The 57,671-nt window shown below is 41.6% G+C and carries 48 protein-coding genes (1 of these 48 running past the window's edge); 27 read left to right on the top strand and 21 right to left on the bottom strand.

Annotated features, from left to right (window positions below; genetic code table 11):
* Nucleotides 1-1,463, bottom strand: partial view of a sigma-54 dependent transcriptional regulator gene (locus tag CXF81_RS05180; protein WP_101180308.1) — the 5' portion only. Its footprint begins 1 nt before the window's first position; only the first 1,463 of its 1,464 coding nucleotides appear in the window; its start codon is at nucleotides 1,461-1,463; the stop codon is cut by the window's left edge — 2 of its three bases fall inside, at nucleotides 1-2.
* 175 nt (nucleotides 1,464-1,638) lie between these two features.
* Nucleotides 1,639-3,144, bottom strand: coding sequence for a sensor histidine kinase (locus tag CXF81_RS05175; RefSeq protein ID WP_101180307.1), 1,506 nt, complete (start codon nucleotides 3,142-3,144; stop codon nucleotides 1,639-1,641).
* A 182-nt stretch (nucleotides 3,145-3,326) separates the two neighbouring features.
* On the opposite strand from CXF81_RS05175, the gene CXF81_RS05170 reads away from it, so the two are divergent.
* The gene (locus CXF81_RS05170) at nucleotides 3,327-3,884 is read left to right on the top strand and encodes an NAD/FAD-utilizing enzyme (protein ID WP_101180306.1); all 558 of its coding nucleotides are present in this window, start codon (nucleotides 3,327-3,329) and stop codon (nucleotides 3,882-3,884) included.
* 209 nt (nucleotides 3,885-4,093) lie between these two features.
* Here the strand turns inward: CXF81_RS05170 and CXF81_RS05165 are convergent, their stop codons facing one another.
* A complete protein-coding gene (locus CXF81_RS05165; RefSeq protein WP_101180305.1) occupies nucleotides 4,094-4,636 on the bottom strand; it encodes a cytochrome b in 543 nt (180 codons plus the stop codon).
* Between the two features lie 740 nt (nucleotides 4,637-5,376).
* Here CXF81_RS05165 and CXF81_RS19810 point away from each other — a divergent pair.
* From CXF81_RS19810 to CXF81_RS05145, 3 genes are all read left to right on the top strand, one after another.
* Entirely contained in the window at nucleotides 5,377-5,856 is a 480-nt protein-coding gene (locus CXF81_RS19810; protein ID WP_157825498.1) for a GFA family protein, read from the top strand.
* Nucleotides 5,857-5,965: 109 nt separating this feature from the next.
* The gene (locus CXF81_RS05150; RefSeq protein WP_101180302.1) at nucleotides 5,966-6,406 is read left to right on the top strand and encodes a hypothetical protein; all 441 of its coding nucleotides are present in this window, start codon (nucleotides 5,966-5,968) and stop codon (nucleotides 6,404-6,406) included.
* 294 nt (nucleotides 6,407-6,700) lie between these two features.
* Nucleotides 6,701-7,174, top strand: coding sequence for an NYN domain-containing protein (locus CXF81_RS05145; protein ID WP_198556324.1), 474 nt, complete (start codon nucleotides 6,701-6,703; stop codon nucleotides 7,172-7,174).
* Between the two features lie 71 nt (nucleotides 7,175-7,245).
* Here the strand turns inward: CXF81_RS05145 and CXF81_RS05140 are convergent, their stop codons facing one another.
* Complete coding sequence (locus tag CXF81_RS05140) at nucleotides 7,246-7,938, bottom strand: hypothetical protein (RefSeq protein WP_101180301.1); 693 nt, start codon at nucleotides 7,936-7,938, stop codon at nucleotides 7,246-7,248.
* 284 nt (nucleotides 7,939-8,222) lie between these two features.
* Here CXF81_RS05140 and CXF81_RS05135 point away from each other — a divergent pair, with 284 nt between their 5' ends.
* The 8 genes from CXF81_RS05135 (at nucleotide 8,223) to CXF81_RS05100 (ending at nucleotide 23,398) form a co-directional block, all read left to right on the top strand.
* Nucleotides 8,223-9,461, top strand: coding sequence for a sterol desaturase family protein (locus CXF81_RS05135; protein ID WP_101180300.1), 1,239 nt, complete (start codon nucleotides 8,223-8,225; stop codon nucleotides 9,459-9,461).
* Nucleotides 9,462-9,512: 51 nt separating this feature from the next.
* Complete coding sequence (locus CXF81_RS05130; protein ID WP_198556323.1) at nucleotides 9,513-15,602, top strand: alpha-2-macroglobulin; 6,090 nt, start codon at nucleotides 9,513-9,515, stop codon at nucleotides 15,600-15,602.
* A 122-nt stretch (nucleotides 15,603-15,724) separates the two neighbouring features.
* Entirely contained in the window at nucleotides 15,725-18,115 is a 2,391-nt protein-coding gene (gene pbpC, locus CXF81_RS05125; protein ID WP_157825497.1) for a penicillin-binding protein 1C, read from the top strand.
* A gap of 207 nt (nucleotides 18,116-18,322) precedes the next feature.
* Nucleotides 18,323-19,114, top strand: a complete 792-nt coding sequence (locus tag CXF81_RS05120; RefSeq protein WP_101180297.1) for a peptidylprolyl isomerase — start codon at nucleotides 18,323-18,325, stop codon at nucleotides 19,112-19,114.
* A 230-nt stretch (nucleotides 19,115-19,344) separates the two neighbouring features.
* A complete protein-coding gene (locus CXF81_RS05115) occupies nucleotides 19,345-19,917 on the top strand; it encodes a helix-turn-helix domain-containing protein (RefSeq protein ID WP_101180296.1) in 573 nt (190 codons plus the stop codon).
* A 309-nt stretch (nucleotides 19,918-20,226) separates the two neighbouring features.
* Nucleotides 20,227-20,433 (top strand): hypothetical protein, encoded by a 207-nt coding sequence (locus CXF81_RS05110; protein ID WP_157825496.1) that lies wholly within the window; start codon nucleotides 20,227-20,229, stop codon nucleotides 20,431-20,433.
* 12 nt (nucleotides 20,434-20,445) lie between these two features.
* Entirely contained in the window at nucleotides 20,446-22,122 is a 1,677-nt protein-coding gene (locus tag CXF81_RS05105; protein WP_101180294.1) for an ATP-binding protein, read from the top strand.
* Nucleotides 22,109-23,398, top strand: a complete 1,290-nt coding sequence (locus tag CXF81_RS05100; RefSeq protein ID WP_101180293.1) for an HD domain-containing phosphohydrolase — start codon at nucleotides 22,109-22,111, stop codon at nucleotides 23,396-23,398. The genes CXF81_RS05105 and CXF81_RS05100 overlap by 14 nt, the downstream gene beginning before the upstream one ends.
* A gap of 49 nt (nucleotides 23,399-23,447) precedes the next feature.
* On the opposite strand, the gene CXF81_RS05095 is transcribed toward CXF81_RS05100, so the two are convergent.
* From CXF81_RS05095 to cyaY, 6 genes are read right to left on the bottom strand one after another with little or no spacing between them, the layout of a single operon-like run.
* On the bottom strand, nucleotides 23,448-24,614 hold the full coding sequence (locus tag CXF81_RS05095) for a heme biosynthesis HemY N-terminal domain-containing protein (protein WP_101180292.1): 1,167 nt from the start codon (nucleotides 24,612-24,614) through the stop codon (nucleotides 23,448-23,450).
* Nucleotides 24,611-25,810 carry a uroporphyrinogen-III C-methyltransferase gene (locus tag CXF81_RS05090; RefSeq protein ID WP_101180291.1) on the bottom strand — a complete coding sequence of 400 codons (1,200 nt, stop codon included), beginning with the start codon at nucleotides 25,808-25,810 and terminating at the stop codon, nucleotides 24,611-24,613. The genes CXF81_RS05095 and CXF81_RS05090 overlap by 4 nt, the downstream gene beginning before the upstream one ends.
* Nucleotide 25,811: 1 nt before the next feature.
* Nucleotides 25,812-26,564 carry a uroporphyrinogen-III synthase gene (locus CXF81_RS05085; protein WP_101180290.1) on the bottom strand — a complete coding sequence of 251 codons (753 nt, stop codon included), beginning with the start codon at nucleotides 26,562-26,564 and terminating at the stop codon, nucleotides 25,812-25,814.
* A gap of 24 nt (nucleotides 26,565-26,588) precedes the next feature.
* Nucleotides 26,589-27,533 (bottom strand): hydroxymethylbilane synthase, encoded by a 945-nt coding sequence (gene hemC / locus CXF81_RS05080; RefSeq protein WP_101180289.1) that lies wholly within the window; start codon nucleotides 27,531-27,533, stop codon nucleotides 26,589-26,591.
* A 17-nt stretch (nucleotides 27,534-27,550) separates the two neighbouring features.
* A complete protein-coding gene (locus tag CXF81_RS05075) occupies nucleotides 27,551-28,222 on the bottom strand; it encodes an alpha/beta hydrolase (protein ID WP_101180288.1) in 672 nt (223 codons plus the stop codon).
* A gap of 4 nt (nucleotides 28,223-28,226) precedes the next feature.
* Nucleotides 28,227-28,550 (bottom strand): iron donor protein CyaY, encoded by a 324-nt coding sequence (gene cyaY, locus CXF81_RS05070; protein ID WP_101180328.1) that lies wholly within the window; start codon nucleotides 28,548-28,550, stop codon nucleotides 28,227-28,229.
* Between the two features lie 90 nt (nucleotides 28,551-28,640).
* Here cyaY and gmk point away from each other — a divergent pair, with 90 nt between their 5' ends.
* The 7 genes from gmk (at nucleotide 28,641) to CXF81_RS05035 (ending at nucleotide 34,942) form a co-directional block, all read left to right on the top strand.
* Nucleotides 28,641-29,312 carry a guanylate kinase gene (gene gmk / locus CXF81_RS05065; RefSeq protein ID WP_101180287.1) on the top strand — a complete coding sequence of 224 codons (672 nt, stop codon included), beginning with the start codon at nucleotides 28,641-28,643 and terminating at the stop codon, nucleotides 29,310-29,312.
* A gap of 105 nt (nucleotides 29,313-29,417) precedes the next feature.
* Nucleotides 29,418-29,690, top strand: coding sequence for a DNA-directed RNA polymerase subunit omega (rpoZ, locus tag CXF81_RS05060; protein ID WP_101180286.1), 273 nt, complete (start codon nucleotides 29,418-29,420; stop codon nucleotides 29,688-29,690).
* A 180-nt stretch (nucleotides 29,691-29,870) separates the two neighbouring features.
* Complete coding sequence (gene spoT / locus CXF81_RS05055; RefSeq protein WP_101180285.1) at nucleotides 29,871-31,982, top strand: bifunctional GTP diphosphokinase/guanosine-3',5'-bis pyrophosphate 3'-pyrophosphohydrolase; 2,112 nt, start codon at nucleotides 29,871-29,873, stop codon at nucleotides 31,980-31,982.
* 22 nt (nucleotides 31,983-32,004) lie between these two features.
* Nucleotides 32,005-32,391 carry a RidA family protein gene (locus CXF81_RS05050; protein ID WP_101180284.1) on the top strand — a complete coding sequence of 129 codons (387 nt, stop codon included), beginning with the start codon at nucleotides 32,005-32,007 and terminating at the stop codon, nucleotides 32,389-32,391.
* Nucleotides 32,392-32,420: 29 nt separating this feature from the next.
* A complete protein-coding gene (gene trmH, locus CXF81_RS05045; protein ID WP_101180327.1) occupies nucleotides 32,421-33,101 on the top strand; it encodes a tRNA (guanosine(18)-2'-O)-methyltransferase TrmH in 681 nt (226 codons plus the stop codon).
* A gap of 227 nt (nucleotides 33,102-33,328) precedes the next feature.
* Entirely contained in the window at nucleotides 33,329-33,976 is a 648-nt protein-coding gene (locus CXF81_RS05040) for a peroxiredoxin-like family protein (protein WP_101180283.1), read from the top strand.
* Between the two features lie 156 nt (nucleotides 33,977-34,132).
* Nucleotides 34,133-34,942: an SDR family oxidoreductase gene (locus CXF81_RS05035; RefSeq protein ID WP_101180282.1), complete on the top strand. Its 810-nt coding sequence runs from the start codon at nucleotides 34,133-34,135 to the stop codon at nucleotides 34,940-34,942.
* An 88-nt stretch (nucleotides 34,943-35,030) separates the two neighbouring features.
* Here CXF81_RS05035 and CXF81_RS05030 read toward each other — a convergent pair whose 3' ends face one another.
* The 4 genes from CXF81_RS05030 to CXF81_RS05015 form a co-directional block, all read right to left on the bottom strand.
* Nucleotides 35,031-35,792, bottom strand: a complete 762-nt coding sequence (locus CXF81_RS05030) for a DnaJ domain-containing protein (protein ID WP_101180281.1) — start codon at nucleotides 35,790-35,792, stop codon at nucleotides 35,031-35,033.
* A gap of 114 nt (nucleotides 35,793-35,906) precedes the next feature.
* Nucleotides 35,907-36,605 (bottom strand): hypothetical protein, encoded by a 699-nt coding sequence (locus CXF81_RS05025; protein ID WP_101180280.1) that lies wholly within the window; start codon nucleotides 36,603-36,605, stop codon nucleotides 35,907-35,909.
* Nucleotides 36,606-37,143: 538 nt separating this feature from the next.
* The gene (locus CXF81_RS05020; RefSeq protein ID WP_101180279.1) at nucleotides 37,144-39,939 is read right to left on the bottom strand and encodes a TonB-dependent siderophore receptor; all 2,796 of its coding nucleotides are present in this window, start codon (nucleotides 39,937-39,939) and stop codon (nucleotides 37,144-37,146) included.
* A 282-nt stretch (nucleotides 39,940-40,221) separates the two neighbouring features.
* Nucleotides 40,222-41,457 (bottom strand): acyltransferase, encoded by a 1,236-nt coding sequence (locus tag CXF81_RS05015; protein ID WP_157825495.1) that lies wholly within the window; start codon nucleotides 41,455-41,457, stop codon nucleotides 40,222-40,224.
* Nucleotides 41,458-41,603: 146 nt separating this feature from the next.
* Between CXF81_RS05015 and CXF81_RS05010 the strand changes: the two genes are divergently transcribed.
* From CXF81_RS05010 to CXF81_RS04985, 6 genes are all read left to right on the top strand, one after another.
* Entirely contained in the window at nucleotides 41,604-42,488 is an 885-nt protein-coding gene (locus CXF81_RS05010) for a LytTR family DNA-binding domain-containing protein (RefSeq protein ID WP_101180277.1), read from the top strand.
* 118 nt (nucleotides 42,489-42,606) lie between these two features.
* Nucleotides 42,607-43,170, top strand: a complete 564-nt coding sequence (locus CXF81_RS05005) for a YSC84-related protein (RefSeq protein WP_101180276.1) — start codon at nucleotides 42,607-42,609, stop codon at nucleotides 43,168-43,170.
* Nucleotides 43,171-43,318: 148 nt separating this feature from the next.
* Entirely contained in the window at nucleotides 43,319-45,394 is a 2,076-nt protein-coding gene (gene recG, locus CXF81_RS05000) for an ATP-dependent DNA helicase RecG (RefSeq protein ID WP_101180275.1), read from the top strand.
* Nucleotides 45,387-46,337, top strand: coding sequence for a class I SAM-dependent methyltransferase (locus CXF81_RS04995; protein ID WP_101180326.1), 951 nt, complete (start codon nucleotides 45,387-45,389; stop codon nucleotides 46,335-46,337). Before recG ends, CXF81_RS04995 begins: the two co-directional genes overlap by 8 nt.
* 86 nt (nucleotides 46,338-46,423) lie before the next feature.
* Nucleotides 46,424-46,897, top strand: a complete 474-nt coding sequence (locus CXF81_RS04990) for a peroxiredoxin (protein WP_101180274.1) — start codon at nucleotides 46,424-46,426, stop codon at nucleotides 46,895-46,897.
* Nucleotides 46,898-47,018: 121 nt separating this feature from the next.
* A complete protein-coding gene (locus tag CXF81_RS04985; RefSeq protein WP_101180273.1) occupies nucleotides 47,019-48,200 on the top strand; it encodes an NAD(P)/FAD-dependent oxidoreductase in 1,182 nt (393 codons plus the stop codon).
* Between the two features lie 128 nt (nucleotides 48,201-48,328).
* Here the strand turns inward: CXF81_RS04985 and CXF81_RS04980 are convergent, their stop codons facing one another.
* From CXF81_RS04980 to CXF81_RS04950, 7 genes are all read right to left on the bottom strand, one after another.
* The gene (locus CXF81_RS04980; RefSeq protein WP_198556322.1) at nucleotides 48,329-48,772 is read right to left on the bottom strand and encodes a hypothetical protein; all 444 of its coding nucleotides are present in this window, start codon (nucleotides 48,770-48,772) and stop codon (nucleotides 48,329-48,331) included.
* A gap of 61 nt (nucleotides 48,773-48,833) precedes the next feature.
* Complete coding sequence (locus CXF81_RS04975; protein WP_101180272.1) at nucleotides 48,834-49,280, bottom strand: YHS domain-containing (seleno)protein; 447 nt, start codon at nucleotides 49,278-49,280, stop codon at nucleotides 48,834-48,836.
* Between the two features lie 115 nt (nucleotides 49,281-49,395).
* On the bottom strand, nucleotides 49,396-50,220 hold the full coding sequence (locus CXF81_RS04970) for a hypothetical protein (protein ID WP_101180271.1): 825 nt from the start codon (nucleotides 50,218-50,220) through the stop codon (nucleotides 49,396-49,398).
* A complete protein-coding gene (locus tag CXF81_RS04965) occupies nucleotides 50,213-51,070 on the bottom strand; it encodes a Rieske 2Fe-2S domain-containing protein (RefSeq protein ID WP_101180270.1) in 858 nt (285 codons plus the stop codon). Before CXF81_RS04965 ends, CXF81_RS04970 begins: the two co-directional genes overlap by 8 nt.
* Nucleotides 51,067-51,222, bottom strand: a complete 156-nt coding sequence (locus CXF81_RS19805) for a hypothetical protein (RefSeq protein ID WP_157825494.1) — start codon at nucleotides 51,220-51,222, stop codon at nucleotides 51,067-51,069. The genes CXF81_RS04965 and CXF81_RS19805 overlap by 4 nt, the downstream gene beginning before the upstream one ends.
* Nucleotides 51,223-51,434: 212 nt before the next feature.
* Nucleotides 51,435-53,051 carry a glutamate synthase-related protein gene (locus CXF81_RS04955; RefSeq protein WP_101180268.1) on the bottom strand — a complete coding sequence of 539 codons (1,617 nt, stop codon included), beginning with the start codon at nucleotides 53,049-53,051 and terminating at the stop codon, nucleotides 51,435-51,437.
* A 235-nt stretch (nucleotides 53,052-53,286) separates the two neighbouring features.
* Complete coding sequence (locus CXF81_RS04950; protein ID WP_101180267.1) at nucleotides 53,287-54,510, bottom strand: sodium:proton antiporter; 1,224 nt, start codon at nucleotides 54,508-54,510, stop codon at nucleotides 53,287-53,289.
* A 1,313-nt stretch (nucleotides 54,511-55,823) separates the two neighbouring features.
* On the opposite strand from CXF81_RS04950, the gene CXF81_RS04945 reads away from it, so the two are divergent.
* Entirely contained in the window at nucleotides 55,824-56,039 is a 216-nt protein-coding gene (locus CXF81_RS04945; RefSeq protein WP_101180266.1) for a hypothetical protein, read from the top strand.
* 593 nt (nucleotides 56,040-56,632) lie between these two features.
* On the top strand, nucleotides 56,633-57,544 hold the full coding sequence (locus CXF81_RS04940) for an aspartyl protease family protein (RefSeq protein ID WP_101180265.1): 912 nt from the start codon (nucleotides 56,633-56,635) through the stop codon (nucleotides 57,542-57,544).
* Nucleotides 57,545-57,671 lie beyond the last annotated feature (127 nt).

The following is a 57,671-nucleotide window of genomic DNA, read 5'->3' as shown; positions in this document are numbered from 1 at the left end:
TAATCTTGCCATTGCTGAACCTTACGGTATAGAGTAGAAGGGCTTACTTCCAGTAATCCTGCGGCTTTAACCACGTTATCGTCGCATGCTGCAATTGCGTGTTCGATAGCAGCCCTTTCGACTTCAGCAAGGCTTCTAATACCCTCAATACCGGTGAACAGCTCATCAGGAGTGTGAGGAACTGCGGAGTGATTTAAATCGGATCCTGGCATCACGGGCACTGGTTTTTTTTTATTGTTAATTTCATGCACTTTTTGGTCTGACAACCTCAACTGACGGATAATAATTTTCGCAGTGAGCAGAGGACCTTCGGACATTACTATTGCACTGTGAATTGTATTTTCGAGTTGGCGGACATTTCCTGGCCAATCATAATTTTGAATTAATTTCTGAGCGTCAGATGATAAGCCAACAAATATCTTGTTTTCTAGCTCGCTAAAATGCTGCAAAAAGAAGTGGGCTATCTGAATACTGTCTTGTTCGCGTTCATTTAAAGGCGGTAAGTTAATAGATATAACATTCAGTCGATAATAAAGATCTTCGCGTAACATTCCTTTCTCTATAGCTTCATAAGGCTCGCGGTTGGTCGCACTTAGAAAACGAATGTCTACTTTTTCTACCTTGTTGCTACCTACTTTTTGAAAGGTACCCGTTTGCACAAATCGTAATATTTTAGCTTGCAAAGCGATATCCATCTCACCTATTTCATCTAAGAAAAGTATACCTTTATCGGCTCTTTGTGCTGCACCTTCACGATTCGATGCTGCTCCTGAAAACGCCCCTTTAACGTGGCCAAAAATTTCAGATTCCATTAGCTCACGGGGAATTGCAGCACAATTTAAGCTCACAAGAGTCATGTTCTTACGCGGACTTAATTTATGTATAGCATCGGCAACAAGCTCTTTACCTGAGCCGCTTGGGCCAGTAATAAAAACTGAAGCATGACTTTGCGCACATCGTTCGACTGAATCATAAACGAACTGCATTGGCGTTGATTGCCCAATAAAATTCATGAAACTATGTTTTCGCCTAGATTGCCATTGCTCCAATGTGCGGCGCAATAAACTGCGTTCTGCCAATATTTCACTATAATTAATAGCCTGTTGGATGGTAATTATTAACTCGTCATTGTTCCACGGTTTTTGCATGAAACTCCATACTCGACCAGTGTTAATTGCATCCATCACCGCATCTAGTTCAGTGTAGGCGGTGAGCATTATTCTTACTGTCTCTGGCCAACGGCGTGCCACCTCCTGGAGAAATTCATTGCCTCCCATACCGGGCATATTCTTGTCAGATATCACAATATCGATGTCTTTTTGTTCTAGAATAGCGATCCCCTCTTTGGCTGAGTTGGCGCTATGAACCTTTAAGTTTAGACCTCTAACTGACCGCGTTAACGCGTCCAATATATTGATTTCATCATCAACAAATAGAATGCTGCCTTTTGATTCGCTATTCATCTTTTACCTTCCACTTAGTCAGAAGCCTTTTGTCAGCTTCGCACAATTGTTGGTGGCTTTAATTTATATATAATAAGCGTTAATTTATCATAAAAAATTGCGTCAGCTGCAAAATTCGCGATATGTGGTTTTTGAGACTAATTGTAAAAGCTCTATCGAGCTCACATACAATATATTAATCTAGACGGAAGCCAAGCGTAAAACGGGTACCTTTCCCCAATTCTGATTTAACTTCGATACTAATGTTTTGTGTTTCTAAGATTGCATAGCTTACGCTGAGTCCTAAGCCAGTGCCTTTACCTACCGGTTTAGTGGTGAAAAATGGATTGAAAATTTGGCTTTTAGTTTTCTCATCCATACCAATTCCATTGTCTTCAACATGAATTAATAAATAGTGTTTATGTAACTCACTGTGGATCCTCATTGTACCTCCCTCTGGCATCGCATGCGCGGAGTTTATTAACAAGTTAACAAATACTTGTTGCAGTTTTCCGTAATTATTTAATACCTTGGGAAGTGTCGTTTGCAGTTCATTAATTACTTGGTGTTGGTATTTAAATTCATTTGCAACCATGCTCAGAGCGTTATTTACGCACTCATAAATTGATATTTGTTTGAGGTTATCGTCACCGGTATGTGAAAATGATTTTAGTCCTACAACAATTTCTTTAATCCTTTGAATGCCGTCTTGATTTGACTTCACGATTAGTTCGGCATCGGCTAATAAAAAATCCATCTCTTTTTTCTTTACTGTTTCATTGAACTCTTGTTTAGATAAACTGCCGTTTAGATATATTTTTTCTTCCAACAATTTAAAAGAAAGTTTAAATTCCTTTATATAATCGTTGAGTGTTTGCAAGTTAGATCGAATATATCCGATGGGATTATTTATTTCATGAGCCACCCCCGCAGCAAGTTGCCCTAATGATGCCATCTTCTCGGATTGAATTAATTGTTTTTGTGTGTTTTGCAGATGATCTGCGGTTTCTTGAAGTTGTGTATTTCGCAGAGCGATTGTTTCATCGGATAAGTGTTGTCTAATTCCACTTAGCAAGTGACCTTTTGCAACTTCTAGTATGTGCAATGCCTCTTCATCAAGGGATTCGATTTTGCTTAGGAAAGCAATCCACACCGAATTATTGCTTTCTAACTGAAGATTTATGTAGATAATCCATTGAAAGTTTTGCTCGCCAACTGCATCCTCTTCATTGAGCGGTGTGATAAACCAATGAGGGGCGGCATAATATCGGTCTGAAGGGAGACGCTCAAGTGGTAGATGTTTAAAAAAGAATGATTGAAGTTCGTGATTTTCTCCCCAACCATTATTGGAAGACCAAATTATTGCTTTAGAGCCACTTTTTAATTTCCCCTTACTAAAAACGGCTTTAATACCATACTCAGCATTAAAAAACTTGCCAGTAAGTGACACGGTGTTTTGCAAAATGTCAATTAGGTTTAACTTTGAAGAGAAATCATAGGACGCTTCGGTGAGATACTCAATTTCAGCTTGTTTTTTTTTCGTGTCATTTAGTGATTTTTTTAAGCACTTATTAGCTAAGTGAATTTCTCTTGAGTACACCTCTAATTGACGCTCGGCAAGCTCTCGAGCATTTTTCTCAAGGTCTATTTGTTGTTTAAGTCGTTCTATATCCGAAACGGGTATAAGTTGGTTTTTATCCAAACTGGGTTACCTCAAGTACACATCTGTCATCGTTATTATGCTCGCATTCTACAGTAGATTACATATGTCCCAATTGCAGTCTACTACATCGAAGTTCGACTTAATGCAATTTAGTACTATACTATTCATCAGAGATCTAACTACAGGTTTCTGAGTTGCCTAACCTTACTGGGAGAAAGCGAATGAAGCGTCAGTATTATATCAGCAGTGACCTAGCAGACCTTAAATTGGTTGAACAAGAGTTAAAGTTTGAAGGACTATTTACCCCGCAAATTCATGTATTAAGCGCCAATGACGCTGAAGTAGAAAAATATCATTTACATGCTATTGAAGCCGTGTTGAAACAAGATGTCGTGAGGTCTACACGACTCGGCGCCGCCGCAGGTATTGCTGCCGCTAGCTTCTTGTTATTGTTAGCCTATACGTTTCAGTGGCATACTTCCTCAGTAGGTTGGTTACCGTTTACATTTTTATCCATAGTGGTACTTGGTTTTTGCACTTGGATCGGTGGTTTTATTGGTATACAGGTACCTAATTATCAATTCAAACAATTCCAACAGTTGCTTATGCAAGGCAAGCATATATTTTTCGTCGACATTACTGACGATCAGTACGTATTGCTGGAAAAAGTAATACAGTCACATTCTGGTTTAATTCATGCGGGCACCGGTGAAGCGACGCCCGAATGGGTCGTCAAAGGACAACAGAAATTCAGTGAATTTATGAAAGTGATGCCATAATATAGTTTTTTGAGACATTTTCTTTTACGCATATTGGCGGATGTCTAAATTTGTTCAAATTGACTATTCTGTGTTGGTAGTCAGGAGGAGTGTGCACACTAGTAAGTGGCAAGAGACAAATTTGTCCGAGGTTCAGCAATCAGCAACGAATCAAACTAAATAACAGCTCGACAGCTAGTATGGATAGTGCAGAGTATAAGGCTACCTAATTAACGTCGAGTTATTTTCATGCGATTGAATAGTTGTTGTTTCAAAACATACTGATGATAAAGCGCCATCAACATATGTCCACCTAGCAGCGCATAACCAAATTTACCTATTGTTTCGTGTATTTCTTCCAGCGTCTTTCCTAACTCGGGGTCCTCTGCAATTAACGAGGGAACCGTCATGCCAAAAATATCCACTGACTTACCTTCTGCGCTGATTATTAGCCAACCAAGTATTGGCATTACCAATAAAAATAAATAGATCAGAGAGTGACCGAGTTTAGTCGCCTTGATTACCCATTGTGGGCCACTCGATAATGCAGCGGGGACGATGCTGGTAAGGCGAAACATGATCCTAGCGAAGGTGGTTAATAAAATACTTAAACCGACGACGAAGTGAATATATTTGGCGTTATCGCGCATATCCGTGCCGCGTTCAAAAAACTCACGCCCTTCAATAGAAGCATACGATAGAACAATTAAAATAAAAGTTAACCAATGCAAAATAATCAAGGCGTTGGGGTAGTGAGAGGCGTTTTGGGGCATAGTCAGTTTCTTATTTTAAGTGAAGGTTTGATATTTATGCTCTATTAATAACGCCAGCGTAGCAGCGCGCAAAGTAGACGTATCTTAAGCAAACAATTGTACGTTCATGGTAAAACAATGTGAATAATTTAGCTCATACAATAACGGTCGCTACCTTGTCCTTGATCAATAGAACGTAGATTATTGTGGTTACTGAACATGTTCAGTAACCCACGTTTTACAAGAGAGAAAATTGTCCTACAGGCCATATAATTTATGTACTTAGGGATAGATGTGTTGGTGTTATTACAATGCCTGCATAGTAACAACATCTATTTGCAGGTTAAATTGCGTTAGGTCATTGTTTAACATGAAAAGATATAAAAATAGCACGCGCGGTTACTTTGCATGCATTGTAACCACACAGAAAACGGTAGAAATATTCATCAAAAACAGGGTAAGCTATTGAAAATAATTAACTATGAGGGTTTATGAAATGACAATGTTTCGTGGTCACAATGAAGTCTTGGGTGCTTTGATACGTTAAGCTTGGTCGTCGAGCTCGCTCATGGGTTATTAGATACCTTGGGCCAATCTTACAAAGAACCAACCACGAGCGCGTTTTATGTCAAAGGCTCATAACAAAGCAAGTCAATCTGACAGCTTACACTCCGTTTGTTTTCGTGCGCAAAAATGCTCGCACAAAAACAAACTCCATTACAGCTGCAGTTGCTTGCGGCATATGCATTAGGAGATCAGTCGTGCCAACATCGACCAACCAAACCTTTAACTGTTCTTGTGGAAAATCTGCGTTAGGCATCACCAGTCGACCGTTTGCAAGGTTCGTTTGCCATTGCACCATTTGCCAGTCGGTTTATAGCGCACCGTTCGCTGACATAACATTGCTCTGGGCAAAAAACGTATCACTACCCGACGCCCACAATATTCAGTTCAAAAAATACCGCCGCCCACCAGCGCTGAGCCGAGGTACATGTGGATCGTGCGGCTTGCCCTTAGTTGGCTTTTTGGCAGTTGCTCCACTCCTCCGAATGGCGTTTATCCCAACCCAAAACTACCCAGAGTCTTACGTTCTGCCTCCAGTTAGTATGCATATTTTCTATCACTCCCGCACCGCTGACGTCAGCGATTATCTACCCAAATATAGTGGTTACTTGCGTAGTCAGTTGGCACTGACAAAACTCGTCTTTGGCGCAGGATTTAGCGGTGCAGCAGATGCATAACCAAGCGCTACACCGGACTCATAATTTTGCACTTTTTTTGCAAAGTATCTCAAAAACCCTTCAAATTATTACCTGGGTGAGCTAAGCGTTACCCCTCAAGGAGGATTTAGTGAAATATGATGACGCGTCTTGGCATTATGGAGGTGACTTCCCAAGTGACCTAGAACCTATAAATGGGGCAACCCATATAGCAATGTTTATTACTTGGTGTCTATTAAATGACCTTGCTGGGAGTTTACATTTAGATGAATTTCCGGACGCGTTAAATGAGCTTGCGGCGAGACAACAATCACCTGCAGCATGGTTTGTTGACAACTGTGATGAAAAGTTTACTGATGAAGATCTCAATACCCAAGGGAACCTTTTCGCTTTGTATTATTATAACGACGAAAGTTCCCCATTTTATTCTGACTACGAAACTGCTGTGGGCTCTGATGCTGAAACTCTTTATCACATAGAGGATAGCTGGGAGACGTATGATAAATTAGGGCCGGTCTTTAAAAAACGATTTGATGAGTGGCGAGAACTTGAAGGATCACAGAAAAATTGAATACTCAATATTAATACATCAACAAAGACTTTTAGCATTCCATTCAATAATCAAGTTATTGGCCTATTTTGTGTTTTGTCCACCTTACTAAATATTGATAAGCCCTTGTTTATTACTAGCATCAAATTGGAAGGTAATAATAAGGTGGCAAAAACTATTATGGTTAAAAACCCAGTATAAGAGAAATAAGCATAGGCATTTAAATGACCCACTTTATCCTAGTCAGACGTTTTAATCTGATTAGTGTTATTATTGGGTTTGTTGTCATTTCTTCTTATTATAAAGGGCATTGAAGTGCAAAAAGCCGCTATTTTTGTTGATGTACAAAACATCTACTACACCACTAAACAGACATTTTCTCGCTCTTTTAATTACCGTCACTTTTGGCAATCCATTGCGAATGATTATGAGATTGTCAATGCCTTTGCTTATGCCATTGATCGCGGCGACGCGCAGCAACAAAAGTTTCAAAGTGCCCTGCGTCATATTGGTTTTGACGTAAAGCTCAAACCTTTTATACAGCGCTCTGATGGCTCTGCAAAAGGCGATTGGGATGTTGGTATTACAATCGATATATTGGAGGTTGCGCCTCATGTTGACACGATTATTCTGTTGTCCGGTGATGGTGATTTTGATCGCTTGCTGACCAAAACACGACAACAGTATAGTTGCAAAACAATCGTTTTTGGGGTGCGTAACTTAACCGCTAATTCGTTGATAAATGCCAGTTCAGAGTTTGTTACTATAGACGAGCAGTGGCTGCTATAAAGGAAGTAGATGCTATAAAAGCATCCGCTTCAATGTCAAGAGCATGACTTCCCTGTGCGGGCAATCAACTATCAGTCTTTATACAGGCGCTTAACTTTACTTTTTAAGCTCTCGTTCTCAAGTACTAACTCAACTGGACGTTCAAGAATAATATCGCCTTCAACGTTGGAATCCGCGCTGATGTAAAGCACAGGATAGTTTTTGTTATACTTTTGATTGGAGCGACCACTAAAATAAATGTCGCCTTTCACGAGACTTCCGTCTCTTAGTGTCACATTTCCGTTTGCAGTAACAATATCCGTTTCAACAATTACATCACTTATCGAAATGTCGCCGTTTACGGTTGATAACTCACCGCCAATTTGACCTTGTTCTTGTATCTTTATTTGGCCATTAACGGTACTCACATTTTGTTCTGCCACAAAGCCTTCGCCTATCTCAATTTGACCATTAACGCCGTTCACCGAATCTACCTTAACATTGTCGCCTATAGAAATGCTGCCGTTTGTAGTGCTTACACGCGCAGCGGTCACCTTGTCTTGTATAACAACACTGCCATTAACTGAACCTACGTCTTGTACGGTTCTTCCTGCACCGACTTCAACGCTCTTATTGGTCGACTTCACATCTGACGAGTAAATTGCAGTGTCAGCATCCGAGTCTTTATATTTGGCATTAACGTGAATAATACAGCCACTGAGTGTGAAGCTGAAAAGGGTTATTCCTATAAACGAGTAAATAGGGCGACGAATCTGGTTAATCATGGCTAACTCCGTAATTGATGTGCGAATGTGTATTGTATTGGTCTTATTCATCATAAAACCTTGTATTTTCCATTGCTTTGCATTCAGTATGCCAATTCTTAAATTATTGTTTTTATTGATTTATTTTTTTTCATCTACATAAAGTAAGGATAAAAAAGCCATATTCCACTAAACATTAGTCAATTAAACCAACGGTGTTACAAAGAATTGAAATTGCGATAAAGCCATTTGACTTAACTGCGTTATCAACACTAGTATAGCTATGTGTTTAACTTGGTGTACGTATGAACATTATCCTTTTTGCTATACCTGTATTTTTTCTGTTAATTGCCGCTGAACTCATTGCGGAAAAAGTAAAAAAAACAGATTATTACCGTCTCAATGACGCCATTACTAGTCTCAGTATTGGTGGCTTAAGCCGTATTATGGGCGTCATGAAAAACCTTGTGCCTTTCACCATTTACATCTTACTCTATGAGCACTTTGCGTTGTTGGAACTGCAGCAATCAATGTCGGTTTGGTTTGCTGTATTCGTCATCTATGATTTTTTATATTATTGGAATCACCGATTTGGTCATGAAATGAGTTTTTTCTGGGCTGCACATGTGGTTCATCATTCCAGTGAAGAATACAATTTAACCACGGCCCTAAGACAATCATCCGGTAGTTTTTTCAATTTTATCTTTTTCCTACCGTTAGCATTTTTCGGTGTTGACCCGATTTTACTGGTTTCCGTTGCTTCTATTAATTTAGTTTATCAGTTTTGGGTTCATACTCGCCATGTTGGTAAGTTAGGATTCATTGAATGGTTTATGGTGACACCCTCTAACCACCGAGTTCATCACGCACAAAATCAGGTATATCTTGACCGCAACTATGGCGGTGTATTTATTATTTGGGATCGTTTTTTTGGTTCGTATCAAGACGAATTAGACCATGAGAAACCGATTTATGGTGTGCGTAAAGCATTAAAAAGTTGGAACCCGTTTTACGCGAACATCCAAGTTTATAAGCAGCTCATACAAGACAGTTTATATACACAAAAATGGTCTGAAAAATTCAAGGTTTGGTTTGGCAGAACAGGGTGGCGGCCAGATGATGTGAGTCAGAAATTCCCGCTTGCTCGAGCAGATTTGAGTCAATTTTCAGCGTATCAAACAGAGATTTCGTTAATAACTAAAATCTACTGTTTGCTGCAATATGTCATTATTTCATTGCTCGCGCTTTATTTGTTGATCAATGCAAATACGTTAAGTGTGAGTTATCAGTTAGGTATTTCCTTTGTTGTGATTGTGTCGAGTATTAATGTGGCTTGGCTCATGGAGAATCAACGGATCGCTATTTGGCTCGAATGGCTAAAATTATTAGTCTCAGCAGTGTTCTTATTCAACGCAGATTTTGGCGCCTATGCGAGTGTTGCCTGCATACCAATTTTGCTATCGCTGATACTCCTGATCCAATTGCATTATCAGCGCAAAACCCAGCTTGTAGATAATAGTGAATTAAACACCTTCAAAAATTGAAAGATGACCTCTTTTAGGTCTTAAACAACCTCGCATTCTAGGATGAAGCGCATGCAATTTCTATTCAAAACACTGAGCTTTCCTTTTGTCGTCGTCGGCAAAATTCTGGTAGTGCTATTTGGCAAAGTTGATTGGTCAATACCTACATGGTTGGCCTATCTGGATAATTTGCGCAAGCAAAGCCCAGTTAAATTTGTCGCTCAGAGCCTCGTTATTATTTTTTTAGGTGGGGCTACTTACAACGTTTATGATTATTATCAACGTTTGCCTGAGCCTATATTGGTCGATGCTGTCATTACTATCCCAGAACTTTCAGGTGAGTTGGAGTCCCATGATGAAGATGGCAATAATCTAGAGGGCCAAAGTAACAAGAATCCAGTGCCAGCACTTTATATCGAGTTTGCCTACACCAGCAATGACTATTCACCTGAAATAACTGAGCAAATGCCATCTAATGCTGCGCCAGAGCTTCTGCGAAATACCCAAATTGCATCAACACCATCTATTATGACAATTCAATATCCTTCAGTTGCGCCGATAGATTTAATTGGTGGGGAAGTCAAAACAGGTATTAAGCTGAGTCCACATAAAACGGGGAAATGGCGCTGGGGAAACGATAGAACACTGATTTTTATACCTGAAACCCCTTGGCCAGCAGGACAAGAGTACGAAGTCAGTTTTGCACCAGAAGTGTTCGAGAGCAAAGACAAATTCACCGACGATGAATTTAGTTTTATTACGCGGCCATTGCAAGGCAGGATTGAAATCAGTGAATTTGAATTAAGTGTTGAGGACAAGCTAAAGCAAGTTTACATAGAAATTGCATTTAATTACCCAGTCGATAAACAAAGTGTAGAACAGGCCTTATCTATGGCATATCAGGTTGAGGCTAACAAGTTAGGTAAAGCGCAACTGCATACGCTGAGTTTTAGCGATGATTTGCTCTCTGCCACGGCCACTCTGGATGTGGGTACGCTACCTGACCGACCTCGCATTGTAGAAATTAAGTTTAGCCAAGGTATTAAAAGTATTTACGGTGGTGAAGCAACAACCACAGCCTATCAAAGCAAAGTAATGGTACCTGACTTATACAGTTATCTGAAGGTAGAGCAGTCAGAGATGAAAGTGCTGCGTAACCTAGATGATGAGCCTGAGCAGTTCGTATTGCTTGGCTTTACTGACGCCATTGAACGTCAGGAATTAGTTAGCAAATTTACGCTGTATCTGCTACCAAAAGAGTCAGATAAAAACGGCAAGAGTTATTGGCAAGGGCCAAGGGAAGTGACTACTAAAGTATTAAATAGTGCTCAAAAAGTAGATTATGTATTAATGCCTAACGCCTCAGATAACGCTAAAAATTATCAACTTAAAGTAGATGTGCAAGCAGGGCGTCAGTTGTATTTGAAACTGGAGGAGGGCTTAACTTCTGCCAATGGTTTTGTTCAGCGTGCTTTTTTTGATCGTATTTTAGTCGCTCCCAAATATCCACAAGAAATTATCATTGCTGGTGAGGGTTCTGTATTAACTCACAGTAAAGACCAGCGCTTGGCATTTTCAACGCGAGGTATCGAATACGTTCAAGTCAGTATAGGCAAAGTCATTGACGATGAACTCTATCATTTGGTGTCACAAACACAGGGTGATATTAGCAACCCTAGTTTTTATAACTGGCGCTTTAACGAAACCAACCTAGCTCAATTTAATACTCAACTTATCAGTATGAACGCAAATAGCGACGACCTAAAAACGGCAAACTATGCTTCAGTTGATTTGAACGCCCTAGTATCAAATTTGGAGGGTGGGCTGGGTCTGTTTTTTGTTGAAATAAAAGCATGGGATAAAAAGCGAAATCGTGAAATTTATGGGGTCAGTGACAAGCTGCTTGTTTTAGTGACTGACCTTGGCGTTATTGTGAAAACCAGCCAAGATGAAAGCCAAGATATATTTGTGCAGTCAATAACGTCGGGGGCACCTGTTGCTGGTGCTCAGATTGAATTGATTGCCAAAAACGGCACCAAACTGTTCAGTAAGATCACCGATAACCTTGGTCATGTTACTTTTCCATCAGCAAAGGGCTATGAGCGCGAACAGCAGCCGGTGGTTTACGTCGTAAAACAAAAAGGCGATGTGTCGTTTATTCCTTATAATCGTTATACCCGGCAAATAAATTACTCGCGTTTTAATGTTGGCGGCGAATATGCTTATTTTTCTGATAATGAGCGTGTGAATGCTTATATGTTCACTGATCGCGGTATTTATCGTCCCGGTGAAACAGTTAATATTGGTATGATTGTAAAGGGCAAAAATCTGCAGAACTTAGGTAATATCCCACTTGAACTAGTGGTTCGAGATGCCCAGTACACAGAAGTTTATGTTGAAAAGATCAAACTTGCCCAATTTGGATTTGTGGATGCCTCCTTTATCACAAAGAAGCGTTTCAACACGGGAACTTACACCGCCAGTTTGCACTTGCTAAGAGATCGCGACAACGCTAGTAGTAAAAGAGACCGTCAAGTGGGCTCAGTAAACTTCGCTATTGAAGCGTTTCAAGCTGACACTATGGCCATTACCAGCCAAGTAAAAGGGTTACCAAACAAGGGCTGGACAACATCATCAACGCTGACTAACGAAGTCACCCTGAACAATCTTTTCGGTGTCCCTGCACAAGCGCGTAAAGTGGCTAGCGAACTGGTCTTATTGCCGATTCAATTCGTCTTTGAAGAATACAAAAACGTGACATTTTACTCACCCCAATTGAAAAATGACAGCACCGACGGTCTATCACGGATTAATGAAACCTTGGAGCAGCAAAAAACCAATGCAGATGGTCAAGCGATTGTGCCTATTGATTTAACCCGGTTTACCAAAGGGACCTACAGTGTGATGCTGCAAACTAAAGGCTTCGAGGCATCTGGGGGGCGTTCGGTCGGCACATCTGCACGCTTTTTATATTCACCATCGCCCTATCTCCTTGGCTACAAAGCGGATGGTAAACTCAGCTATGTGAATCGGGACAGCGCAAGAAGCGTAGCGTTAATTGCCATTAATAATGAATTGTTGCCAGTTGCGATGGAGAACCTAAGCAAGCGCTTAAGCAAAGTGCAGCGCATTTCAACGCTTGTGAAGCAGTACAATGGTCGTTATGAGTATGAAAGCATTCAAAAGAATGAGCTTGTAAGGGAAGTTGATTACGCACTACTTGAGGGTTTTGACGAGCTTGCGCTAGATACGAGCGAAGCAGGTACTTTCGTTGTCGATATATTGACCGCAGATGGCGAACTGCTACTTAGCCTTGAGTATACGGTTGTAGGGGCGACCAACGACAGTGGTCAGCTAGATAAAAACGCGGAGCTAAAAGTGACTTTCGAGCAAGGTGATTACCAGGAAGGTGATACTATTGAGTTAAGTATTCAAGCACCCTACGCAGGCAGTGGTTTAATTAGTATTGAAAGTTATAAGCTGCACACATTCAAGTGGTTTACTAGCGACACCAAGAGCAGTGTGCAAGTTATTACTATTCCAAAAGGGATAGAAGGTAATGCCTACGTGAATGTTGCTTTTGTTCGCGATATTGCTTCAAAAGAAATATTTACCAGTCCATTGAGTTACGCCGTAGTGCCTTTCTCTATTGATCGTTCAAAGCGGGTGTTGGATCTAGACCTTACAATTGAAGATATTGTACAGCCGGGTCAGCCAATGACGATTGATTTGGATGTATCTGAGGATGCAAGAGTCGCCGTGTTCGCAGTTGATTTAGGCATCTTACAAGTTGCTAGTTACCGCACACCCGATCCGCTGGCGTACTTCTTAAAGAAACGCGCGTTAAACGTACGCACTATGCAGATATTAGATTTGATTTTGCCTGACTTTGCGTTAAGCCAAATGCTTTCAGCTGCAGGTGGTGATATGTTTGCTGATGCGATCATGAGTGAAGAACAGATGGCGACAGGCAGGCGAATTAAACGCTCCCAAAACCCGTTTGAACGCGAAGTACAAGACCCTGCCGTATTTTGGTCAGGTGTAGTGATAGCCAAAAAAGGCCGCAATACCTACACCTTCGACGTGCCAAATGATTTTGCCGGTGGCTTAAGAGTAATGGCGATTGCGGTGGGTGAACAAACAATGGGACGTGCGCAACAAAATACAATTGTCAGAGGGCCTTTTGTATTAACACCTAATGTACTTAATCATGCCGCTCCGGGTGATGAATTTGATATCACCCTAAATGTTGCGAATGTTGTTAAGGATTCCTTAAATAACGCTGCGATTGAAATACAAGTAAGTACTAGCAAACATATAAGTATTGTTGGTAGTGATGGAGCACAAATACAATTAAGTGAAAACCAAGAAGAGGCTATCCGTTTTAGAGTCAAAGCTAACGACTTTTTAGGCGGCGCTAAAATAAATTTTGATGTAAAGACGACCGATGCGTCAGGTAAAACCTGGCACTCGACTGCAACCGCAACCTTGAGTGTGCGCCCGGCAATGCCATTTGTAGTGAATATAACGACAGGTGTGGCTAGCAACGGTAAAATAGCTATTGATACGCCGTTGAAATTACTTGCACCAGAGTCAAACCAATTAGTAAAAGCGTCGACGAGTCCGTTAGTGATAGCCGAGGGTTTGAGTGCCTATTTAGCGCAATATCCGCATGGCTGTACCGAACAGATCGTCAGTCAGGTATTCCCATTAGTGGGCTTATCTAACTTAGCAAAATACGCGCCTGAGAACGAGACGGTAGCTTTGCAGTTTGCTCAAGCTATTAGCAAACTGCGGCAACGACAGAGCTATGCTGGTGGTTTTTCATATTGGCCGAGTGCGCAAGACAACGATATTGATGTGACTCTATATGTAATGCACTTTTTAATTGAAGCCAAAGCACTGGGTTATCTAGTACCCCAGGACATGCTTGCCAGTGGCCTTGGTTATTTGGACGACGCCGCTGCCAACTTTGTTAGGTCAAGTGGCAGTAACAGTTCAGCTAGCTTGAGTCTGCTGACCTTAAGAAAACACGCACAGGGCATTTATTTGCTGACCCGCAGTGGCGTGGTGACATCTAATCTACTAATTGATTTAGTTAGCACGCTGAATAAGCAACACAAAGCGGCTTGGCGCAAAGATATTTTAAGCGCTTATATTGCAGCGAGTTATGCGTTAATGCAGCAAGATAAGGAGGCCAGACAGCTGATTAGTGAGTATGATTTAAGCGACCAAAGCGAGTTGCTTAAACAATCTTTCGCCGGCTTAGCGCCGCGTTTAAAGTTAGATGCTCAATACTTGTTTCTTGTGGCAACGCATTTCCCCGAGCACCTTAAGGTCATTTCTGGGCAGGCCATTCTTAATATCACGCAAGCTATCTATAAAGGCCAATACAATACGATTTCGGCTGCTTATAGTACGTTGGCTTTAGGCGCTTATCATAGCGCTATTTACAGTGGTGCTAGTAACGATGATAGTCAACTTGCGACTAAATCTGTGAATATCTTGAACGATGAGTTAGAGAAAATCGACAGAAAAATCACTTTTATTGCATCCATCATGCAAAAGCAAATGCCGCTTGAAGTTGCTTATCAACCTTTTGCGACGGCTAGTTATCCTATTGGTACAGAGCGTGTTGAAGCAACTGTTCAGCGTACCGCGTTGCAAAATTTTGGTGGGCTTTATTACGTGAATATGCAAGCGGGTTACCCAGCGGAATTGCTCAGTGAAGCTAAAACCAATGGTATTGAAGTGCAGCGAGCCTTCATCAACAAAAACGGTGAAATTGCGACCAATATAAAGCAAGGTGATGAAATTACTGTTAGGTTACGCGTACGTTCTACTCAGCTTAAAAATATTGCAAATATGGCTATTGTCGATTTACTTCCAGGTGGTTTTAACGTTATTCGCGAGTCGGTTAATCGTCGCTCGGGTGTCTGGCAGTCTGATTACATCGATGTACGAGAAGACCGTATTATATTTTATGGCAATATTACCAACCGAGTGACTGAAATGACTTATAAAGTGAAGGTAACCGCGGCTGGTAACTTCAAGGTCCCCGCAAGTTTTGCTGAAGCCATGTACGACCGCTCCCTGACGGGCTACTCAGCAGCCTCAACAGTGAAAGTAACAGCGCTAGGAAAAAGTGATGACAACTTTTAAAAAGCCCTTCTAATATGATATTTAGTAGCAAATTGAATTCAATAAAGCGCTTTCGCCAGCGCTTAGCTTTTCGTTTTAAGGTGTTTCTTGTCATTTGCCTTGCACTGTTTACAGGTGCGCTTATGTATTTGCTGTTACCTAAGCCGAACCTCGCTAATTACCAAGGTTATTCGGTCGCCATTTTTGACCGCAACGATCAGTTACTGCGCATTTCCCTAGCGCGCGACGACAGATATCGCCTATATACACCTATCGACGACATTGCCGAGCACTTGCAACGTGCAACCATACTGTATGAGGATCAAAATTACTATGCACACTCAGGCGTCGACTACCCAGCACTGGTGCGTGCATTTTGGCAAACCTATGTGCTCCAAGAACGGCGTATTGGCGCTTCAACTATCGTCATGCAAGTGGCTAGGTTACGCTGGAATATTCCTTCTCAAGAGCTTAGTGGTAAAATAGAGCAGATATTTAGAGCCCTGCAACTGGCCCGGCATTATTCAAAAAAAGAGCTTCTTGAAGCCTATCTGAATTTAGCCCCTTATGGCGGAAATATTCAAGGTATTGGCGCCGCAAGTTTGATTTATTTTGACAAACCCGCATCAGCACTGAGTCTTGCCGAAGCCATTACGTTGGCCGTGGTGCCGCAAAATCCGAATTGGCGTAACCCCTCAACATCGAAAGGTATCGCTGCTATTGCCGTAGCAAAGGAACCACTGCTTGAGCGTTGGTTAGCGCAATATCCGCGAACCGAGGCAGCACTGAGGCTCGCTAATGTGCCCTTGTTTGTGCGTAAAGCCAAAAATTTACCTTACAGTGCGCCACATTTTGTGCAACATCTGCTTTCCCAACAGCCACAGAATTTTGCGATGAGTTCAAGCCAATCAACTGCAAGCGGTCAAAAAATTAAAGGTACAATTGATCTAAAGCTACAAAATAGACTTGAAGAAGTGTTGCAAGCCTATATCACGCAGAACCAAAGCAGAGGGTTTAATAACGCCAGTGCATTATTGCTCAATAGTAAAACAATGCACATAGAAGCTATGCTGGGTTCAGCTGATTTTGACAATGCAAGCATACAGGGTCAAGTTAATGGCACCACGGCTAAACGTTCTCCAGGGTCAACACTAAAGCCGTTCGTTTATGCATTGGCTATTGATGCGGGGCTTATTCATCCGATGACAATGCTAAAAGATTTACCAAAAAAGTACGCGGGTTTTGCGCCGGAAAACTTTGGTAAAGGTTTTGTTGGCCCTATTTCTGCGCAAGATGCGCTGATTAGAAGCCGCAATGTGCCTGCTGTTGAATTGCAGTCTCAGTTGCTTAAGCGACAGGCTTTACTGAGCAGCCAAGCAAATCCTGAAAAGGTACTGACTTTCTATGATTTTTTGAAAGCGGCGGGTATTACACAACTGCGCGAGCGTGATTTTTATGGCCTTGCTCTGGCGTTAGGCGGCGGCGAAGTGACGATGCTTGAATTGACCGAACTTTACGCGATGATTGCTAATTTAGGTGCCCATAAACGCGCAGTAAGTACTTACTGGGTGAGTGCTGAAGAAGTCAAAAGTAATGCATCTGATAAGCACAATCTAGTAAGCCCAGAGGCTGCCTTTTTAGTTTTTGACATGTTGACTAAAAATCCAAAGCCCGATGCGCCAACTGCATTTTATAACGGTCCTGATCGAGAAAATAAACACCAAGTGGCTTGGAAAACAGGTACGTCTTGGGCTTTCAGGGATGCATGGGCCGTTGCAATATCAGGTGACTATGTGTTGGCCGTCTGGATAGGCAACTTCACTGGGGAAGGTAATAATGCTTTTATTGGCAGAACGGCTGCGGGGCCGCTGCTCTTTAAGTTGTTGGACGCAGTCAATCGATATCAATCAACACAATTTGACCCAATTCGTTTGCAGCAACTGGATCTTAAATGGGTGGATATCTGCAAAACAACAGGCGATTTATACAAGTCAGAGTGCCCAGAAAAGAGCAAAACATTATTCATTCCCGGCGTATCTCCAATAAAAACCGCTAATATTTATCGCAAACTATGGGTGGATAATATTACTGGCTTGCGGCGCTGCGACCAAAACTCAGCACTGGCAAAACAGAAGATATATGCTTTCTGGCCTACAGAATTCCAATCGCTTTTTGCACAAGCCGGTGTGCATATTGAAAAGCCACCACGATTTATGCCCAACTGTGGGTTTGATGACATTGTCGCCGAGGGCGATAAACCGCAGATTATCTCGCCACAATCTCTGCTTAATTACGTCGTTGAGAGTAGCTTAAAAAGCATCGTGTCGATTCCACTACAAGCGAATGCTGATGCGCAGGCAAGTTATCTATATTGGTTTGCCAACGGTCAGTTCATCGGTAATAACGATTTATCCGATACGTCTAATCACACCCCTTTAATATGGAAGGCCAAAACGGGTGACTACGAGGTTCAAGTTAGTGATGACCTTGGTAGAAGTGCATCAGTGTCAGTGCAAGTGCAAGCTGTAAAGTAAGGCGTTAAAAATAAGGAATTAACAATAAGTGCCGAAGTTTGCTCTTTCACGCACTGGTTTTACGCCTCGATATCGATTAACCTTAATACGGGTAACTAACCCGCAGGCAGAATGCTTACAGCCTGTTTATTTTTATTATAAATCAATCCATCTCAACCAGTATTAGATGTTAATTTACATTTAAAACAAAACAATAAGAAAATCATCATGACATTAACTAAATCAAAGGGCTTTTCGGCTATCTTACTCTCATTGGTAATGGTCGTTCCACTTTCAGTTCAAGCGACAGTTGTGGAAGTGCGTACGGTACTTGGTAACTTCGTAGTCAATTTATATGACGAAACTACACCTAAAACGGTTGAAAACTTTCTAAGTTACGTTAATTCAGGCGAGTATGCGAATAGCGTTGTACACCGAACGCAAGCTAATTTTGTGATGCAAGCGGGCGGTTTTACTTATAACAATGTGTTTCCTCCAACCGCCATTCAAACCAGCGCTGCCGTTGAGAATGAACCCGCACTGTCGAACGTTCGTGGCACAATTGCGATGGCAAAAGTGGGTGGAAATGTAAACAGTGCAACGTCCCAGTGGTTTATTAATGTGAGCAATAATGCTGCAAATCTTGACGTACAAAATGGTGGTTTTACCGTATTTGGGCAAGTTTTAGGCAATGGAATGGAGATTGTCGATGCAATTGCAAATACCCCCAACTTTGATTATGGTGCTCCGTTTACCACTATTCCTTTACGAGACTTTACCTCGACTGACAAGTCGGCCGGTACAGTGCCAACCGACAGTAATTTAGTCATCATAACCGACATAGTAATTATCAATGACGCAGTGGTTACTAACCCAAGCTTAAATCCGGCGGCCAATACATTGTTAGCTGCTAGTACCGAAAACGCCAGTAATGATTCTGATTCAGGCGGTTCTATGGGCACCTTACTAGTTTCGCTTTTGGCAGCAGTTGCATGCAGACGTCGCCTACACAAAGTTTAAATTTATAAACGGCAATATCAAGTAAGTGGCTTGACTTATTAATTGCGTGTAACAGTCGAGCTGAAAGGTATGAGAAAGTATAAGAAAGACAGGCTTATCAGTCCGATTCAGCGCTTACGTAGGTATATAAATCAATAGCTAAGTATGTCAGCAGATCGGGCTGAATGTCGCAATTTTAAAAGGCGTCTGATAATCTCCAGTTCTCATTAGTTTGATGTAGTCGATATAATATGAAGTCATTCTCAAGTGGCGATGTTGCAAAAATCTGTGACGTTAACCCACGAACAGTAATTCGCTGGATAGAAGCGAAAAAATTAAAGGCATTTAAGTTACCAGGTCGGGGTAACAACCGTGTTAAGCATAACGACTTGCTGGATTTTTTAGTGCAAAACCAAATTCCAGTGCCGTCTGAATTGATTGTTGAGCAAGAAAAATCTTGTTTTATTGTTTCAGTTGAAAAACAGCTTGTGAAGAACGTACAGCGGATCGCTAGAAATGCCGGTTTTGTAACACAAGTTTACCAACACGGAATCGAATCGGGCGTTGAAATTGCGCAGCACAAACCCTCTCTAATTATGATTGATAGCCAAACTTCTCGCGTGGACATTCCGGCGTTGACTAAAGTAATCGAATCGAAGCTAGACTATAAGCCACACATCATTGTTTTTGATGAATTTAGCGACCACCGATTATCGGCAGACCACGATGCGAAAGTGTTTAAATTAGCAAAGCCACTTGATAACTATGCACTTGCAATGGTCCTAGACTCTATAATAGAGACAGAACAAGAGGCGTATGCGTGAAGAAAGGCTCCTCAGCTTTATTCTCTAGTACCGCTAACCTTTGGGGTTGTTCTGCTACACTCTGCTAACAGACCGGCTGCCAAATCAAGGCCGGTTTGTCAATGTCTTCACAATAGTCTGGTATCCAATTAACGTTTATGACTGCAACAAATATGCTGTTGTGTGCGGCAAGATCGCTAGAAGGTAAGTATGATTTAGCATACATGAATCCACTGCATTATGTGTTTTATTATCGAGAGTCTGGCCACGAAGCCACGGCCAAAAAAGAAGGTAAGTTATTACAATGTAGTGGAGCTCATAAGGATAGCGTTGTTTCCTACTGCAACTTCTTTCGCTACCACTATTATTCCTCGAATAAATTTAGCAAAAATGGATATTGCTATTACACCTACCGTAGTGGAATTATTAACCGTACTAAATTTTAGTCCTTTTGTGAGACCAGAAGGTGTAGAGTGGGCCGGCATTAAAGATGTAGAAATAGTAGGTCATCTTGAACTGCTAATGCAAGTCAACTAAGTCGAGTCGTTTATGCGTTTATCATTGAAGGCTAAAACCATATTAGGTACCGCGCTAATTCAAGGTGCATTGTTGCTTATGTTGGTTTTCATAGTCACCAAATTTATGGCTGATATTGCAAATGAAAACCTCATCAAACGCGCGCAAATAACGGCAAAACTTTTTGCAACCACGGTAAAAAATAGTGTTTTGTCGGATGATCTGATTTCACTAGACTCCATTGTGACTGAAGTAGTTAATAATCCAGATATTGTTTACGCTCGTGTCGTTAATGAGTCTGGCGATGAGGTTGCCAAAGCAAGCAGAATGGGCGCCCTGACTCGGTCTTTTAAAGCGGACATCAAAGTATCTGATGTCGACGACGGCGTTTTTGATGTTACTTCACAAATAATAGAGGACACAGTCGTATTCGGACATGTTGAGATTGGTATTAGTACGACTCAAGTGCAGCGTTCTATTGCGTCTATTACTCGATTAACTGCGGGGATCGCGTTGTTCGAAATGCTATTGGTGGCATTATTTTCGTTATTCTTAGGCAGCTACTTAACCACACAACTTAGCGTATTGCGCAACAGTGCTAGAAACATCACAAAAGCCATAGACTCAGGTAAGTTTGACTTTGCCAGAGTGCCTGAAGACTCCCTAGATGAGCTTGCAGAAGTAGCAAGTGCCTTTAACTCGCTGGTTCAAAATTTAGAAGTAGAGCATCAAGGTACGCAATCATTTCAAAATGCATTACAGAGGTTAAACCGCGCATTAGAAGCCAAAGTGGCGAAACGTACCGAACAAATCGAATTGCAAAACCGAGAGTTAAAACAAATTAATAATGATCTGAAATTAGCTCAACAACAGCTCTTGCAGGCTGAAAAAATGGCATCGGTTGGACAGTTAGCCGCGGGTCTAGCTCACGAAATTAATAACCCGATAGGCTTTATTAATAGTAATGTCAGTTGCCTAAGAAATTACATCGAGGTGTATATTCAAATATGTAATCGCACAAAAGCCTTATTGGCATTGTCGAGCGAGTCGACGAGTTATCATGAAGATGAAGCGAGACTAATTAAGGATATGGCAAGTTATCTTAAAGACCAAGATATTGATTTTATCAATGACGACGTAAAAGGCTTACTCAAAGATACCGACGATGGCCTAAAACGGGTTATTGAAATAGTGAAAAATATGAAAATGTTCTCACGAGCAGACAGCGATACCATGCAATTGGTCGACGTTAATCAGTGTATTTTGACCACGGCTAAAATGGTAAAGTCCAAGGTTGAGCAAAATGCCGAACTCTTCTTAGATTTGCACGACGTGCCGCAAACCTTCTTAAATGTTGGCAAGATAAATCAAGTGTTAACAAACTTGGTGATGAATGCGGGGCAGGCTATTGAGTCAAATGGTAAGGTGACGATAGAGTCTAAATTTGTTGACGGACAAATTGAAATTAAAGTGATAGATACTGGTTCAGGGATGGATGAAAAAACGCTCAAAAGTATTTTTAATCCATTTTTCACAACCAAGCCAGAGGGCGAAGGTACAGGACTGGGTCTATCGATTTCATTTGATATTATGCGAGAACATGGAGGGCTTATTAACGTAAGCAGCCAGATGGGTAGAGGCACTACATTTACTCTCATATTACCGATTAAAGATACTGTTGAGAGTAAAGTTAACTATGTCAGATATTAAAAACGATTTATCAAAGAGCCCCCTATTTAGAGTTCTATTTATTGATGACGAAGCGAATATATTACGAACCATGAAACGTATTTTTCATGGTAAGCCATTCAAAATTGTATTAGCGGATAGTGCCCAAAAAGCATTCGAATTCATGCAAACTAATACCGTTCATGTGGTCGTTTCTGATATGAGAATGCCAGGAATGAGTGGGTCTGAATTCTTAGCCAAAGTAGCAAAGGACTTCCCGCAAACGTATCGCATAGTCTTGTCTGGATTCGCCGATTTAGAATCTACGCTTGAAGTCATTAATAAAGGTCAAGTACATCGGTTTTTACAGAAGCCATGGAATAATGAAGAGCTGATTAAGGCTGTTGAGAATGGTATTGTGCAGTATCGCCAAGTATCTAAAAATACACGGCTATCGAAATTAGCAGCATTACAAAATAAACAATTAAGTACGATTAATAGTGCTTTAGAAGAGCAGGTTGAACAGCGGACTAAGCAATTGAAGGTTGCATTAAATGCATCCGAAAGAAGCATCGTGACTTTAAAAAAAGTGGTCTACAACTTGTTAATTATTAGCCCTTACTTTAGCGGCGCATTCGCCAAATCGGTAAGTAAAGCCGCTGTAGATATTGCTCAAGAGATGGGCGTAGAAAAAAAAGTATGTGAAGCGATCAGTTTTGCAGGCTTCATTTGTGAAATTGGCATGGTTGGATTGGACGCAAAGGTGATAACAACGCCATTCAATAAACTAACACCTGCGCAGCAAGATGCCTTTTTCACTCAATCATCAAAGGCACAACTTATATTGAGTCCAGCAACGCAATTGCAAAATGTGACTGATATTATTATGCATCAATTTGAATATGTAAGTGGTCGCGGTTTTCCAAATAATGTTGCTGGAGTGGATATTCCAATCGGCGCTAAGATATTGTCGGTCGCAAGGGATTATATACGTTACCGGACAGGTAAAATCGATGGGATCGAACACAGTGTTGTCGATTCGCTTGATAAATTAGCAAACTATAGTGGTCTGCAATACGACGGTAGCGTTATAAATGTACTAAAGAAGCAGCAATTAGCCGCAAGCGAAGATAGTTTTGATATTGGGCGGCGTTCGCATCAGATCCAACCAGGTATGGTATTAGCTGAATCGCTGTTTAACGAAAATGACATTCTGATCTTGCGGCAGGGTCACGTCTTTGATGAAGACTCAATTGCCAAAATTAAAGCGCTAGAGAAACGGTTTAAGATGACATTGTCTATTTTGATTGAAGAGTAAGCCAATTTACTAATACAAGATTTAATAACGACCTGCAAAGGCTAAGGGCTCAGGAAGCCAGTAGCCCCTTATACACATTATTCGCCTTTTCAAAGGCATTTTGTTTCTCTAGTAACCTAGCTAATAAACGACCATCTTCGGGATTGCTAGCAAGCTCAAGAGCCTTCCTGACTGCTTTTTCAGCAAGTTCGATATCGCCGCTGTTGTAGGCCAAATGTGCTAGCACTGAATACAACTGCGCGTTGTCCATATCGACTTTTATCCAACTCTCGATCAAGCGCATTGCTTGGTGCGGTGAAGGATGTTTGAGTTGCTTGAACAAACCATGGAACGAAGGGTTTCTCGTTTTCTTCGCAAGCTCAACCAATATGGGTTCAGCATCTTGTGACAAGCCTTGGTCGATAAGTAACTGCACATATACAATTTGATTAGCAATATCTCTTTTCGCGGCGCGGGGTAAAGACGCCCATTTATCTTTAAGCGCATTAGCGCCTTGTTTACTTGCTATTTCGGCAAACTCACCTTGAACTACTTGTTGTGCCCATTGCACGTAGTCATCTCCTAACACTTTTTTATGTGTACGGAGTTTTTCTTTTACCAGTGCCCATTTACCCAGTGCTGCTAGTGTTGCCAACCATAATCTGACGACGACAGCTTGCTGTTGAGCCTTGGCACCAATACTTTCCAATACCAGTTCAGCCTGTCGAAATTGATGTTGCTGTATTAACCAAGCGGCGTGTTGTGTTTTTGCTGATGCCTCCGATTCAGGGAAGGTTTCAGCGATACCCAAGAGGTTTTCAATATTATTGCCATTATTGACGCGTCTATCAATATCCGCAGCTAACATATAGTTCGCGCCATCGAATTCGCCGGGGAATGTTTTACTGATGTACTTCTGCGCATTTTCATAATCACCAATGGCACAAGCATTAATAGCGTTAAAAAAGGCTTTGTTTTGTTTTCTTATGGACAAAACGCCAAACCAATCTCGGGAGCCAGCAATCATTCTAAAAATACGCTTGGTTGCCCACCATAAAATAACCACAACAATTGAGCCAATGAGCAGGCTAATAACTGCGCTGACAACCGTCATTTGAATACGCCATTCACCCATCGCAATAAAAATACGACCTTTTTCACCTATGGCAGCATGACCAAATAACAACCCGCCAAAAAACAAAATGAGCAGAAAAAAGTAGAGCAGTAGTTTTCTCATAATGCACCTGTGTCGGTATTATTCTTGAAAACACTTTTAATCCGCTGGTCAATAATGTCTTTCAAAGCATTGGCTGACTGTAACTGACGCGGGTAGTCTTTGGCGATATCCGTGTTTTGAAGTTGTTGCAAAGCATCTGCAAATTGCTTTACGTTGTTATCGTCCAGTTGAAAATGCTCGACTAAAAGGGCTATTGCTTGTTGTAACGCATTTAAATATAAACTTTCTTGTTCGTCTAGTGCTGCACTTTTAGCTTGTGATAATGCAAGTTTTAACTGCTCCGTAATTAACCAACGCTGCTTTGTTGAAAGGTAGGGAAGAACCGGCTTATCGCTAGTTTCTATTTGAACAAAATCGTCGACCAATGCGTTCCATGTTTTGCTAATATTAGTACGCCAATCACTGATGTTCTCACTAAGTTCATTCTCTGCTTTGTTATCATTAATTTCAGGAATTTTAAGCGCGTTCAATGGTAAGTTATTAACTTGAGGAACCATCCCAGACAGGGCCAAAGCGACTGAATTAACTGATATAGGGTTTATTTGGTGTAGCGCTTGAATGTCCTCAGCAATGAGTTTACGCACTGGAAACAAAGACGGGTCGCCAATATCTTCGAGCCGAGAATCAGCTGCTTGCAGCATCAACATGGCAGTACTTACATCATTTTCTAACCATAATTTACGCCCTGCTATACGCACCAAATAGTCAGCTTCTGCCAATAGCCAATCCGCCGGGCGTCTGCCTGACAGGTCAGCAATGCGTGATTTTAAGGCTTGGTTTTCATCTACATTTTGCAATATCTGTTGTAGCAAGCTATCCATGTTTTTATTCAAAACCTGATTTTGCTCGTGTAGACCTTCATTAATATTAACTAACTCGGCGTCATGTTTTGCAACAGATGCATTTATTTTTGCTATGGAAGCATCCATACTTAACAACTCGGCCTCTATTTTTACGCCGGTGTCAGAGTCATTTGTTTGATTTTGCTGCCACTGATATCCGGTCCAAGCTGCCGCGGCGCAGATACCGATGATCAATAAAAAATTGACTACACTGAACAGCCAGAGCCCGCCCGTTGTTACTCTTTTAGGCGCGGCTTTAGCGTCTGAATCAGACTCAATAATAACGGCATCTTCTACCACGTTTTCTGGGTTTTCTAATGCGGTGTCAGAATGGGTCGACTCTTTGTCACTCATGTTATGATCCTTTAACTTGATTAGCGGCAGCGATGAGATGGCTGTCGGTAGCACCATTGCTGGTGAAAATGTTATTCGCGCCTAATGCGCTAAGATGTTGCTTTACTCTTTTACTAACCACTATCCATTGACATTTATTCAGCCATTCAGGTTCAAAGTAATTATAAGCCGCATCAATAATTTCTGTACTGGTCGCAATAATACATTGAATAGCGGCAGCCTCAAAGTGACCAGTATAATAAGGCGCTTTTAGTAGAAGGCGTTCATACAAATCAAATTCTTTAACGGCAAACCCGCTTGCACTTAGCGTATTGCTAATTAGGTTCCTTCCGCCCTTACCTTTAAGTATCGCAACATTAGCGTGTTTAAGTTTTAAGTGCGAAACACACGCCAATATGCCTTCTGAATTTGATGGCCTCGCTTGTATAACTCGTTCATGTTGACTAGATAATTTTTTGGCTGTGCTGGTACCAACTGCAATAAAAGGTAAGTTTGAGGCTTGCTTATTTTGCTCTGTCTGTAGGCGATCCACGCCTTGGATATGCGCAATAGTATCAATATATAGGTCGGCAGCGACAGTGCTGGTAACCACAACAAGGTCTGGAGTGAATGCATACAGGCTTGGCAGCAGGGTAAACGCATCTGGCAGCGTGGCGGTATCAATAAGGCCGCAACCAAGTGCGCTTAATCCAGCTTCTTGGAAGCACAGAACTGAATCAGCTAGTTTTGCTTTTGGACGCAGTATCAAATACATGTTTGCTATTGCCTCTGAGTTTGTTTAGTCGTTATATAAGGAATCCAAAATAGACCTAGCGCCTTTTGCTAGCAATTCACTTGCCACTGCTTCACCAATTTTTTTGGCATCGTTTAACGGTCCTTGGGCTTGGGATTTCAACATCGTTTTGCCATCAGGTGTGCCGACCAATCCGCGTAATAACAGCGAGTTGCCATTGATGACTGCGTAACTACCAATAGGGACTTGGCAACCGCCTTCTAGTCTTGCGTTCATTGCGCGTTCGGCTGTAACGCGTATTGCGGTGGCGCCATGGTTTAGTGAGGCTAATAATGCGATGAGTTCTGCATCGTCATTGCGACACTCAATTCCCACGGCACCTTGACCAACAGCCGGTAAGCTAATGTCAGCATTAATTTCTTGCTGTATACGATCGCGCATACCCAAGCGTATCAACCCTGCTGAGGCTAGTATAATAGCGTCATATTGACCGGCATCCAACTTCGCTAATCGAGTATTTACATTGCCACGTAAATCTTTAATAACGAGATCGCCACGAAATGCGCGCAACTGGCATCGCCTGCGTAAGCTAGATGTACCGACAATCGCACCTTGCGGAAGCGCATCAATTGATTCAAACGTATTTGAAACAAACGCGTCAAACGGATTCTCACGTTCACAAATCGCGTGTAGGCCAAAACCGTCAGGGAAGTCAACGGGTATGTCTTTCATCGAGTGAACGGCAATATCAGCCTGACCATTTTGCATGGCAATTTCTAGCTCTTTAATAAATAACCCTTTACCACCAATTTTCGCTAACGGTGTATCTAAAATCCGATCGCCTGTTGTTGACATAGGCAGTAACTCAACCGTTACTTCCGGGTGATGCTCAAGCAATGCTGCTTGCACATACTTAGCTTGCCACATAGCAAGGTCGCTTTTTCTAGTGGCAATTCGAATAACCCGTTGTGAAGATTTGTTAGTGCTCATATTACCTGTCTGTTGTTTTAAGCTAGTTGTGCTTGAATAAATGTAGAAATGTCAGCAATCTCAGGCATACACACGTTATGTTGCATCATGTACTCTTTCCACTCAACATTGTAGCCATTTTCTTTCATTACTTGAAACGCTGAATTACCTAAAAATAAAGGAACGACTTCATCTTGTTGACCGTGCGCAAAAAATACAGGCGTATTTTGATTCTCCACAGATTTTTCCGCGAGTAAACTTTGTGGTGCACACATGTAAGTGCTCAACGCCACAATGCCTGCTATCGGATGTGTAAATCTGGCGCCCAAATGCAATGCAATTACACCACCTTGTGAAAACCCAATGAGCATTATTTTTTTTGAATCAATTCCCGATGCTATTTCAGCACGAATAAGCTGCTCAATGCGTTGCGATGAATCAACAACACCGTCAAGATCTGCGCGTGAATCCATATCCATCGATTTAATGTCATACCATGCGCGCATTTCCATTCCATTATTAATGGTAACTGGCCGAATGGGTGCGTGAGGAAAGATAAATTTAACACCCAATTGGTCGGGTAACTTAAGTTCAGGAGCGATAGGTGCAAACCCATTACCTGAATCACCTAAGCCATGTAGCCAAATAATAGTGGCTTTATGCTCTCCTTTTGGCTGAATTTCCACGCCAGGTAATAATTCCTGAGTCATTATTTTATCCTTGCAGCTTAAGCGTTACAGGTTGGCCAGCTTGTTTGCTGATTGCTTCATCGAAAAATGCAAAAAATTCGGCGCCTGTGCGCTCGTCGATCCATACGTCATTGGTGTAATTGAAATGATGGCCGTTAAATTTTGTCGCGACCCAAAGCTGTTGTAATGGTGGCTGTTTATTCAAAATGATCTTGGTATGATTGAGCATTGTTAAGGTCATGATCCCACCAGCGCCTTCATAGTCGATATCCACTTCACATATGTCTAAGGCCTCTTCAATTGAAATAAACAGCGTGTCTATTAATTCATGATAATCCGCATCTTTCATTTTTTGGTTTTCCAATTTGCGCACTTTACTTTTGCTTATGCTACCATTGTTGAATATCGTAGCACTATTAATTAACAAAAATTCCTATATATGCCCAAAAGTACATCTGTTTACATACCCCAAGAATCGGCTCAACAATTAGGTAACTTATTTATTGTTGCGGCCCCATCTGGTGCCGGTAAGTCAACGTTAATCAACGAAATTTTGAATAAGTCTAGCCATAAACAAGCTATGCAATTGTCGGTATCGCATACCACGAGGGCACCCAGAAAGGGCGAGCAAAATGGAGTTGAATATCACTTCGTGGATCCTGCAATGTTTAAAGGCATGATTGAAAATGACGCTTTCTATGAACATGCTGAAGTGTTTGGTAACTATTATGGTACGTCCAAAGCCGCCATTAGCGATAAGCTTCAACAGGGTATTGATGTATTTTTAGATATTGATTGGCAGGGTGCGCGCCAAGTCAAGCTGCAAAATCCAAGGGTTATTGGAATTTTCATTTTACCCCCTTCGATACACATCTTACAAACTAGATTGTCAGGTCGTGGGCAGGACTCTGACCAAGTTATTGCCAAACGGATGGCCGCAGCACAGTCAGAAATGTCTCACTTCAATGAATTCGATTTTGTCATTGTAAATGATAATTTAGCAATCGCGCACAAAGAATTTGAGGCTATCATTACAGCTCAACGTCTCAGCTTAGAAAATCAACAAATTAGATACGGTTCACTTTTCCCCAGCTTATTAACAAAAGAGTAGAGGAATTGGCTCTGAAGTAAACGAATTGACTATGCTTTAGTAATGTTATGCAGTATACTTCGCCACCATTTTTTGAAATACTTATTGATTTTATCGGAGCACAACATGGCACGTGTAACAGTTGAAGATGCTGTAAACCAAATTGGTAACAGATTCGATTTAGTATTAGTTGCAGCTCGCCGAGCGAGACAACTTGCTACAGAAGGCAAAGAGCCTCTTGTAGATGTCGGTAACGATAAGCCAACGGTAGTTGCGCTTCGTGAAATTGAGTTAGGTTTAGTGACTGCTAAAACAGTAGAACAATCTGACTTACATGATCAGCGTGAACAAGAAGCTGCTGAGTTTGCTTCTGTAGCGAGCATTCTTTCAGATAACTAAAAATCGAACGTGACGTTATTTTGCCTTTGAGGCTTAACAAACAAGCGCTTTAATTCCGTTATTTATCTGAAAATAAAAATATATTATAAAACGCCGATGAAAATCGGTGTTTTTGCGTTTGCAAACCGCGAAAATAACCGTATTCTAGCAATATTGACTCTTATTTTTTAATTAGTATCTGTGTATCTATTTGAAGGTTTAAAAACAAAGGTAAGTAAATACTTACCACAAGATCAAGTCGAGTATATTCAAGCGGCTTATGTGCTTGCGCGTGACGCTCACGACGGTCAGACGCGCAGTAGTGGTGATCCTTACATCACTCATCCAGTTGCTGTTGCCGGTATTCTTGCCGATATGGATCTCGACTACGAGACGTTAATGGCAGCATTACTGCATGATGTCATTGAAGATACGCACTACAGCAAAGAAGATTTAAGCCTTGCATTTGGTGAAACGGTTGCCGAATTAGTTGAAGGTGTGAGTAAGTTAGATAAGCTCAAATTTGGCAGCAAACAAGAAGCGCAGGCTGAGAACTTTCGTAAGATGTTAATGGCGATGGTACAAGATATTAGAGTTATCTTGATTAAGCTAGCTGACCGCACGCATAACATGCGAACGCTGGGCTCACTTCGCCCGGATAAACGTCGTCGTATTGCCTTGGAAACTCTCGAAATTTATTCACCCTTGGCGCATCGTTTAGGTATTCACGATATAAAAAATGAGCTCGAAGATCTTGGTTTTCAAGCCATGTACCCAATGCGTCATCGGGCATTGCGCTCTGCAGTTAACCAAGCGCGAGGGAATCGCAAAGCGATAATTGAAAAAACCCAAAATGAACTGGTTCAACGTCTTGAGTTATCCGGTATCAGTGGCACGGTGCTAGGCCGTGAAAAGCATCTTTATAGCATCTATCAAAAGATGAAAAACAAAGAGCTGTCGTTTACCGAAGTCATGGACATTTATGCTTTTCGAGTGGTTGTAGAAAATATAGACAATTGTTACCGCGTTTTAGGTGCTATGCATGGCATGTATAAACCGATCGAAAATCGTTTCAAAGACTATATCGCTATTCCGCGTACTAACGGTTATCAATCGTTGCATACGTCATTAATCGGACCGCACGGTATTCCGGTTGAAGTACAAATTCGTACTGCAGAAATGGACCACATGGCTGACAAAGGTGTCGCCGCGCATTGGTTATATAAAAAATCTGCTGATAAAGGCACGACCGCGCAACTTAGAGCAAATCAATGGATCCAGTCGTTAACCGAACTGCAATTGCGCTCTAGCACATCTGCTGAATTTATTGAGAGTGTAAAGTCTGATTTATTCCCTGAAGAAATTTATGTATTTACACCCAAAGGCACAATTGTTGAGCTGCCGATGGGTGCAACTGCCGTTGATTTTGCTTACGCTGTGCATTCTGATGTAGGTAATACTTGTGTTGGTGCAAGGGTGGAGCGTCGAAACTACTCCTTGAGTAAGCCCTTGGAAAACGGTCAAAGCATCGAAATTATTACGTCGCCCAGAGCCAAGCCTAACGCAAACTGGCTAAACTTCGTCGTGAGTGCGCGTGCTCGTAGTAATATTCGTCACTTCCTAAAACGCCAACAATCTGAAGATGCGGTAAGTATGGGTAACCGTTTACTGCGTCATGCTTTAGGCACTATTAAGTTAGATGAAATCTCTCCTGCTGATATTGAACGAGTAGTGGAAGAAACTAAGTGTGACAGCTTTGAGGATTTGTTAACTAATATTGGCATGGGCAATGAATTAAGTGCAATTGTTGCCAGACGTTTAGTCGGTGAAAATCCTAGCCTTTCTGAGAAAAAATCGCATGTCGCAATACGCGGTACAGAGGGGTTATTGGTGCATTTCTCACGTTGTTGTCATCCTATTCCCGGTGACGAAGTGGTTGCTATTTTATCACCGGGTCGTGGCATTGTTATCCATCAAACGGGTTGTACTAATATTCGTAAGCTCAGTCGAGAGGAGCCACAGCGGGTATTGCCGATGGAATGGGACGATGTACCGCAAGGTGAGTTTAAAGCAGCATTGCGTTTAGAGCTGTTCAACCATCAAGGTACACTAGCAGCGTTAACTAGTACTATTGTGAGCTGCGACTCGAGTATTATTAATTTACAAACTGAAGAACGTGAAAATAGTATCTATGTCATCGATATTGAACTCACGACCAAAAATCGAGTTCACCTTGCCAAAATTATGCGTAAAATTCGAGCCCTGCCTGAACTTCAAAAAGTATCGCGGCACAGTCAATACAAACAAAAATAACTCATTTAAAAAAGGAAGATAAATGTCTAAGTCTATTATTCAGACCGACGATGCACCTGCCGCTATAGGCACTTACAGTCAAGCAGTAAAAGCAGGTACAACTGTATATCTATCAGGCCAAATTCCACTGGTGCCGAGCACCATGGCTTTGGTTTCAGACGACTTTGCTGAGCAAGCTGTGCAAGTGTTCGAAAATTTGAAAGCAGTATGTAACGCAGCGGGTGGCGACACATCGCACCTGGTCAAGGTTAATATATTTCTAATCGACCTAGGTCACTTCGCCACTGTTAATCAAATTATGGCCAAGTACTTCAAGCAGCCTTATCCAGCGCGCGCAGCGATTGGTGTATCCCAATTGCCCAAAGGTGCACAAATCGAGATTGATGGCGTAATGGTGCTACCCGAATAGCGCTTGGAGACATCAATATGAATCAAAGCATGTCGATGGAACGTTATACTCGTATTCGCCAATTACTAAAAATGAGACAACCGGATCTCACTGTCTGTTTGGAAGAGGTGACCAAAGCGCACAACGTTTCTGCCGTTATTCGCACATGTGACGCTGTCGGTGTTCACAAAGTTCACGCCGTATGGAATGAAGCTGAAAACCTACGAAAGTGCACGGCAATGGGCAGTGATGTTTGGGTGAAAACCCAACTTCACAATACTATTCAACAGGCAATCGGTCATTTTAAAGAGCAGGGTATGCAAGTCTTAGTCACCCACTTAGATGACAACGCGTGTGATTTTCGTGACATTGACTACACTAAACCTACGGTTGTATTGTTAGGCCAAGAAAAGACAGGTGCCACAGCAGATGCAATTGCATTAGCCGACCATTCTATCATTGTGCCTATGGTCGGAATGGTACAATCTTTGAATGTATCTGTGGCAGCCGCAATAGTGATGTATGAAGCTCAGGGTCAGCGCCAAGCAGCTGGTATGTATGATACCCAAAGTTTGGATGAACAAGAATGCCAAATCACTTTATTCAAAGGCGGCTTTCCTGTTCTTTTTAAAGAATGTCAGCGTCGACACCTTCCTTTCCCATATATCGATAACGTCGGCCACATACAAGCAGATGAGAGTTGGTGGAAAGCGCTACAGTTTTCAAGATAGTACTAAAAATCCGTCGTCTGCTGAGCTCCTAAATATCGCTTAAAAAGTAACTTCAAAAAGAGGCTGATTTTTATGAAATGATTTGTGTGTTGGCTTGGTCTGTTGTAGTGAATAAATGAACCTTATTTTCGATTGGTCTAATATTGATCGATGATTTGAATACGCAACTTAAAACCAACTCACCCTATTAAATTTATTTAATCGAATTTGATAAAAAAGGAATTAACATGAAAAAATGGTTATTGTTAGCCGCATTTGCACTTACGGCCGCAGTGTCATCATCAGCCTTAGCTTTAGATAGAACTGTTATTGCAGACAAAGTTGAAGATGTAACGCCCCTACTCAACGGTTCAGCAGCGCCCAATGTGACTGTGAAAACAGCGGATGGTTCTCGCGTAAGTTTGCAAGCTTTGCTTATGCAAAAACCAACCGTGCTTATCTTTTACCGAGGTGGATGGTGTCCTTATTGCAGTCGACAATTAGCCGAGTTAAGGTTAATTGAGCAAGACTTGATAGACGAGGGTTATCAACTATTGGCAATATCTCCTGAGTCACCAGAAAAGCTACAAACACAAAAACTGCAAACTGAGTTCGCCATTGCCTTAATTTCTGATGAAAGCTTGGCCGCTATCCGTGGCTTTGGTGTCGCTTACTATGTTCCTAACGATACTCGTAAGCTTTACAAAGACCGCATGAATGTTGAGCTCACCGCGGATAAAACACAAAGAGCGGTATTACCAGCACCTGCTATTTTCATTCTAGATGAAACTGGAACGGTACAGTTTAACTATGTTAACCCTGACTTTACTGTGCGCCCATCTGCTGCTCTGGTATTAAGCGCGGCAAAGTTAGTTAAACTAGACGGCAAAGCGTAAACTATAAGGATGCCTATACCTAGCACTAAAAAACAAACGTTAGTTGCAGAGACTGAGTATAGCCTTTACTATTATTATTTCGCTACGCTAGAAAATCATTGACGCAAGGTCAGTAAGAGTACAATTTAAAATTGCCGTACAAAGGAGCAAATCAATATGTTTGATCAGTCAACACTAAAAGACAAAGTTGTTTTTATTGCAGGCGGCACCAGTGGTATTAATTTAGGTATAGCCAAGGGCATGGCAGCAGTGGGTGCGAAGATCGCAGTACTGGGCCGAAACTCAGATAAAGCCCTAGCAGCAGCTCAAGAGATTACAGAAAGTGTTAAAAGCATTAACGGACACAGTGCCATTGCGCTGACCGCTGACGTTAGGGATCCGGAACAAGTTGAGAACGCTTTACAGTCATGTGTCGCGCAACTTGGCAAGATTGACTGTCTAATCTCCGGTGCGGCAGGCAATTTTCCAGCACCTGCCTTAGGGATCTCACCAAAAGGCTTTAAGACTGTCATCGATATTGACCTTCTAGGTACATATAACGTGTTCCACCTAGGCTTTAATCATATAAACAAAGGCGCATCACTTATCGCGATCACTGCTCCTCAAGCAGTCACTGTAATGCCCTTTCAGGTTCACGTTTGCGCAGCAAAAGCAGGTATCAATATGATGATTAAATGCTTAGCTGTTGAATGGGGCGCATCTGGCATCACGGTCAATGGTATTTCACCAGGCCCCATTAATGGAACTGAGGGCGCAGAGCGCTTAGCCCCTACTCCAGAGGCGAAAGCGGCAATGTCTGCTAAGATTGCTAGCAAACGATTTGGCGAAACCAAAGATATAGCCGATGCGGCAATCTATCTCGCTAGTGATATGGGTCGGTATATAAATGGGTCGATTATGACAGTAGATGGCGGCACAGAGTTGGGCGATGCCAGCGAAGATTGCCTCAAAATTCCGCTTCGCTAGTATAAGATCCCTTCAACTGTTTCTAGGTCGACATCGACATCGACATGACAGCATTGGTAAACTGACACCAAGCCAATCTATTCAAAGTTTACTTGTCCTTGCTGCTTACAAGTAAATTCTTGGCCTGATTTATTTTTGCTGCCAAATAATTGCTGCCTCCCCGATCAGGATGGAGCTTTAGCATCAGTTTGCGGTGAGCTGCGATAACCTCCTCATCCGTTGCGTTATCATTAAGGCCGAGTACCGCATAAGCTTCAATTGCCGTCATCTCAACGCTGTCTCTTCCCCGAGAGTTTTGTTCACTATCCCCTGAATAGTTTCCGGCATTAGCAGCTTCGTGCCAGTCAGAACCATACTTGCGATCAAGATAGGCGGCTAAAACTTCAATAGAATCAGGATATTGCTTATCTGCTAGGTCATACAGAGAGACTAACTCTGACAGACTTAACTCAGACAGATATTTGCCCTTGTTATCCGTAGCCAGCAATTCGCCATCTACATTGCCACTTTCGTGATCAAGAGTCATTTTGAGCAAGCTGGTTTCAATTGTAGAATGCTGAGGTGAACCCGAACTTTGTTTTACTTTAGCCTTCTGGTAAAGTCCTTTTAAAAATGGGAAATAACGTAGAAATGGAAACAAGCGTTTAGCAAATAGAACTAACGCTGTTCCCAGTGCCGCCAAAATATAAAGCTTTCCGGTGATCGTTAGCAAGAGCAGAATCGCGATAAACGCGAGTGCGCCTGCTTTCGCGCCAACTTTCTTTATTTGTGCTCGCTTAAGCGGTCGTATATATCCCACCGCGATATAGCCGATGATAATAACCACTATTAAAACAACAAGTCCTAACATAGAGTTTTCACTTATTTGAGGTATCAGTTAAGCCGTAAAGCCTATCATCCTTTATTTCACGGTATTGATATTTGCATTTAAACATTTAGATTACGGGCCGCTATCTAATTATGGTTACTTTAGCTGCTGCAATAAATGTTGCACGCTCGCATCCATGCTCAATAAATTACTTTTCAAAGCGGGTTTACCGCCCGCTGCATATACCGCAACCGCGGCCAACAACTGACCTAACTGTTTGGCACTGCCTTGATCAAACTGACAATATGCTCCTCCACTCAATGTCGCTAGCTGTGAGAAGATATTTCCGACTTGAGGATTGTTTCCTTCTTGAAAAATAAATAAAGGTAAATTAAGTATTCCTAACTTACCTGCCAAGGTTCCAAGTAAATCTGGGTCTTCTTCAATACAATCACCGACAAATACCAGTGCGTTTACTTTGCTTGTGCGAGTTTCACTCAATGCATGCGATAACACTTTGGCGATCTGTGTTTGTCCAGCCAAGCAGCGTACCGAAAGCAAGGCTTGTTTGATTTCATCGGCGCCGCGTGTCCAAGGAAGCGCTTTAAACTCCCCCATCCCTCGGTAGTAACAAAGCTGCACACTGAGCGCACTTACTTTGTCTGCTTCAGCAAACATAGCTGCATGTTGTTGACTAGCCATATCCCAACAGTGCTCACGACTTGCTGTTGCATCCATTGCAAATATTAATCTGCCCTTGCCTACGCCAGTGACAAGTGGGGCATTTTTGACTTTGCCAATAAATGCTTGAATATCTTGGGCGTTCGACTTTTTATCAGGAAGCTTTGGAATCATGTCGTTCCCCGTTTATGTTAAATCTAAAATAAAAAAGTAAAGACTACATTAATGTAGCCTAAATAAATTACGCTACATTACTCGTTTTATGCTTTCTTATAAACATTATTAGCAACTTAATAATTGATGATGAAAATAAATTACCCAAACATCAAAGTGCTTGGTAGACACTTACAGAAAACGAAAACGACTGTGTAAAATAAAAAGTTTATTCAAAATTTACTTCAGGATTCAATAGGCAGTGAAGAATATGACAATAGTTTTGTCATATAGCATAAGTACAGTATGACTTCTTTGTCGGATCACCTGCCATTAGGATAACGACCGATAGCACTAATAAATCTCAAAGTGTGATCAAGATATGCCGTTTGAGGTCTTGCTGCGAACTTTCGGCTCATTGCCAACAGCGGCTATTCAGTTTAACTGACCGATTATATCTTTAACGAAAGCGCAAACATGCATTTACGCACATAGAAATGATGAATCGGCTGCAACTAAATTCTTTTAAAATTTGAGTGCAGCCGATGAAGGTAGTTTATTAAAATGTTAAACCAATTTCCGCATAAAGGACTCTTCCTCTGATGGAGTGCGCTTCCTCATCAAAAAATGGACGAGCGCCATAGCGTGGGGGATTTTCATCGGTAAGATTATTCGCCCCGACCATTATCCAACTTCCAATTCCAGTCAACTCTGACGCATCGTATCTGTACTGCAAATCTACTGTCGTGAAGCTATCTATATTTTGCCCTAAAAGACTGTTGTTACGCGCACCGTCATCTTGTAAATAGGAATCTGTATAACGTAGAGTTACAGTTGCTTGATGATTCTCTTTTGTCCATCTGCCACTGGCATTTCCACTTAACTCTGGCATCGTGCCAAATGAGTCTGTGTTGGCATTGCGGCGTCCTGCAACGTCAACAGTAACACCGCTTAGCACAGCTTCAAATGACATAACGTAGGACACAGTCAAGTTAAAATCAAGTGCACCTATCTCAGTATCAATACCATAATTAAATTTAGCATCAATACCATCCGTTTTCGCACTGTTGGCATTTTCTAAGGAAGTGTTAATAAATAAGGGCACGCCGTCGGAGGCTCTCGTGATATTAGGGTCATTCAATATGCCATCATTACAATCGCTATCCAATACCGCTTGCGGCGACTGAGCATTTACAATGAGACCTTCGTAATCGTATTGCCAGTAATCTACCGACACACTACTTTTAGTTGATGCTTGCCAAACTATCCCTAGGTTAATGTTGTCAGCCGACTGTGGATTCAATTTACCGAGGACTTTAGCTGAAGTATCTGCAATAAAGTCGCCTGCTTGTGCATTCTCAGTGTTGCAAGTAACCCGTCCATTTGAGGTTAGAAAATCAACCCCAGTATTACTTGTTATTCCCCCTGTTTGAATTGCCGTTGGCGCTTGAAACGATGAACCATATGATGCGCGAAGTAAAACATCATCTGTTATTTTATATAAAGCAGCGATTTTAGGATCGGTAGTGGTGCCGACTTCTTCTCCGTGATCTTCATAGCGCAAAGCAAGCTGTATGTCTAAATTTTCCAGGGCAGGTATGGCAACTTCAACAAACACGGAATCGACATCTGTTTCGCCATTCACTGAAAGTGACCTTGATGATGCAACACTTCCTAAACCGGAACTTGTTATTCTGTCTGGTGTGAACGTAAACGTTTCTTGGCGTTTCTGATAACCAAATGCCACACCTACATAGCCCGCGTCTAGCTCAAAAACTTCACCGTTGCTCATTACAAAATCAAGCGTTTCTTGTGAGCTTGTGCGAATATTAGTCGTGGTATAACCAATGTTGTCATTGTAGCTATCGAGGTCATGAGCTGCGGTACTAATACCGTCCTTGGGCGAAATGAAGTCTGGTAACGCATATGCGATACCAAATGGATTGAGCGTGCCGTCCATTAAACCAGACTGCAAGCCGCTAGCGATGCTATCACCTTCTGCTATAAATCTATTCTCGTGTTCATAATTTTGGTACCAAGCTGAAACACTCCAGTTTCCTCTAAATGCATCAATACCAAGCATATGGCGGTCCGAGTTATTAACATAATCATTCCCACGTCCGTTCCTACCGGCAATTGCTGCTCCTATTGGTCTAAAGTTACCACTGGTTGTTAAATTAGCCGCCGCATTTGGATTTTGTTGCCAAAATTGAGCACCAGTTGCTGTCGTTGGGTCGATATATTGAAGACCATCTGCATCATCTACAAAAAAGTTGAATGGATGACTACTCGGGATTAAAAACCTACCGCCATATTCGCCATTGCCGTTTATTTGAGGGCCGAATGCGCGAGTCGTCGTGTTTTGTGCATAACTTACTTCGCCAAATGCCTTTAATTCTTCAAAACCGAATAACTGACCTAGATCATAGTCAAATTCTGCGAAAATTGATAAGCGATTATTCTTGGGAACAGGGCTGGTATGGTCAAAAAAGTTATAGCTACAATTATTCCCTTGAACAACTTGACCTGCCTCTTCGCAAAAAGGGTCAATGATCTTGGTACTTCCAAATGCACCCGTTTGTGGATCTAAAGTGCGATATTCATCAGGCGATCCGCTACTTGATAGTAATACTCCGCCTGAACGCTCTACAATAAAGTCGAAATCATCGCGATAGTTAATGCTTCCATTGTAAGCCGTCGCGTATAAACCAAAAGAACCACGCTCTCCATTACTGCCAAGCGCAAAATTAATTGTTTCTGTTTGGTTACTCGCATCTTCATAGCGGGCACTGACTTCCAAACCCTCAAACCCTTTGCGTGTGACTATATTGACCACACCCGCAACAGCTTCGGAACCATAAATTGCTGAAGCGCCGTCTGTTTGGATATCAACGCTTTTTACCATAGACAACGGTAACTGATTCAAATCGTAAAATTGATTTCCCAAATTATCACTTAGGGGACTCTTGCCCGCCCGGCGGCCATTAATTAAAACCAGCGTTGAGCCTGCGCCTAAGTTACGGATATTAAAATTTGATGAACCAATATTTTCACCACTGACAGGATTTACAACAGAGCCAGCATTTGCTGGTATGTTTAGAACGAGGTCTGAGATTGAACCGATGCTGCTTAGCTCAATGCTGTCTCTATCAATATACTGAACCGGTGCAGCACTTTCGGTATCAATTTTACGAATATTTGATCCCAGAACGCTGATCCTTTCGACGTTCTCTATATTTTGTGTTTCGGTCTCGTTTTGTGCAAACGCGTGGGGAGAAGCAATACCCAAAGCCGTAGTGATAGATGAGGCAATAATTAGTTTTTTGTGTTTTTTAAAGTTGTTGTGTTTGTTCATCTTGACTTTACCTTTTTATTTTAAGTTGTATCAAAGTTAAGCGTCTTGCTTTCTCTCAATAAGAATTTTGTCGAATGTTGTAATATTATTTAGCGCGCAGGAACGGATAAACCCCTACTAAATGAGTAAATTATTTACATTTAATTCACAGAAATGTCTAAATAACGTTACGCAAAAGGGGGATATTGAAGTGAGCAATATATGTAATTAAACGTTGAGGTGGTTTTCCACTATTGGTAGCAATAGGATTTCAAGTAGCGTTGTGTACCATCTGTGCTTGACTCAAATGAGGCAATAAATCATTGGTGTGCAGATTACCGACACGGCAAAATTGGCTTGCCAACTACTGTATGGGTCCTTGTTTTTCTTCAGACGCATACCAAAACACAGTCGAAAAGCATTGAATCTAGCAATTAACATGACCAGTAAGGCACAGATAAGGGGGGTAACGACTAAACTAAACCACAATTGATATTCGGCACTTCGCAACAAAATTAAATGGCTGTTAGATGCCACATAAGCAATGATTATAATGACACTTTGATGCAAAATATAAAGTGGAAATACGTATGGGTTTAGTTGTTTGATTAGTTTGTTTGGCTTGTTAAGAAACTGATACGACAGCGCAAGTATAGCCAGCAGTGGTAGAATTTTATTCGACACATATATACATTGAATGAGTGCGTTCCATAAAGTATTCGTTTGATCCAACCCAGTTTGCCAGATCTCGATAAAACCTATTTGCAGTGCCATCATAGCAACTAGGCTAAGTATACAGAGCAACTTTACGTGCTTTGTCAAAGTCTGCCAAAAAGCCTCGTGCAAACCTAAATAGAAGCCCAATAACAATACAATAAATCCATAATACTCTCGCACAGATTCGCCCTCCATCAGCAGTTCAATCATTGCAATGGGGATAACAAACAGCGGTAATAAATAACGTAATCTTGCGGCTAAAAAATGCCCAATCATTTTTGCAAGATTTGAATTTAAAATGGGTGAGAGTAGAATTAGTATTATGCTAAACCTCCATAATGAACGTAAATACCATAAGTGATTAACATCAAATCGAGGCCAAATGCCGGATGAGTAGTTAACAAAGTATCCCTTTGGTTGAACAAAAAAAGCATGAACAAAACCAATAAAATTTAAAGGCATATCACCCGCTTGTTTCATTTGTGCAAATAACTGAACAGGAACAATAAATAGCACGCCAACCAACAGCGGGAGCAATATCTGATTAGTACGTCTAACAACTAGTCTAATAACATTATAACTGCCACACATGTATGCTAAGGCAATGCCAGATACCAACCACAATAGTCCCATGCGCCAAGGAGACGTCAACAGCATTAGCGATTTGATCCAATCACTCGCCAAGGGATTTTTATAGTGATAACCCCAGTCAGGTACATACACCATACCAATGTGATACATCAGTAATACGCCAATAGCGATTACCCTGAGCCAGTCTAAACAATGCAGTCGGTTTGTATTTTGAGAAGCAGTATTATTCATGTTTTTTCTTGTATTTGTGTGATTTAAATGCAATAAGTATGAGTCGAATACTGCCATGAATGACCCGTCGTTATGTATCTAACTTGCTGAAATGAAACAATAAGTGATAAGTGGTGGAAATAAGGGATGAAAGGTAATTAATTGAGATGCAGTTTTCAAAAGAACACTTTCAGAAGCACAAATTTACCTACGAAATGCTAGCTTTGGCTTGCTACTTTGGCATTAATGCGACTATCAATGCCACCACGGTGTTGATGGAGGAAGCGAGAAAAGAGAGTGCATCGTTTCAAGTCTGGGAACCCTTTGCATGGGAATACTCTAGCGCCCTAGCAACGCTCTTTATCTTTCCATTAATTGCAGGGTTTATGCGCAAGTACCCTTGGGATTGGCAGACAACAAAAAGCAGTATTGGCCGATATATTGCTGCCGCGATAACCTACGGGGCCTCGCATATATTGTTAATGGTCGCGATGCGCGAACTTGTTTATTTATTATCCGCAAGTGACTACCAGTTTTCTGTAAGTTTTCAGCACTTTATGTTTGAATTTTTATATGAGTTACGCAAGGACGTTTGGAGCTTTTGTTTTTTTGTCGCCATGATTGGCGTATATCGATACATAGTTGCGCAATGGTTAGGGGATGCTCAATCAATCTCAAATAAAGCAGATAAACCAATTGATTGCCAACAAACCGAATCATTAGCGAATATTTTATTAGTTAAAAAGCTAGGTAAAGAATTTTTGATTAAAACTAAAAACATCGAATGGGTAGAGGCATGTGGTAACTATTCAAATTTACATATTGATAATGAGATTTACCCTATGCGCACGACGATGTCTGATTTTATCTTAAAAAGCCGTCACTACGGCTTAATCCGCGTACACAGATCATTTGCGGTTAATGTAAGCAGGGTGCATTTCATTGAATCCTTAGCCAGTGGTGACGCGGAAATAGTCATGCGGTCAGGGCAGAAAATACGACTTTCAAGACGTTATAAAAGTGACTTTGAAACATTAATCGCAAGCCATTAGAAGCAAGACGACTGTAAGGAGTATATTTTTCGTTAGTCAGTAATCGACTATCAATTTTATACTTCGTTTACGTGTACACTATGCTGTAGCATCATCAATCGATTATAAGGAAAGTTAAATGTATGGTTTAAAGTTATTAAGTGGCTTGGCGTGTGTTTTTTTACTCAGTGCCTGCGCATCTTACGGAACGGGTACTGACGTTGAAAAGCGTGTCGCAATATTAGAAATGCAACAAGACGCGTTGGAAAAACTATATCTAAAAAAGCCCGCAGCGAGAGAGGAATTGAACGCATCACCCGGTTATGCTGTATTTTCAAACGCTAATATTAATTTGTTCTTGGTGTCTGCTGGAACCGGCTATGGCGTTGTAAGCGATCAGATTCAGAATAAAAAAACGTATATGAATATGGCTGAAGGTGGCGTTGGCTTTGGTATAGGTGCAAAAGATTATCGCATTGTCATGGTGTTTCACAATCAAGCTGCTATGCGCAATTTCGTAGAACAAGGCTGGACCTTCGGTGGTAACGCAGATGCAGCAGCAAAAGCGGGTACAAAAGGAAAGTCGATTGAAGGCGAAGCCTATTATGGCGATGTTACGGTGTATACCATGACTGAAAGCGGTTTGGCTCTGCAAGCTACGGTTAAAGGAAGCAAATTCTGGAAAGACGACGAGCTTAACTAAGCTAGTATTTAATGTCAGCTTGAGGCACATCCTAAATTATGTGGTGGTCTTTTTTGCAAACCTGAGTGCTAGAACAGGTGGCTTAATTACAAAGGTCTGGTAAAGTTTAGCTATCAGCGAAACGTTAAGATTATAAGAATATTATGAAATGAAGTCACTGGCTGATACGCCGGTTACCACGCTCAAAGGTGTCGGAGCAAAAGTTGCGGAAAAACTAAAAAAACTCGGCCTTGTTACTCTGCAAGACGTGATTTTTCACCTTCCGGCTAGGTATGAAGATCGCACTCGAATTTATCCTATGGCGGACCTGCATGCCTATTTGCATGTGTCTATCCAAGGCGAGATTATGTCAGCCGACATTCAATACGGTAAACGTCGAATGTTGTTGGTTAAAGTCAGTGACGGGAGCGGTTCCGTTACTCTGCGCTTTTTCCATTTTTCTGCTGCCCAAACCAAGTCTTTAGCAATCGGAAATATTATTCGTGCCTTTGGTGAAGTTCGAACAGGCAAAGCAAACCTCGAGATGATGCACCCAGAATATAAGATTGTAGATGATCCTGAAAATACAAGCTTGGAAGAATCGTTAACGCCTGTTTATCCAACAACCGAGGGCGTAAGACAACTCACACTTCGAAATTTAACCGAGCAAGCATTGAAACAACTGGATAAAGGTGCACTTTTAGAATTACTGCCCAATGGTCTATATGAACAACAAGTATCGTTAACTGATGCATTGCATTTAGTGCATCGACCACCGCCAGACATTGTAATAGAAGATTTAGTTGAGGGAAGGCATCCCGCGCAAAAGCGTTTAGTGATTGAAGAGTTGCTGGCACACCATTTAAGTATGCTCAAAGTACGTTCGCAGTCAAATGCAGAACCCGGCATTGCGGTTACAATAGATGAGCCGTTAAAACAAAAGTTTTTAGCCACCCTACCGTTTAAACCAACGGGTGCACAAGCGCGTGTGGTGGGTGAAATTGAGCAAGACATGCAACATGCGCAACCGATGATGCGTTTAGTTCAGGGTGACGTTGGTTCGGGAAAAACCTTAGTTGCTGCGCTTAGCTCATTATCCGCGATTAGCGCAGGCTATCAAGTTGCCCTGATGGCTCCAACTGAATTGTTGGCCGAACAGCACACTCGTAATTTTACCGACTGGTTTACCCCTTTAGGAATCAACGTAGGCTGGTTGGCAGGCAAGTTGAAAGGCAAAGCGAGAATAGAAACTCTCGAACAGCTTGCGTTGGGTAATATTCAAATGCTGGTTGGCACTCACGCAATATTCCAAGAACAAGTAGAGTATAAAAATCTGGCGATGGTGATTGTTGATGAACAACATCGTTTTGGTGTGCATCAACGTTTGGCGTTGCGTAAAAAAGGTGAAAAGCTTGGCAAGTACCCACATCAACTGATAATGACAGCAACGCCTATTCCGCGGACGTTAGCAATGACTGCGTATGCTGATTTAGACACCTCCGTTATCGATGAATTGCCTCCAGGAAGAACACCGGTGACAACGGTCGTTTTACCTGATAGCAGACGTGGTGATGTCATTGAGCGTGTTCGTAAAGCGGCTGTTGAGCAAAAACGCCAAGTATATTGGGTCTGCACACTTATTGACGAATCAGAAGTATTGCAATGCCAAGCGGCTGAGGATGCAGCAGTTGCATTGAGAACCACCTTAACAGAGCTGAAGGTTGGACTGGTCCACGGGCGCTTAAAAGCAGCTGAAAAACAGCAAGTCATGGACGATTTCAAACAAGGCAAGCTTGATTTGTTAGTCGCCACTACCGTGATTGAAGTCGGTGTTGATGTTCCCAATGCTAGCTTAATGATTGTTGAAAACCCAGAGCGTTTAGGCTTAGCCCAATTGCATCAGTTGCGCGGCAGAGTGGGGCGTGGCTCGGTAGAAAGTCATTGTGTATTAATGTATTCAGGTCCGCTATCTAAAACAGCCAGTAAGCGTCTAGGTGTTTTACGTGAATCAACTGACGGCTTTTATATTGCTGAAAAAGACTTAGAAATTCGTGGCCCAGGTGAAATGTTGGGGACTAAACAAACTGGCATAGCCGACTTGAAAATCGCGGATTTAATACGTGATGCAGCGCTTATTCCAGATATAAAAAATATGGCTGAATACGTATGGCGCGAATATCCAAGCAACTCTCAAGCACTTATTGGTCGGTGGCTGGCATATAAAGAGGAGTATGGAAATGCGTGATCAAAATGCGCCTATCAATGCCCAAAGTGAGCAAGATGGTGGTATAGGAATAGTCATTCTTGTAGAGGATCGCGACCGCATATCTCCTCAAGAGGATGCAAAAAAGCTATCTGCTGAAACCGGTTACCCTATCGTAAAGCGGGGTTTGAACGATGCTAAAGTAAAATCAAATAAGTCGTTATCAAAACCTAAAAAACCACATACCAACGCACAAAAAATGGCAAAACGAAGCACGAAAGGGAATAGCTGTGTTGCCAACATTGATATTGATAGCCAGTGGCAACTCGTCTACACATCCAACGGTCTTGCACTACGGTTGAGCAATGAGCCAAGTTGGGGAGATATTATAATTGATTTCAATTCAGCCGCGCTTCATTACCGCAAGCAACATGGTGGTGGGCGCAATGAGGCGCTAGCTAAAGCAATTGGTATAAAAGGTAAAGATTCACTGTCAGTAATTGATTGTACTGCAGGAATGGGTAACGACAGTTTTGTTATGGCAAGTGTGGGTGCTCATGTCATCATGTTAGAGCGCAGTCCGATTATCGCGGCACTGTTAGAGGATGCGCTAAACCGTATTGAATCTGTTGCTGAATTATCCGAAAGATTATCGCTAGTCAAAACGGATGCAACAGACTATATTTTAAAGCAAGGTGCAAAAAAAAAGGCTAAACCGTTGGCTGACGTTATTTATCTTGACCCAATGTTTCCGCACAAAAAAAAGTCAGCTCTGGTGAAGAAAGAAATGCGCGCATTCCAACAGTTGTTAGGTGCAGATATCGACAGCGCGCAATTGCTGGACGCAGCACTGAGCCATGCCGGTAGCAGAGTCGTGGTTAAAAGGCCGGGCTCGGCGGACCCAATTGAGCTAGCGTGTGGACGTAAACCCGACACCGCAATTGAATCAAAAAAACACAGATTTGATGTGTATATACTACACTGATACTCTGAAACAAATAATCGTAAGTTGCCTTTATGCGAGTAACAATACTCTAATATAGACACACAATAAAATAACAAGGAGTGACCATGATTGAAGTAGGCGGCACATTACCAGAAGCAGTATTTAGTATTTTGCAAGATGGTGAAATAAAAAATCCAAATACAGGTACTTTATTTAGCGAAAAGAAAGTGGTTTTATTTGCAGTTCCCGGCGCATTCACTCCTACCTGCTCAGCAGCTCATCTTCCTGGATACATTGCATTGGCTGATAAAATTAAAGCGAAAGGCGTCGATGCCATTATTTGTATTTCGGTAAATGATGCTTTTGTTATGGGCGCTTGGGGTAAGTCACAAGACGCGCACGAAATCATGATGTTAGCAGACGGCAACGGTACTTTTGCCCAATTGATTGGTCTCGATATGGATACTGACGCATTTGGTGGCATTCGTTCAATTCGTTACAGCATGATCGTCGAAGACGGTGTTGTTCGCGCACTCAATGTTGAAGACCCGGGTCGTTTTGAAGTCAGTGATGCTGAAACTATATTGAAGCAGCTGTAAGTAATATTTCACTAAAGCGAACGCATTTAGTAAAAACAAAAGCGAGTAAAACAAGCCATCTAGTTGATGGCTTGTGATTAAACAGCGATAATGTTCTGTGTTCATAACAATGAGTAGTAACGTGACCAAAACAGAAGTTATTGTAATAGGTGCTGGCGCAGCAGGTCTATTTTGCGCAACTGAAGCGGGTAAACGAGGTCGTAAGGTCATTGTTTTTGATCATGCAAAAAGACTAGGTGGTAAGATCCTCATGAGTGGAGGCGGTCGTTGCAACTTTACTAATACGTATACTTCGCACGAAAACTTTCTATCTCAAAATCCGCATTTTTGTAAGTCCGCACTAAGTCAATATACGCAATGGGATTTTATCTCATTGGTAAACGAATATGGTATTAAGCATCACGAAAAAACACTCGGTCAACTTTTTTGTGATGACAGCGCTAAAGATATCGTCGATTTACTCTTGGCCGAATGCAAAAAAGCCAATGTTGATATTAAGAACCGAACAGAAATTATCGACATACAATATGTCGATAATCGCTATGTAGTGAATACCAGCCAAGGCATTTTCAGCAGTGAGTCATTGGTCATTGCAACGGGTGGCTTAAGTATGCCAAAGTTAGGCGCAACACCTTTCGGCTATAGAGTTGCTGAACAGTTTGGCTTGCCCATTATTCCAACAAAAGCCGCCCTTGTGCCATTTACGTTGCAGGAACATGACAAGGCCGTAATAGGCGAGCTCAGCGGTATTTCAGTTGATGCTAACGCAAGTTGCAACAACACCAATTTCAATGAAAGTATTTTGTTTACTCATCGTGGTTTAAGTGGCCCCGCAGTACTGCAAATCTCGAGTTTCTGGGACCCAGGACAAGAGGTGGAATTTGACCTTTTTCCAAACGCTGATTTGTTCCAAGATTTATTTGAGCAACAGCAGTCAAATCCAGAAATACAACTTTCTACAGCACTTGGAAAACATTATTCAAAACGTTTTGTACAAGCGGCTATTCCGTATTTTGAATTAGACAACAAGCCGCTTAAGCAATACAACGCAAAACAGTTGCAAAGCGCAGCCGACGCTTTTACGCAGTGGCGAGTTAAACCAAATGGAACTGAAGGCTATCGGACTGCCGAGGTCACACTGGGCGGCGTTGATACGGACTATGTTTCATCAAAAAACATGCAAGTTAAGGATCAAGAAGGATTGTTCTTTATAGGTGAAGTACTTGATGTAACTGGCTGGCTAGGGGGTTATAATTTTCAGTGGGCTTGGTCTAGCGGTTGGGCTGCGGGGCAGGTGGCATAAGTTGTTTTATGGGATAGTAAATCAAGACAAGTTGGGTGCTAGATCTCCTATTTATATCAGTTGAAATTTCCTTGTTTTTTGATTTTAAATAGATACAAACGTTTTTATAAATACAATGAGTCGATTCCTCAGCTTTTATTAATGGCAACTTCACGGGTATGATAGCCAAGGTTTTTAATCTCGTTCAATACCCTGGGAAACCCTTTGGGAACTAAAACAGTGCCGTTTATCCATACGCTGTTAGCAGCATAGGCTTCTTTTTCTTCAACTTTAATACGATTAAATTGGCTGAAATCTGGATGCGAATGCATATCGCCAAAAGTTAAAAGGTGATTGCCCTCTAAATAGCTTAGGCCCGTCTTCAAATGTAAAAGCCCTGACATTTCGACGATAGAACCACTTAAGCCATAACCCTCGAGAATATTAATCAATTGTTTTAGCCAAGTATGTTGTGCAATCCAATGGTTTGTATTTAAGATGCTAATTGATAGACGACTCTGGCTTGCATTATAGCAAGCATCCAAAATAAAATAACCGAACAAGCAATAAAGGTGAGTTGGACCAGTTGCCAAGTCAACTTAGTCCAATCAATTAAAGCGTACTGTTGTATAAATTTTAAGTTAAAAGCTTAGTCTAAAAATCCACGTTTGCCTTATATTCAGGACCTGCAAGCTTAATAAAGCCGTCTTTATCTTCACTCCAGTCTTCAGCAACGCCTTTGCTATAGTTCAAGTAAAGTTTGCCCTTGTATATCGTGAAGGCTTCTTCATCAATTCCCACAAAACGGCCTTTCGACATAGCATATGCGCAATAACCACCATATTGAGGGGCATACTTTTCTTGATCGGCGTCAAACAAGGCTTTATTTTCAGTGCTCGAAAAATACCAAACGGCGCCTCGCCATTCACTAGTAATGTGGTCTGCCCCTTCTACTGGTTTGTTCTCAGTAAAGTAAGCAACGGTATCGTAGCCATAGATAGCTTTATTATTGAAAGAGCCCGTTTCAATAGGGTCTTTAGCGAAAGCCAAGCTACTAAACACGCTCAACATTAATGCACATATCAGAATTATCTTTTTCATTGTTGTCTATCCCTGTATTTTAAAAATGTAAGGCTTTATCAATTCATCATTAATAAAAACCGACGTTGGTCTATTTACTTTTCAAATGGCGACACAAATATTGCAAAACATAAAGCTAATGGTCATGGTCATGGTTCAGCATCGCCACGTCTTCATCAGACATCTGAGCTAAGGTTTCGCCATAATCTGCTAATTTTGAACCTGTAAGCAGTTTTACGTTACTGGCATTTAGACGCACATATTGTAGTTCGCCCCGCTGCAATAATGTGCCTGATAATCTCACAGGTACGGCTACCTTGTCTGATAAAGGAATTGAGGCGCTACTGCCATCTTCATTCATCAATAAATAGCCCAAACGCTCACCCTGTTGATTCTTGACCGCTAGCATAGGCGGCACTCCGCCGAGCAGACACAAGCGAGCGCAGGCACGGTGTACTTTACCTCCGCCAGGTTTCATTACCCCAAGGAAACACTTTGAATCGATAATCTCACCTTCAAAAGTCACTTCTCCCAAATATTGATCGCTAACTTCAAGACCCATTTTATTCGACACCACCTGCACCTCAGCGTCAGCAGGAACTTGCAACATGACCCAATCGCCTCTATCGATGGGCAAGCCAGAAACGGTGATCCATTGATTTGCATAGGGTTGTAATAAGTCATTAGCCGACTTCTTAAATCGGTCTACTAAGATCACGGAGCGCTTTTCTTCGCCCACATGATGCAAGACCGGATAAGGGTCTAAGGTAAGGTAACCAGACATGGTTGACTGATTAGACAATTCCGCTACTCCTTTGCCCGCACTTTGTTGATTCAGTGATAACCAAACCCCTACGGCAATGGCAATCAATAAAAAGATAGGAACGACAATCTTATAAAAAGAAACAATTGACTGTGGGGCCTTAAGGTAGCCCACAAAAAACTCATTATTTTTACGCATTGGCTATGGTCTCCACGTTGATAAGCTGCTCGATCACTAACACTGGACGCTCTGTTCCATCTGGCAACCCCGCCGTGTTTAACATAACTTTGTCCGCTTCCATTTTTAATTCGTATGTGCCAACGCGCTCAGTAAATGGTGCGGGTGAACGGCCATCTTCTGGGCGATACTGAAAACCATGCCAAGGGCAAGTGATCAAGCCATCGATGATACAACCTTCACCCAAAGGACCATTTTGATGCTGGCAAACGTTTGAAATTGCCGCTAGCTTATTGTTTTCATAACGGAATATTGCGACGCGCTCGCCATTACTAATTTGAATCGTTTTGGCACGGTTATTACCAATTGATTTCCAATCGCCAATATCAATCCACTTGCCCGCACTTTCCTTCACATCTGCCATAACGAAAAGAATGATCAGTGCAAAGAATCCAAGTGGTTGAAAAGGAACGTCAGCTGAGTTATCGAAACTGCCTGGTGAGGTAAAAATCGATTCAATAGGATTCAATGGGCCAAATGAGTGATACCAAATAATTACTAAAATGGCGTGTACCAAGACAATAAGGAACATCGAAACACCCATATGGCGTCGATTGTAGAGAAGTGGTAGGAATCGAGAATCAATGCGTGCCAACGGACCTATACATAAAATTAATGTCAGCAGAATAAATCCAAGTGAACCGAACGCACGAATAAGCATTGTCATCGGCACCAATGCTTCTTCTCCTGTATGTATCACCACGCTGATAATCACAAAAATAGCGATATAAATGACGATGCTCAGCCATAGCGCTTTGTCATATGCTTTCTTATTATTATTCCATTGAACAGGGACAAATCTATGGCTCATGGTAATTTACCTCCTTCAACGGGAGTGGACGAGGGATGATACACGTCTTCTATATCAAAGCGGCCTTGATTGGCATGATAAACAATCCATACTAGAAAAGGCAGTAATAACAGCCATACCATTAGATGGATTTTTTGATGTTTTCTTTTCATCTCAATAGCTCCTTAGTTTGGCTTAAAAGCACGAGGCCGAAGCCACTTGATGATCAGAATTGGCCAAATTGCTAAGGCTGCTGGGGTCCATAGAAGTCTCACAAACCAGGGCGTGCCCGCTGCTGATGGGTCGATTTTACGATATCCAATAACAAAAAAAACGATGGCAAACATTATGCCAATTAGTAAGTAAATTAGGCTCGCTGTTAGCATTATAATCGTCCTCGCATACCGCCAAATTGCACACCCGTTAAATCTGCCATTTGAGACTTGAATGTGGTTAAATCGTCTATGCAGAACTGCTGTAAATCGTTATGCCCACAAGCTCTAGCAAGAATTGTCATTAAGTCAGTACTTGCGTTAAAAAAGCGTTCTAAACGTTTAGCTGCGTCTTCAACCATAAGCCGAGCACGAAGATCTTTTTTCTGAGTAGCAATTCCTACTGGACAGTTATTAGTGTTACACGCCCGCATACCCAAACATCCTATCGCTTGCAAGGCAGAGTTTGACAGCGCAATAGCATCAGCACCTAATGCCAATGCTTTGGCAAAATCAGCGGGCACACGCAATCCACCGGTAATAATTAACGACACACCGCCTGGACCATTGCGATCCAAATGATGTCTGGCGCGGGCCAAAGCAGGTATTGTGGGTACTGATATGTTATCTCTAAATATCGTGGGTGCAGCCCCCGTGCCACCACCTCTGCCATCTAGAATGATGTAGTCACAACCGATTTCCAGAGCGGCATCAATATCCTGTTCTATTTTCTGCGCTGACAGCTTGTATCCGACTGGAATACCGCCGGTTTTTTCTCTTAATTCGTCGGCAAAGTCTTTAATTTGTGCGACCGATGTCCATTCAGGAAAAGTCGCCGGCGATATTGCATCTTGACCCGGCTGTAGACCCCGAACTTCTGCAATTTTTCCTACTACTTTGTTGCCAGGAAGATGACCACCAGTGCCTGTTTTTGCGCCTTGGCCGCCCTTGAAATGAAAGGCTTGGCACTTTTGTACCTTGTCCCAAGAAAACCCAAAACGCGCTGAGGCCAATTCGTAAAAGTATCGAGAGTTATTTTGCTGCTCCTCTGGCAGCATGCCACCTTCGCCAGAACAAATACCAGTGCCTGCAGATTCAGCGCCTATTGCTAATGCGGTTTTGGCTTCTTCAGACAAAGCACCGAAACTCATATCGGAAACAAATAGAGGGATCTTCAAGCGTAAGGGCTTTTTTGCCCGTGGACCAATAATCACTTCCGTTGCAACGGCATCGTCGTCAAGTAAGGGTCTGGTAGCCAGTTGCGCAACATTAAACTGTAAATCGTCCCAGCTAGGCAATTCCAAATGAGATACGCCCATGGCTGCCATCGGGCCATGATGCCCAAGTCGACTTAATCCATTGCCCGCCAGCTCCCTGATCAATTTTACATGTGGCTCGTCTTTTGTGCCGGTATGGTCTTGAAATAGGCCTTGGTATGTATCGCGGGCATAGGGTTGGGGGTTAGCACTATGCCAGGCAGATATTTCATCTTCATCTACCCATACTTGCTCACTCTCAATCCAAGCCGAAAATTTATGCAATACCTCAGCGTTGTCATACTCACTAACGCCTGTATCTAAGCGATAGTCCCAGTTATGCACACCACATATAATATTGTCGCCATCCACGTGACCATCCGACATTAGAGCACCGCGGTGAGCGCAACGACCATATAAGACCGAAACTTTGTCACCGTAGCGCACAATCACTAGATCCACATTCGCCACGAGTGCATATGCAGGCGTGCGATCTTCTATTTCATTCCAACTTGCGATACTGACTTTTTTCATTGTAATAGACGCCTTTTAGTATATTTATTGACGGAAAAACTTCAGAACTAGGGATGCTGTGAACTAGACGAGTCCAACATCTGTAATAATCTCAATAATGGACGGTCCTCAATACGCTAACGCCGCGGATGATTGATCTGCGTGAGTGACTTCAATGTCCCTTACCCTGATTTTGTTTAACTCGACCATCCTAGCTGCTTCAATTTGTATGTCAGAAAGGCTCAGAATCTCGTGATTAAACGTCATTTTTTTGTTTTTTTGGCATCATGCCTTGAACATGTTTTCCATACCATTGTGCCCCTAATGAAGCCGTAATTCCGTGTAAAAGGACGCTCATCCATACAGCGTTAATCGCAACCACTAAGACGGCGTTAGCATAATCACCGAGTATTTGTTCTGACACTATCAGAGCAAATAAAGCGGTGGCTAAGCCTCTTGGGCCAAACCAACCTAAGAATAGTCGCGTAATTGGTTTGGATTGAGTGCCGATTAAGGAGATATAAATCGCGATGGGCCGAACTAAAAATAAGCTGACAAGAATATAGCCAGCTACCGGCAGCGTTAAATGTTCAAGTGCTTCTGGCAATAAACCTAAACCAACCACGATAAATGCTGCCCATACCAACATTTGACCTTCGCTTTCGGCGAATTGATAAATAAATCGGCAGTGTCCTTTCACAATATTGCCAAATGCTAAGCCAGACACAAAGGCAGAAATAAACCCATTACCGCCTAAAAGGCTAGCCATCAAATAAGATGTACCAGTGAGTGCTAGCACCCCGATACCTTGATATATGTGCGAAGTTAACTCACGTGATTCACCAAATAGAAATAAGCGACCGCTGCTCCAACCCATGAAAAAGCCAACCGCTATTCCCATTAGAACTTGGCTTGCACCAAATATTAGCCAGTCTAAATTGTCCCCTTGAGGTGCGTTAGACATAGCTACCAAGCTTGCCAAAAATAGTATTATGGGTAGCGCTAAGCCGTCATTTAAGCCACTTTCAACGGTTAAAGTTTGACGTTCATTTTCAGGGACGGATTTATTACTGACAACGGCTTCGCCAAGAGCGGCATCGGTGGGAGCCATAATTGCGGCAACTAGCGCTATCATTACCAGGGGCCAGTGCGGAAAAAATATATATCCAGCCAATGTCCCCAGCACAATTGATAAGGGTAACCCTATTAGCAACATGCGCAAAGGCCAAGTATTTTGCTTTTTGAGCTGTCTTAAGTCGATTTGAGAGGCATCTAAAAATAGGATAATAATCAACGCAATTTCAGCGATTAAATACAATACTTCTTTTGAATCATGTACTTCTAGTATGCCTGATTGTGACATGACCAAACCAAGAACGATGAAAAACATCGGAGCCGTAATGACAGTTTTTGAGAGGCTTTTAGCGAGCATGGTATATCCGCTAACGCAGAATAATATGAGTACAATGCCTATTTCCAATTTACACACTCCATTGGTGTTAGTGTTTGATCAATCATCTGCTTTCCATCACCTATTTTATACTTCAGCTTACTTGCTTATTTACATACAAATAATCAGAACACAGAATTCAATTTTTCAAAAATAGATCACAGCTTTGCGATTAGTTCTTCTTAAAGACCTATGTTGTTACATAAATCTTTCAATAGTACAAATAACAAGCGATTTTTAGCGAGGTTTTGTTCCCAGCAATATAGACACAAGGGCTTGGCGAATGAATAAGAGTAAGAAAGTATGCCGGTAACTTTGAAAAACGGTCTTTCAGTACAGTCGATATGGTTCGGAAACCTGTCACACTAAGTATCTAAAATTTTACCAAGGAAGGAAATAAATCACGCTTTACGGAATCAAAATACCGGCACTTTCGTTACTACTTTTAATCACTTATGTCAGCGCGAGCAATGCTGGCATCATTTTTAGCGAAAGCTGTGAAACAGATGGTGTGAATCAGCGTTACAATTCAACACAAGAAGGCACGTTCAATGGACCTAGAACAGCTCGAGATTGGCACTGGCAGCGACAATCCGCAAATCAATCTGGTAACACTAGTTTTTATGCTGTGCTACTGCTTAAAAAAGTACGCTACTCGAAACGTGCGCTACTAAAAATAAAGTAAGCTACTCAGCTATTAATAGCGAAACTCTTCTCAAAAAGCTGAAATTTTGGTCGACAATAAAGATGCTGACAAAGCAACAGAGTTGTTTACTGTTCCATTGGTCAGCTTTGCCCAAGTAAGCGGTTGTAGTTATTTTCTAGATTTTAGTTGTCATTTTTTGCTAGAAATGAGGTTTTTATCTATGGCGTTGACAGGCAAGTAAACGGCAATTGCTGACAGTCGCCGAATATTATTGGAGGGCTTTGGAAAAGAATTTAACACGTTGGAGTTTTGAGCACCTTTTGACATCAAAATAAGCCCCTTAAGCAAAAAAGCCGACATTCTTTGAAATACCCTTCTAAGTCATCTACATTCAATAAGGTTAAAAGCCGCGGTTAGGCCAGCTAATCCTTATGTTTTGGACGCTGTTGTTACTATGCCGTTATAGTAATCGTAGAAAAGTGGTGGTAATTATTATCAATAAATTGGTAAGGTATTGATAATAATAAAGTATTCATAATAAGTTGGTAACTTTAAAGAAAATAAATTTGAAATTTTTACATGGATAGGGGTAATATTTCTGTTAGCACACAACGAATTTGAAGACGGATGTTCGCGAAGCGCGCGCGCCCGCCGCTTGAATTGGTGTTGTAAGCCAATTAATGGAGAGTAAAGCGTAATGAATAGCAAAGTAAGATTGCCAATACGAATAATAGCGGGAATAGTAGTTTTACCTTTTCTCGCATTACTCATCTTCGCTGTCGTCGGTCTTTTGTTAGGCGATGGGTTTGAGTTTGATGTTACATTTTTTATAAGTGTTTTTGCAGTCATTGGTCTACTAACGATTGTAATAACAGGAAGCGTACCCAAGCGCTCAGAATCAGATGGCAAGTAACAAAAGCTTGAAGCGGGTGTTATGTTTAGATTGACGAGTAAGTAAATGGATAAACATTAATACAAAATTGAAAAGTGCGTTACACATGGGCTTTACGAGGAGAAGAGCGACTGAAAATCATGTGTAAAGTTAATGGTAACCTCTGTTGTGAGGTGGTAAGCACCCAATATCATTGACTTACTGCTCAGTACCTCCTATTTTTTAAGCGGCGCAAGCAAGACTAACGATTAGCTCATTCTTTCAATCGTCACTCACATCTGTTTTTAATTCGCTATTTTCGGGTTCGCGCCCTGCCAAATACAAGAAAATCGCTACGTTGCCAAACTGCCCTTTTTTACCAGATCAACTCGCTCTTAAATACCGAAAAACCTGCCGTTAAGCCGGTCAAATTCGTGTGCGAGCTTTGTGCCAGAAGCGGCTATTCACCCTCTACCCAATGAACGAGACCGATTAGCAGTAAGCGAACATAAGATAAATTGATGTAAAACTAACTTCAACCAAACAATAGAAAGTTAGGAACTAATATGGGAAGCTAGACTCTTATAGCTTTAAAAATAAATCTTATAGCTTTAAAAATAAAAAAGGAACTTTGCTTGAAAAATTTCATGTCATTTATGTTCGCTATTTCATTAGCCTTTCCACATTTGCTAAATGCAAAAATGCAGGTTATTCCTCTCCATAAAACCCATGAAGGTTATTTTGAAATAGAAGCATCGATAAATCAGGTTAACGCAAAATTCAATCTTGATACTGGTGCAACGGGTACCGTAGTTTATACTAATAAACTAAATGTTTTTGGCATAACTAAAGGCAAAAATAAAATTGATGGTGTGGCTATAGGTAGCGAAAAAACAGGGGTAATTGAAACATTTGCTGTTGAGATAACACAATTTTCGATCGGACAAACACAGTTGAATATCAAATCTATTTATTCTAATGAATCTTCTGGACTATTTGCTCCTGATGTAATGGGTCTTATTGGTTATGATGCTCTTTACCATTTGAACGCTTTGTTGGATGTAAAAAAAGCACAACTACTTATTCCTGAAAATAAAGATGACACTGAGTTATTGCTGAGCAAATCAACCACCGCTAAATATGAAACTATTAAGTTACATAAATCCCCAATGGGGTTTAATTTTGTTGATGTTCAGTTGAGTGAAAATGTCGTCAGACTTGTTGTCGATACAGGCGCCCCTGAACTCATTTTGGATGAGTCTGCCTTAATCCAATATGGTTTCCAGTTAGAAAACCACCCTACCGCAAAAACTGTTATTGCTGAGGGTCTTGAGCTTCCGATGAAAGTATATAGAAATGGGAAGGTCTTGATTGGTAATGAAATGGTCATCGATGATTTCCTGATTACTGACTTTTCAGCACTAATGAACGCCGTTAACGTAAAAGGTCAACCACCCGTGATTGGAATATTAGGGAATAAACACTTGGTTCAACTGAACAGTATTATTGATATAGCAAATGCTAAACTTTATATCAAAAGACCATAGCGCAAGGCTGCATGATAAGGCAACCATTTTTAGTGGATAAACCTTGATTTCGAATGTGATGAACGACCGCTATCTCAGTAAACCCGAGCCTCACGGCCAATTAATCGTGTGACTGGTTTTCGCTCTA

The organism is Glaciecola sp. 33A (assembly GCF_002836745.1).
GTDB lineage: Bacteria > Pseudomonadota > Gammaproteobacteria > Enterobacterales > Alteromonadaceae > Glaciecola.
This window is presented reverse-complemented; position numbering and strand designations above follow the sequence as displayed.

Excerpts from the sequence above, each read along its gene's own strand:
- CXF81_RS04975 (WP_101180272.1), bottom strand. The coding sequence starts at position 49,280 with ATGAAAAAGATAATTCTGATATGTGCATTAATGTTGAGCGTGTTTAGT.
- CXF81_RS04965 (WP_101180270.1), bottom strand. The coding sequence starts at position 51,070 with ATGAGCCATAGATTTGTCCCTGTTCAATGGAATAATAATAAGAAAGCA.
- CXF81_RS05025 (WP_101180280.1), bottom strand. The coding sequence starts at position 36,605 with ATGATTCCAAAGCTTCCTGATAAAAAGTCGAACGCCCAAGATATTCAA.
- CXF81_RS05015 (WP_157825495.1), bottom strand. The coding sequence starts at position 41,457 with ATGAATAATACTGCTTCTCAAAATACAAACCGACTGCATTGTTTAGAC.
- CXF81_RS05005 (WP_101180276.1), top strand. The coding sequence starts at position 42,607 with ATGTATGGTTTAAAGTTATTAAGTGGCTTGGCGTGTGTTTTTTTACTC.
- CXF81_RS05090 (WP_101180291.1), bottom strand. The coding sequence starts at position 25,810 with ATGAGTGACAAAGAGTCGACCCATTCTGACACCGCATTAGAAAACCCA.
- CXF81_RS05135 (WP_101180300.1), top strand. The coding sequence starts at position 8,223 with ATGAACATTATCCTTTTTGCTATACCTGTATTTTTTCTGTTAATTGCC.
- gmk (WP_101180287.1), top strand. The coding sequence starts at position 28,641 with ATGCCCAAAAGTACATCTGTTTACATACCCCAAGAATCGGCTCAACAA.
- CXF81_RS04995 (WP_101180326.1), top strand. The coding sequence starts at position 45,387 with ATGCGTGATCAAAATGCGCCTATCAATGCCCAAAGTGAGCAAGATGGT.
- CXF81_RS05010 (WP_101180277.1), top strand. The coding sequence starts at position 41,604 with ATGCAGTTTTCAAAAGAACACTTTCAGAAGCACAAATTTACCTACGAA.
- CXF81_RS05040 (WP_101180283.1), top strand. The coding sequence starts at position 33,329 with ATGAAAAAATGGTTATTGTTAGCCGCATTTGCACTTACGGCCGCAGTG.
- CXF81_RS05085 (WP_101180290.1), bottom strand. The coding sequence starts at position 26,564 with ATGTATTTGATACTGCGTCCAAAAGCAAAACTAGCTGATTCAGTTCTG.
- CXF81_RS04990 (WP_101180274.1), top strand. The coding sequence starts at position 46,424 with ATGATTGAAGTAGGCGGCACATTACCAGAAGCAGTATTTAGTATTTTG.
- CXF81_RS05020 (WP_101180279.1), bottom strand. The coding sequence starts at position 39,939 with ATGAACAAACACAACAACTTTAAAAAACACAAAAAACTAATTATTGCC.
- CXF81_RS05100 (WP_101180293.1), top strand. The coding sequence starts at position 22,109 with ATGTCAGATATTAAAAACGATTTATCAAAGAGCCCCCTATTTAGAGTT.
- trmH (WP_101180327.1), top strand. The coding sequence starts at position 32,421 with ATGTCGATGGAACGTTATACTCGTATTCGCCAATTACTAAAAATGAGA.
- CXF81_RS05075 (WP_101180288.1), bottom strand. The coding sequence starts at position 28,222 with ATGACTCAGGAATTATTACCTGGCGTGGAAATTCAGCCAAAAGGAGAG.
- CXF81_RS05140 (WP_101180301.1), bottom strand. The coding sequence starts at position 7,938 with ATGATTAACCAGATTCGTCGCCCTATTTACTCGTTTATAGGAATAACC.
- CXF81_RS05130 (WP_198556323.1), top strand. The coding sequence starts at position 9,513 with ATGCAATTTCTATTCAAAACACTGAGCTTTCCTTTTGTCGTCGTCGGC.
- CXF81_RS04955 (WP_101180268.1), bottom strand. The coding sequence starts at position 53,051 with ATGAAAAAAGTCAGTATCGCAAGTTGGAATGAAATAGAAGATCGCACG.
- CXF81_RS05095 (WP_101180292.1), bottom strand. The coding sequence starts at position 24,614 with ATGAGAAAACTACTGCTCTACTTTTTTCTGCTCATTTTGTTTTTTGGC.
- CXF81_RS05165 (WP_101180305.1), bottom strand. The coding sequence starts at position 4,636 with ATGCCCCAAAACGCCTCTCACTACCCCAACGCCTTGATTATTTTGCAT.
- CXF81_RS05105 (WP_101180294.1), top strand. The coding sequence starts at position 20,446 with ATGCGTTTATCATTGAAGGCTAAAACCATATTAGGTACCGCGCTAATT.
- CXF81_RS05030 (WP_101180281.1), bottom strand. The coding sequence starts at position 35,792 with ATGTTAGGACTTGTTGTTTTAATAGTGGTTATTATCATCGGCTATATC.
- CXF81_RS05120 (WP_101180297.1), top strand. The coding sequence starts at position 18,323 with ATGACATTAACTAAATCAAAGGGCTTTTCGGCTATCTTACTCTCATTG.
- CXF81_RS04970 (WP_101180271.1), bottom strand. The coding sequence starts at position 50,220 with ATGCGTAAAAATAATGAGTTTTTTGTGGGCTACCTTAAGGCCCCACAG.
- CXF81_RS05035 (WP_101180282.1), top strand. The coding sequence starts at position 34,133 with ATGTTTGATCAGTCAACACTAAAAGACAAAGTTGTTTTTATTGCAGGC.
- hemC (WP_101180289.1), bottom strand. The coding sequence starts at position 27,533 with ATGAGCACTAACAAATCTTCACAACGGGTTATTCGAATTGCCACTAGA.
- CXF81_RS04945 (WP_101180266.1), top strand. The coding sequence starts at position 55,824 with ATGAATAGCAAAGTAAGATTGCCAATACGAATAATAGCGGGAATAGTA.
- CXF81_RS19805 (WP_157825494.1), bottom strand. The coding sequence starts at position 51,222 with ATGAAAAGAAAACATCAAAAAATCCATCTAATGGTATGGCTGTTATTA.
- CXF81_RS05050 (WP_101180284.1), top strand. The coding sequence starts at position 32,005 with ATGTCTAAGTCTATTATTCAGACCGACGATGCACCTGCCGCTATAGGC.
- cyaY (WP_101180328.1), bottom strand. The coding sequence starts at position 28,550 with ATGAAAGATGCGGATTATCATGAATTAATAGACACGCTGTTTATTTCA.
- CXF81_RS05170 (WP_101180306.1), top strand. The coding sequence starts at position 3,327 with ATGAAGCGTCAGTATTATATCAGCAGTGACCTAGCAGACCTTAAATTG.
- rpoZ (WP_101180286.1), top strand. The coding sequence starts at position 29,418 with ATGGCACGTGTAACAGTTGAAGATGCTGTAAACCAAATTGGTAACAGA.
- pbpC (WP_157825497.1), top strand. The coding sequence starts at position 15,725 with ATGTATTTGCTGTTACCTAAGCCGAACCTCGCTAATTACCAAGGTTAT.
- recG (WP_101180275.1), top strand. The coding sequence starts at position 43,319 with ATGAAGTCACTGGCTGATACGCCGGTTACCACGCTCAAAGGTGTCGGA.
- CXF81_RS05115 (WP_101180296.1), top strand. The coding sequence starts at position 19,345 with ATGAAGTCATTCTCAAGTGGCGATGTTGCAAAAATCTGTGACGTTAAC.